The organism is Pseudomonas sp. UME65, assembly GCF_014170225.1.
Taxonomy (GTDB): Bacteria; Pseudomonadota; Gammaproteobacteria; order Pseudomonadales; family Pseudomonadaceae; genus Aquipseudomonas; species Aquipseudomonas protegens.
Window position 1 is genome coordinate 1 of record NZ_LZZQ01000009.1, and the last position, 57,671, is coordinate 57,671.

Annotated in this window: 44 protein-coding genes (1 of these 44 running past the window's edge); 26 read left to right on the plus strand and 18 right to left on the minus strand. The window is 65.4% G+C overall.

From position 1 onward, the window contains the following. Positions 1-672: 672 nt before the first annotated feature. Both rhtA and A9971_RS07495 read left to right on the plus strand, forming a co-directional pair. Positions 673-1,560, plus strand: coding sequence for a threonine/homoserine exporter RhtA (rhtA, locus tag A9971_RS07490; RefSeq protein ID WP_011062422.1), 888 nt, complete (start codon positions 673-675; stop codon positions 1,558-1,560). Positions 1,561-1,718: 158 nt separating this feature from the next. Next, complete coding sequence (locus tag A9971_RS07495; RefSeq protein WP_011062423.1) at positions 1,719-2,000, plus strand: hypothetical protein; 282 nt, start codon at positions 1,719-1,721, stop codon at positions 1,998-2,000. A 9-nt stretch (positions 2,001-2,009) separates the two neighbouring features. Here A9971_RS07495 and A9971_RS07500 read toward each other — a convergent pair whose 3' ends face one another. Continuing rightward, positions 2,010-2,579: a TetR/AcrR family transcriptional regulator gene (locus tag A9971_RS07500; protein ID WP_011062424.1), complete on the minus strand. Its 570-nt coding sequence runs from the start codon at positions 2,577-2,579 to the stop codon at positions 2,010-2,012. A gap of 93 nt (positions 2,580-2,672) precedes the next feature. On the opposite strand from A9971_RS07500, the gene A9971_RS07505 reads away from it, so the two are divergent. Together A9971_RS07505 and A9971_RS07510 are read left to right on the plus strand one after the other, a co-directional pair. Further along, positions 2,673-3,413: an SDR family oxidoreductase gene (locus A9971_RS07505; protein ID WP_183001558.1), complete on the plus strand. Its 741-nt coding sequence runs from the start codon at positions 2,673-2,675 to the stop codon at positions 3,411-3,413. A 37-nt stretch (positions 3,414-3,450) separates the two neighbouring features. Beyond that, positions 3,451-4,047 (plus strand): 2-hydroxychromene-2-carboxylate isomerase, encoded by a 597-nt coding sequence (locus A9971_RS07510; RefSeq protein ID WP_011062426.1) that lies wholly within the window; start codon positions 3,451-3,453, stop codon positions 4,045-4,047. An 84-nt stretch (positions 4,048-4,131) separates the two neighbouring features. Here A9971_RS07510 and A9971_RS07515 read toward each other — a convergent pair whose 3' ends face one another. The 4 genes from A9971_RS07515 to A9971_RS07530 all read right to left on the minus strand — a co-directional run bounded on the left by A9971_RS07515 (position 4,132) and on the right by A9971_RS07530 (position 8,353). Beyond that, positions 4,132-5,940 (minus strand): aminopeptidase P family protein, encoded by a 1,809-nt coding sequence (locus A9971_RS07515; protein ID WP_183001559.1) that lies wholly within the window; start codon positions 5,938-5,940, stop codon positions 4,132-4,134. Between the two features lie 55 nt (positions 5,941-5,995). After that, positions 5,996-7,165: a cysteine desulfurase family protein gene (locus tag A9971_RS07520; RefSeq protein ID WP_019092951.1), complete on the minus strand. Its 1,170-nt coding sequence runs from the start codon at positions 7,163-7,165 to the stop codon at positions 5,996-5,998. Between the two features lie 210 nt (positions 7,166-7,375). Beyond that, a complete protein-coding gene (locus A9971_RS07525; protein WP_015636467.1) occupies positions 7,376-7,990 on the minus strand; it encodes a LysE family translocator in 615 nt (204 codons plus the stop codon). A 102-nt stretch (positions 7,991-8,092) separates the two neighbouring features. Then, a complete protein-coding gene (locus A9971_RS07530; protein ID WP_019092950.1) occupies positions 8,093-8,353 on the minus strand; it encodes a hypothetical protein in 261 nt (86 codons plus the stop codon). Between the two features lie 400 nt (positions 8,354-8,753). Between A9971_RS07530 and msuE the strand changes: the two genes are divergently transcribed. The 4 genes from msuE to A9971_RS07550 all read left to right on the plus strand — a co-directional run bounded on the left by msuE (position 8,754) and on the right by A9971_RS07550 (position 12,913). Beyond that, positions 8,754-9,317, plus strand: a complete 564-nt coding sequence (msuE, locus tag A9971_RS07535; RefSeq protein ID WP_015636469.1) for an FMN reductase — start codon at positions 8,754-8,756, stop codon at positions 9,315-9,317. A gap of 9 nt (positions 9,318-9,326) precedes the next feature. Next, entirely contained in the window at positions 9,327-10,466 is a 1,140-nt protein-coding gene (gene ssuD, locus A9971_RS07540; protein ID WP_011062432.1) for an FMNH2-dependent alkanesulfonate monooxygenase, read from the plus strand. A gap of 134 nt (positions 10,467-10,600) precedes the next feature. Then, positions 10,601-11,788, plus strand: a complete 1,188-nt coding sequence (locus A9971_RS07545; RefSeq protein ID WP_011062433.1) for an acyl-CoA dehydrogenase family protein — start codon at positions 10,601-10,603, stop codon at positions 11,786-11,788. Positions 11,789-11,812: 24 nt separating this feature from the next. Next, positions 11,813-12,913 (plus strand): sigma-54-dependent Fis family transcriptional regulator, encoded by a 1,101-nt coding sequence (locus A9971_RS07550; protein ID WP_011062434.1) that lies wholly within the window; start codon positions 11,813-11,815, stop codon positions 12,911-12,913. Here A9971_RS07550 and A9971_RS07555 read toward each other — a convergent pair. After that, positions 12,910-13,275, minus strand: coding sequence for an antibiotic biosynthesis monooxygenase (locus tag A9971_RS07555; protein ID WP_152686340.1), 366 nt, complete (start codon positions 13,273-13,275; stop codon positions 12,910-12,912). The genes A9971_RS07550 and A9971_RS07555 overlap by 4 nt on opposite strands. Positions 13,276-13,383: 108 nt before the next feature. Between A9971_RS07555 and soxR the strand changes: the two genes are divergently transcribed. From soxR to A9971_RS07580, 5 genes are all read left to right on the plus strand, one after another. Continuing rightward, positions 13,384-13,857, plus strand: coding sequence for a redox-sensitive transcriptional activator SoxR (soxR, locus tag A9971_RS07560; RefSeq protein WP_011062436.1), 474 nt, complete (start codon positions 13,384-13,386; stop codon positions 13,855-13,857). 258 nt (positions 13,858-14,115) lie between these two features. Continuing rightward, positions 14,116-15,954: an AAA family ATPase gene (locus A9971_RS07565; RefSeq protein ID WP_072442925.1), complete on the plus strand. Its 1,839-nt coding sequence runs from the start codon at positions 14,116-14,118 to the stop codon at positions 15,952-15,954. Continuing rightward, on the plus strand, positions 15,951-16,595 hold the full coding sequence (locus tag A9971_RS07570) for a 4Fe-4S cluster-binding domain-containing protein (protein WP_019092947.1): 645 nt from the start codon (positions 15,951-15,953) through the stop codon (positions 16,593-16,595). The genes A9971_RS07565 and A9971_RS07570 overlap by 4 nt, the downstream gene beginning before the upstream one ends. A gap of 15 nt (positions 16,596-16,610) precedes the next feature. Continuing rightward, on the plus strand, positions 16,611-22,928 hold the full coding sequence (locus A9971_RS07575) for an AAA domain-containing protein (RefSeq protein WP_183001560.1): 6,318 nt from the start codon (positions 16,611-16,613) through the stop codon (positions 22,926-22,928). After that, on the plus strand, positions 22,925-24,259 hold the full coding sequence (locus tag A9971_RS07580; protein WP_183001561.1) for a hypothetical protein: 1,335 nt from the start codon (positions 22,925-22,927) through the stop codon (positions 24,257-24,259). Before A9971_RS07575 ends, A9971_RS07580 begins: the two co-directional genes overlap by 4 nt. A gap of 89 nt (positions 24,260-24,348) precedes the next feature. Here A9971_RS07580 and A9971_RS07585 read toward each other — a convergent pair whose 3' ends face one another. From A9971_RS07585 to A9971_RS07595, 3 genes are all read right to left on the minus strand, one after another. Beyond that, positions 24,349-25,119, minus strand: a complete 771-nt coding sequence (locus A9971_RS07585) for a MetQ/NlpA family ABC transporter substrate-binding protein (RefSeq protein WP_011062440.1) — start codon at positions 25,117-25,119, stop codon at positions 24,349-24,351. A gap of 82 nt (positions 25,120-25,201) precedes the next feature. Further along, a complete protein-coding gene (locus tag A9971_RS07590) occupies positions 25,202-25,867 on the minus strand; it encodes a methionine ABC transporter permease (RefSeq protein WP_011062441.1) in 666 nt (221 codons plus the stop codon). 3 nt (positions 25,868-25,870) lie between these two features. Then, positions 25,871-27,094 carry an SfnB family sulfur acquisition oxidoreductase gene (locus A9971_RS07595; protein WP_047337435.1) on the minus strand — a complete coding sequence of 408 codons (1,224 nt, stop codon included), beginning with the start codon at positions 27,092-27,094 and terminating at the stop codon, positions 25,871-25,873. Between the two features lie 283 nt (positions 27,095-27,377). Here A9971_RS07595 and A9971_RS07600 point away from each other — a divergent pair, with 283 nt between their 5' ends. The 10 genes from A9971_RS07600 to A9971_RS07645 all read left to right on the plus strand — a co-directional run bounded on the left by A9971_RS07600 (position 27,378) and on the right by A9971_RS07645 (position 35,434). After that, positions 27,378-27,845: a VOC family protein gene (locus A9971_RS07600; RefSeq protein ID WP_011062443.1), complete on the plus strand. Its 468-nt coding sequence runs from the start codon at positions 27,378-27,380 to the stop codon at positions 27,843-27,845. Positions 27,846-28,141: 296 nt separating this feature from the next. Continuing rightward, a complete protein-coding gene (locus A9971_RS07605) occupies positions 28,142-29,365 on the plus strand; it encodes a PepSY domain-containing protein (RefSeq protein WP_053159635.1) in 1,224 nt (407 codons plus the stop codon). Then, entirely contained in the window at positions 29,362-29,904 is a 543-nt protein-coding gene (locus A9971_RS07610) for a hypothetical protein (protein ID WP_011062445.1), read from the plus strand. The genes A9971_RS07605 and A9971_RS07610 overlap by 4 nt, the downstream gene beginning before the upstream one ends. Further along, positions 29,901-30,239: a hypothetical protein gene (locus tag A9971_RS07615; RefSeq protein WP_041119322.1), complete on the plus strand. Its 339-nt coding sequence runs from the start codon at positions 29,901-29,903 to the stop codon at positions 30,237-30,239. Before A9971_RS07610 ends, A9971_RS07615 begins: the two co-directional genes overlap by 4 nt. Further along, entirely contained in the window at positions 30,236-30,808 is a 573-nt protein-coding gene (locus A9971_RS07620; RefSeq protein ID WP_015636479.1) for a DUF6162 family protein, read from the plus strand. Before A9971_RS07615 ends, A9971_RS07620 begins: the two co-directional genes overlap by 4 nt. A gap of 35 nt (positions 30,809-30,843) precedes the next feature. Continuing rightward, positions 30,844-31,773 (plus strand): metal ABC transporter substrate-binding protein, encoded by a 930-nt coding sequence (locus tag A9971_RS07625; RefSeq protein WP_041119323.1) that lies wholly within the window; start codon positions 30,844-30,846, stop codon positions 31,771-31,773. Further along, the gene (locus tag A9971_RS07630; protein ID WP_183001562.1) at positions 31,770-32,513 is read left to right on the plus strand and encodes a metal ABC transporter ATP-binding protein; all 744 of its coding nucleotides are present in this window, start codon (positions 31,770-31,772) and stop codon (positions 32,511-32,513) included. Before A9971_RS07625 ends, A9971_RS07630 begins: the two co-directional genes overlap by 4 nt. Further along, positions 32,513-33,412: a metal ABC transporter permease gene (locus tag A9971_RS07635; protein ID WP_053159639.1), complete on the plus strand. Its 900-nt coding sequence runs from the start codon at positions 32,513-32,515 to the stop codon at positions 33,410-33,412. Before A9971_RS07630 ends, A9971_RS07635 begins: the two co-directional genes overlap by 1 nt. Further along, positions 33,413-34,396 carry a metal ABC transporter solute-binding protein, Zn/Mn family gene (locus tag A9971_RS07640; RefSeq protein WP_183001563.1) on the plus strand — a complete coding sequence of 328 codons (984 nt, stop codon included), beginning with the start codon at positions 33,413-33,415 and terminating at the stop codon, positions 34,394-34,396. It abuts the gene before it with no gap. Between the two features lie 210 nt (positions 34,397-34,606). Then, positions 34,607-35,434 (plus strand): bifunctional 2-polyprenyl-6-hydroxyphenol methylase/3-demethylubiquinol 3-O-methyltransferase UbiG, encoded by an 828-nt coding sequence (locus A9971_RS07645; RefSeq protein ID WP_123431273.1) that lies wholly within the window; start codon positions 34,607-34,609, stop codon positions 35,432-35,434. Positions 35,435-35,723: 289 nt separating this feature from the next. Here the strand turns inward: A9971_RS07645 and A9971_RS07650 are convergent, their stop codons facing one another. The 4 genes from A9971_RS07650 to A9971_RS07665 all read right to left on the minus strand — a co-directional run bounded on the left by A9971_RS07650 (position 35,724) and on the right by A9971_RS07665 (position 39,682). Then, positions 35,724-35,948, minus strand: coding sequence for an MbtH family protein (locus A9971_RS07650; RefSeq protein ID WP_011062453.1), 225 nt, complete (start codon positions 35,946-35,948; stop codon positions 35,724-35,726). An 82-nt stretch (positions 35,949-36,030) separates the two neighbouring features. After that, positions 36,031-37,443 (minus strand): aspartate aminotransferase family protein, encoded by a 1,413-nt coding sequence (locus A9971_RS07655; RefSeq protein WP_103291463.1) that lies wholly within the window; start codon positions 37,441-37,443, stop codon positions 36,031-36,033. 235 nt (positions 37,444-37,678) lie between these two features. Then, a complete protein-coding gene (locus A9971_RS07660; protein WP_183001564.1) occupies positions 37,679-39,004 on the minus strand; it encodes an ATP-binding protein in 1,326 nt (441 codons plus the stop codon). Further along, a complete protein-coding gene (locus A9971_RS07665) occupies positions 39,005-39,682 on the minus strand; it encodes a response regulator (RefSeq protein ID WP_183001565.1) in 678 nt (225 codons plus the stop codon). It abuts the gene before it with no gap. A 153-nt stretch (positions 39,683-39,835) separates the two neighbouring features. Here A9971_RS07665 and dsbD point away from each other — a divergent pair, with 153 nt between their 5' ends. From dsbD to dsbG, 3 genes are read left to right on the plus strand one after another with little or no spacing between them, the layout of a single operon-like run. After that, complete coding sequence (dsbD, locus tag A9971_RS07670) at positions 39,836-41,587, plus strand: protein-disulfide reductase DsbD (protein ID WP_183001566.1); 1,752 nt, start codon at positions 39,836-39,838, stop codon at positions 41,585-41,587. Next, the gene (locus tag A9971_RS07675) at positions 41,587-42,450 is read left to right on the plus strand and encodes a TlpA disulfide reductase family protein (RefSeq protein ID WP_011062458.1); all 864 of its coding nucleotides are present in this window, start codon (positions 41,587-41,589) and stop codon (positions 42,448-42,450) included. The genes dsbD and A9971_RS07675 overlap by 1 nt, the downstream gene beginning before the upstream one ends. Next, positions 42,426-43,193, plus strand: coding sequence for a thiol:disulfide interchange protein DsbG (gene dsbG / locus A9971_RS07680; RefSeq protein WP_053153005.1), 768 nt, complete (start codon positions 42,426-42,428; stop codon positions 43,191-43,193). Before A9971_RS07675 ends, dsbG begins: the two co-directional genes overlap by 25 nt. Before the next feature lie 111 nt (positions 43,194-43,304). Here the strand turns inward: dsbG and A9971_RS07685 are convergent, their stop codons facing one another. The 5 genes from A9971_RS07685 to A9971_RS07705 form a co-directional block, all read right to left on the minus strand. Beyond that, complete coding sequence (locus tag A9971_RS07685; RefSeq protein WP_183001567.1) at positions 43,305-44,117, minus strand: alpha/beta fold hydrolase; 813 nt, start codon at positions 44,115-44,117, stop codon at positions 43,305-43,307. 107 nt (positions 44,118-44,224) lie between these two features. Next, positions 44,225-44,581, minus strand: a complete 357-nt coding sequence (locus tag A9971_RS07690) for a DUF6124 family protein (protein ID WP_019095088.1) — start codon at positions 44,579-44,581, stop codon at positions 44,225-44,227. A 720-nt stretch (positions 44,582-45,301) separates the two neighbouring features. Beyond that, positions 45,302-46,351, minus strand: a complete 1,050-nt coding sequence (locus A9971_RS07695; RefSeq protein ID WP_183001568.1) for a hypothetical protein — start codon at positions 46,349-46,351, stop codon at positions 45,302-45,304. Between the two features lie 119 nt (positions 46,352-46,470). Then, complete coding sequence (locus A9971_RS07700) at positions 46,471-47,508, minus strand: hypothetical protein (protein WP_183001569.1); 1,038 nt, start codon at positions 47,506-47,508, stop codon at positions 46,471-46,473. A 227-nt stretch (positions 47,509-47,735) separates the two neighbouring features. After that, a protein-coding gene (locus tag A9971_RS07705; protein WP_183001570.1) for a non-ribosomal peptide synthetase crosses the window boundary here: on the minus strand, positions 47,736-57,671 show its 3' portion. 3,081 nt of this gene lie beyond the right edge of the window; only the last 9,936 of its 13,017 coding nucleotides appear in the window; its start codon lies off the right edge, out of view; the stop codon is at positions 47,736-47,738.

Consider the following 57,671-nt stretch of genomic DNA (forward strand, 5'->3'; position numbering starts at 1 on the left):
CCCTAAACTTGGCTCAGCAATCGTTGGTTACATCTTTGATTTCTCGCGGAGTAACTTGTGATGCTGATAATCTTTTTGACTATCAGTCTGACTCCACAAGCACCCACACGAATTGCTTGATTCAGTTGTTAAAGAGCGGTTGGTTAAGATCTTTCGTCTCAACCGAGGCGCGCATTCTACAGCAGCCTCATTTGCTGTCAAGTGATTTTTTTAAGAAGTTTTCAAAGTTTCCTTTTTAACTTCAACCACTTGCGCCTCCGATCTCTCGTTAGCGGGAGGCGAATTCTACAGCGTTACACGCTGCTGTCAACACCTCTTTTCAACCGCTTTCGATCGAGAGGATCGAATCGTTAATAAGGCGAAAACTGACTGCCTTACCAACTGCTTCTGGCTTCGATGAACTGAAGCGTAACCGCTGTCGAAAACTGCGTAACTCGTTGAATCTCAAGGAGTTTTCCGTTTCGACTGCGCCGGAAGTGGGGCGAATTATAGACCTGTAGAATCTGCCGTCAAGGGTTAATTTGCATTTTCTATGATCAGCCGCAAAACAGCCCATTCGCAGCTTCTATATAGAGGCGTAAAAAAGACCATGCGCACTATATTGCTCATCCGTGATTAGTTGAGCATCATGTTCCAGGTGCCCCTCCCCCAACACTCTGGATGACCCCTTGCATGAATGACCAACCGCGCAGCCTTGCCTCGACCCTGTTTCCGGTGGGGCTGCTGCTTATTGCCATGGCCTCGATTCAGTCAGGAGCCTCACTGGCCAAGAGCATGTTCCCAATCGTTGGCGCACAAGGAACCACAACCCTGCGGCTGATTTTCGCCAGCATCATCATGCTGCTTCTATTAAGACCCTGGCGCGCCAAGTTCACCACCAACACCCTGCGCACCGTGATCATCTACGGCATGGCCCTGGGCGGCATGAACTTCCTCTTCTATATGTCCCTCAGGAGTGTCCCTCTGGGCATCGCCGTCGCCCTCGAGTTCACAGGCCCCCTCGCAGTAGCCATCTATGCGTCACGCAAGGCCATAGACTTCCTGTGGATCGCTCTGGCTATCGTCGGGCTGCTACTGCTTATTCCCACCGGAGCCACAGAAACAGCCATCGACCTGGTCGGTGCAGGCTATGCACTGGGGGCCGGGGTCTGCTGGGCGCTGTACATACTCTTCGGACAGAAGGCCGGAGCCGAGAACGGCATTCAGACCGCCGCCCTGGGCGTCATGATTGCCGCTCTCTTTGTCGCCCCCATAGGCATAGTCCATGCCGGCGCCGCACTACTGACTCCCTCCCTGATCCCGGTTGCCCTGGGAGTCGCCATCTTGTCCACAGCCCTCCCCTATAGCCTGGAGATGGTTGCCCTGACTCGCATGCCAGCCCGGACCTTCGGCACCCTGATGAGTATCGAGCCCGCTTTCGGCGCGCTTTCCGGCCTGTTGTTCCTCCACGAGTACCTGTCCCTGTCCCAGTGGACGGCAATCGCCTGCATCATCCTGGCTTCCGTAGGCGCCACCATGACCATGCGCCGCGAGGCCAAACCAATAGTTGCAGTTGATTGAGATTCAACTCTGGTAATTGGTGCTCATTTAGGCCATGTTTAGCCGGCTACTCAACGTCGCCCAGGGAGTTGCCGGACAGGGATATCGCACACGCAAAAGACGACAGGTAATGCAGTCACACTCGGACGCCAGATCCGGGGCTAGCGATAAGGACGGGGATGAAACGATTTTTGATACTGTTGGCCGTACTTGCAATTGCAGGCTGCGCGGCTACCGCGAAAACCGAAGTCAAACGGGGCAAGAAAGGACTCCACATCAACTGCTCGGGTTTATCTTCTTCCTGGGAAAAGTGCTACACCAAGGCGACTGAGTCCTGCGGCCCCAAAGGCTACAAGGTCATCGCCAAGTCCGGTGATGCCGTGGAAGACCCAGGCGACTACCCCTTCGGCCTGAACCCTGCCGGCTACACCAGCCGCAGCATGATCGTCATCTGCAAATAGCCTTGCCGGTCAACTTGCGGGCAGCCGCTCCAGCTGCCCGATGATCTGCTCATGGCTGGACGCCAGTACCTGATGCTGAATGGCGGGGTTCACCAGCATTCGCGCTACCACCAACGCGCCAACGCACTGGGACAGGATCGACCAGGCCAGGCTTTCGCTGCCCAGAGTCTGCGCCCAAGCCTGGTGCAAGCGGCAGATCCAGTCCTGCGCCTCCTGCCGCACCTCTAGGCTCCCCCGGGCAATCTCCGCACCCAATGCCGGCAGTGCGCAGCCAGCACCCGGCTGTTGCAGATGCGCCACGCTCAAGTACTGCTTCAGGCAGCGACGCAACTTCTCCTGATTCTGCTGCCCCTCCCCGCCCAGGCGCGCCAGGCTCTGGCTCAACTCGCGCTCGACAATCGAGCTGAACAATTCGTCCTTGGAGGTGAAGTGGCTATAGAAAGCCCCGCCACTCAGGCCAATGGCTTTCATCAAGGCATCCACCCCCACAGTGGAAAAACCTTCGTTCTTGGCCTGCGCCGCGCTGCTTTGCAGCAGACGCTCGCGGGTTTCCTGCTTGTGACTGGCTGAATAACGCATTCCCTGACGGGCTCCCAAGTTTTCTTGACGACGGAAAAATCATAGCATAACGTTCGTTTAGTTAACGATCGTTTACCAAAGAGCGAACCTCCCATGACTGCAACCTTGAACAAGAACAAAGTCGTACTGGTAGTGGGTGCCGGCGACGCGACCGGCGGTGCCATTGCCAAGCGTTTCGCCGCCGAAGGCTTTGTTGCCTGCATGACCCGCCGCAGCGCGGACAAACTGCAACCCCTGGTGGACGCCATCCAGCAGTCCGGCGGCCAGGCCCATGGTTTTGGCTGTGATGCACGCAAAGAGGAGGACGTGATCGCGCTGATCGAGCAGATCGAAACCCAGATCGGCCCTATCGAGGCCTTTGTCTTCAATATTGGCGCCAATGTGCCCTGCAGCATTCTTGAAGAAACCGCACGCAAGTATTTCAAGATCTGGGAAATGGCCTGCTTTTCGGGCTTTCTCAATGCCCGGGAAGTGGCCAAGCGCATGGCCAAACGCCAACGCGGCACTATTCTGTTCACCGGCGCCACCGCAGGCGTACGCGGTGCCGCCGGCTTTGCCGCCTTCGCCGGGGCCAAGCACGGCATTCGCGCCCTGGCCCAGAGCATGGCGCGGGAACTGGGCCCCCTGAACATCCATGTCGGCCATGTCATCGTCGACGGTGCCATCGACACCGATTTCATCCGTACCAGCTTTCCCGAAAAATACGCCCTCAAGGACCAGGACGGCATCCTCAACCCCGAGCATATCGCCGAAAACTACTGGTACCTGCACAGCCAGCCCCGGGACGCCTGGACCTTCGAGCTGGACCTGCGCCCGTGGAACGAACGCTGGTAAGGCCTTCTCCAATAACAACAATCAAGGAGTCTGAAACATGAGCAAAAAGGTGGAGTTCTTCTTCGACCTGGGCAGCCCGACCTCATACCTGGCCTATACTCAACTGCCAAAAATCTGCGCCGAAACCGATAGCCAGCTGGTGTATCAGCCCATGCTGCTGGGCGGGGTCTTCAAGACCACCGGCAACGCTTCCCCCATCAGTGTTCCCGCCAAGGGCCGGTACATGCTGCACGACCTGGCGCGCTTTGCCCGGCGCTATGGGGTGGAGCTCAACTTCAATCCGCACTTTCCCATCAATACCCTGCTGCTGATGCGCGCCACCACCGGGGTTCAACTGCGCCTGCCGGAACGTTTCGGCGAATTCCTCGACTGCCTGTTCCGTGCGCTCTGGGTGGACAAACGCAACCTCAACGACCCGGCCACCATCACCCAGGTCCTGGAACAAGGTGGCTTCGACCCGCAGCAGATCCTCGACCTGAGCAATGACGAAGAGGTCAAGGCCGCCCTCAAGGACAAGACCGAACAGGCGTTGCAAAAAGGTGTGTTCGGCGCGCCCAGCATGTTCGTGGGAGACGAACTGTTCTTTGGCCAGGACCGCCTGGATTTCGTCCGCGAAGCCTTGAACGCGCCGTAACCTGCCCTGTTCCTGGCAGCGGCCGCGCCATTGCCAGGAACCCATCGCGTGACGTCACCCGCCTTGCGCGGGTGACATCTTTCCTCAGATAGCCGCAGTACGAACCTGCAACCACTCCAGGGCCGGGCCCTCCAGCAGCGGGCTGAGGCGCCGGCGGACTTCGGCGTGATAGCCGTTGAACCATTCGCGCTCATCCTCGGTGAGCAGCGATGGCTCCAGGCAACGGGTATCGATCGGGCACAGGGTGAGGGTTTCGAAGTTCAGAAACTCACCGAACTCGGTCTTGCCCGCCTCACGGTTGAGCGCCAGGTTCTCGATTCGTACGCCCCAGCGGCCAGGGCGGTAGGTCCCGGGTTCGATCGAAGTGATCATCCCCGGTTGCATCGCGGTCTGCGGCGTCGCTGCGGCCTGATAGGCAATCACCTGCGGGCCTTCGTGAACGTTTAGAAAATAACCGACGCCATGCCCGGTGCCGTGCCCGTAGTCCACACCCTCGGCCCAGATCGGTGCCCGGGCGATGGCATCCAGCAACGGCGACAGAATTCCCCGCGGAAACTGCGCCCGGGACAGCGCGATAACGCCCTTGAGCACCCGGGTGCAATCGCGCTTCTGCTCGGCACTCGGCGTCCCCACCGGCACCATGCGCGTGATATCGGTGGTGCCCCCCAGGTACTGGCCGCCGGAATCGATCAGCAACAGGCCATCACCCTCGATCACCGCATGCTCTTCGGGCGTGGCGTGGTAATGGGGCATGGCGCCGTTGGCGTTGAACGCAGCAATGGTATTGAAGCTTAGCGAGACATAACCCGGGCGCCGTTCACGGGCGGCCGTCAGGCGCTCATCGATGGTCAGTTCGGTAATGCGTTCACGCCCCAGGGCGCTGTCCAGCCAGGCGAAGAATTCGCAGAGTGCCGCGCCATCCTGCTCCATGGCCTGGCGAATGTGCTCGGCGTCCGCCAGGCTCTTGCGCGACTTGGCCAGGGTGGTGGGGTTGAGCCCCTCCAGCAGCTTCACCCCGGGGTTCAGGTGCTCCAGCAAGCCCGCGGTGACGCGCGCCGGGTCGATCTGCAACGCTACGCCTTCCGGCACTGCCTGCAAGGCCGCGGACACCTCTGAATAGTCGCGCAGGCTGACGCCATCCACCTCCAGTTGCGCGCGCAATGCCTCATCGACCTTGCTCAAGGCCACGAACAAGATCGCCTGCTGCTGGCTGATCAGGGCAAAGGAGACAAACACCGGGTTGAAGGACACATCGGCGCCGCGCAGGTTGAACAGCCAGGCAATGTCATCGAGGGTAGCGATGAAATGCCAGTCGGCGCCACGCTCCTTGAGAGTTGCGCGCAACGCCGCAAGCTTCTCGACCCGGCTCTGGGTGGCCTGGGGCGGCAGATGCTGATAGACCGGCTGATCGGGCAATGACGGGCGGTCGTTCCAGGCTTCTTGTAGCAGGTCGATATCGGTACGCAAGCTGGCCCCGCGTTCCTGCAGCTTGCTGCCCAGGGTATGGGCCGAAGCCAGGGCCATGACCGCGCCGTCCACCGCCACCACCGCACCTTGCGGGGTCTGTTCGGCCAGCCAGTCCAGGGGCCCGGGCTGGCCCGGTTGCAACTTCACCAGTTCGATGCCGCTGCCCTTGAGTTCCTTGGTGGCCTGCTCCCAGTAACGGCTGTCGGCCCATACGCCGGCAAAGTCAGCGGTCACGATCAAGGTCCCGACCGACCCATGAAACCCCGACAGCCACTGGCGCCCTTGCCAGTAGCCCGGCAGGTATTCCGACAGGTGCGGGTCGGCCGAGGGCACCAGCAAGGCGTGAATGCCTTCGCGGCTCATCAGCTGACGGACATGCGCCAAGCGCTGGGGGACCACTCCATTGGTCGAAGGCTGGGTACTCATTGTGTCTCCTTAACCGGCTTAATCATTGTTATGGAAGATCGAAGTCACTCGACCCTCAAGGTTGTGTTGTGGCCCAGAACGCAGGGGCTGAAGCGGTCGCCGCCTGGATCAGTTGAGCGGCGCGATCCACATCCTGTTCGCTGGTGAAACGCCCGAGGCTCAAGCGGATGGTCCGCGCGGCCTGCCCGGCATCATGCCCCAGCGCCAGCAATACATGGGAAGGCGCATTGCTTGCCGAGTTGCAGGCCGAAGTCGCGGAAAAGGCCAGGGCCGCGCCCAACGCCGCCCCATCAAAACCTCCCTCGGTGAAGGTCAGGCTCAGGGTGTGGGGAATGCGCTGGGTGACACTGCCATTCAAGCGCAGGCCGGCGATACCCGCCAGTTGCTCCAGCAGGCGCCCGCGCAGACGCACGATGGCGGCGGTTTCTTCCTCGAACAGTTCGCCGGCCAGGGCGAAGGCGGCGCCCATGGCCGCGATCTGGTGGGTGGCCAGGGTTCCGGAGCGCAAGCCGCCCTCATGGCCGCCGCCATGAATCTGCGCCTGCACGTGTTGCTGCGCCCGCGGCCCGACATACAGCGCGCCGATGCCCTTGGGGCCATATAGCTTATGGGCCGAGAACGACATCAGGTCCACCGGCCACCGGGCCAGATCGATGGCCACCTTGCCCGCACCCTGGGCGGCATCCACATGCAACAGGGCGCCACGCTCACGCACCACCTGGCCAATGGCCGGAATGTCGTTGAGGGTGCCCAGTTCGTTGTTCACCAGCATCAGCGACACCAGGAAGGTGTCGTCGCGCAGGGCTTCGCTGACCGCTTGCGCGGTGATCAGGCCATCGGCATCCGGCACCAGGTAGGTCACTGCGACCCCGGCCTCCTGCAGTTGCCGGGCGGTGTCGAGCACCGCCTTGTGTTCGATCTGGCTGGTGATGACATGGCCGCCGCTCACGCCCCGGGCCTGCATCACCCCCTTGAGGGCCAGGTTGTTGGATTCGGTAGCGCCGGAGGTCCAGACAATCTGCTCGGGCTGCGCGCCGACCAGTTGTGCCACTTGTTGCCGGGCGCGCTCGACGTAACCCCGCGCTTCCCGGCCAAAGGCGTGTGAACTGGACGCCGGATTGCCGAAATGGGCGTTGAAACCCAGGCACTCCAGCATGACCTGAATGACCCGCTCATCCACCGGCGTGGTGGCGGCGTAGTCGAAATAAAGAGGACGCTTGTTCATGACTGAAAACCCGCAGAGCTTGTTCCAGGATCGGCATATGCTGGCAAAAAGGCGAGGCAGCCACGCGCCGTGCATGGGCGGCGCGGCAACGGCTGGCCTTGAGCAATACCCGATCGGATGCAGTTAAAGAAGAACATCTTCGTTTAAAAGTGCGTAGGAACGCTCCTGCATCGCAGCTTACAGGCTCGAGGCAGCGCCATGAAGCGCCGTTCAACTCATCTTTTCGAACAACAGCGGTGCCAGGGAAAGCACCAGCAAGGCGGCCATCAACAGATTGAACAGGCGCAACCAGCGCGGGTTGCGCAACACATTGCGCAGCAAGCTGCCGCACGCAGCCCAGAGGCTCACCGTGGGCGCATTGATCAGCGCGAACACCGCGGCAATCACCAGCACATTGGTGAAGTAGCCCTGCAATGGGGTGTAGGTACTGATGGCCCCCACTGCCATGACCCAGGCCTTGGGATTGACCCACTGGAACGCCGCGGCGCCCCAATAGCCCAGCGGCCGGCCGTGGTGCTGCTGTTCATCGGACAGCGGCCCGGAACGGGCAATCTTCCACGCCAGGTACAGAAGGTACGCTGCGCCAACGTAGCGCAGCACGCTGTACAGCAGCGGGTAGGCCTCGAACACCGCACCCAGGCCCAGGCCGACCGCCAGCACCAGGACAAAGAAGCCGCAGCTGATGCCGAGGATGTGGGGAATGGAACGGTTGAAGCCGAAGTTCACCCCCGAGGCCAGCAACATGGTGTTGTTGGGGCCGGGCGTGATGGAAGTGACCAGGGCAAACAGGGCGAAGGCCAACAGCAGGTCAGGGGAAAGGCTCATGGGGGCAAGGTCCGGGGCAGGTCGGTCAAGCCTCGACCCTAACCCAGCCTCAGGCTGAAACCCACGGACAGTTGCTGAAAACTTGGACCAGTACAGTTCTTCTCAACTGGCAGGTTGATGGCGACTGATATTACGCTGCGCACTCATTTCACCCTGGCTGTCGAAGCTCGCCGGGCGGCCCAGCAACTCGGCCTTTTTCTGCTGGTATTCATCGAAGGACAAACCGCGCCGGTTCAACGCCTCCATAGCCAGCTCCCGGGTTTCCTGCGCGGTATAGGGCCGCAACTCCGGTGCACCGGGGCTGGCACAACCGGCCAGCACACTGGAAACCAACAACAGCAAGACAGCAGAGAAAGCCTTCATGGCGAGCACCTGGGGCGGGTTGCGAACAATGGACACAGGCTACTCGCGCGCCATCAGCGGCAAAAATCACCCTGCTCGATAGTGGCTATCGATCGTTCCAAGGCCAGGGCGCTGCTTACCCTTATATTCCATAAAACTCTATAAATATGGAAACAAGCTCTTTTGAGGAATAACAACAAGCCTTTATAACAGTCCCATCTCGCCCGCCAACTGTTGCCAGAGCAACTGTTGGCCAGGCAACAGCCGATCAACAAAACAGCGGTTGGGCAACAGCACCCGGCAACTGCAGATCAGCGCAAAACCGCGCCGTACAAGGGCTGCAAGTCTTTGGTACAGCTCTTGCTCCAGAGCCCGGGACCTGCCACTGCTCGTTGAGCCACTGTTTAAAAAGGAACTGATCATGTCCCGCCCCTTGAACGTCGTAGCCCTTTCCGGTGGAACCTGGCGCCCATCGCGCACCCTGGTGCTGACCCAGGCCCTGCTGGCTGAACTGTCCGGGCACCTCTCCTTCAACGCCCACCTGATCGAACTGGGGGATATCGCCCGCCCGGTGGGTGCCGCCCTGTCGCGCCAGGAACTGCCGGCCGAGGTTGAAGCCGAACTCCAGGCCATCGAGAACGCCGACCTGCTGATCGTCGCCGCCCCGGTGTATCGCGGTTCCTATCCCGGCCTGCTCAAGCACCTGTTCGACCTGATCGATCTCAATGCCCTGATCGATACCCCGGTGCTGCTGGCCGCGACGGGTGGCAGCGAACGCCATGCCCTGGTTCTGGATCACCAGCTACGCCCACTGTTCAGTTTCTTCCAGGCCCTGACCCTGCCGATCGGCGTGTACGCCACCGAGGCCGACTTCAGCAATTACCAGATCACCAGCGACCTGCTCAAAGCGCGCATCCAGCTCGCCGCCGAACGGGCCGCGCCGCTGTTTCGCGCCCACCCGACCCACCTGCTGAAAATCGCCTGAGGAGCTGTCATGGATGTGTTCTGGTTTCTTCCGACCCACGGCGACGGCCATTTCCTCGGCACTGCCCAGGGCGCGCGCCCGGTCACCCTCAACTACCTCAAGCAAGTGGCGCAGGCCGCGGACAGCCTGGGCTATCACGGTGTGCTGATTCCCACCGGGCGCTCCTGCGAAGACTCCTGGGTGATCGCCTCGGCCCTGGTGCCCCTGACCGAACGCCTGCGCTACCTGGTGGCGATCCGCCCAGGGATCATCTCCCCCACGGTTTCCGCGCGCATGGCCGCGACCCTGGATCGGCTGTCCAACGGCCGCCTGCTGATCAACGTGGTCACCGGCGGCGACCCGGACGAAAACCGCGGCGACGGCAGCTTCCTCAGCCACAGCGAACGCTATGAAGTCACTGACGAATTCCTGCAGATCTGGCGTCGGGTGCTGCAAGGCGAAGCCGTGGACTTCGAAGGCAAGCACCTGCATGTGCAGAACGCCAAGGCGCTCTACCCGCCCGTGCAGAAGCCCTACCCGCCGCTGTACTTCGGCGGTTCCTCCGAGGCCGCTCATGAACTGGCGGCGGACCAGGTGGATGTCTACCTGACCTGGGGCGAGCCACCGGCGGCGGTGGCGCAGAAACTGGCCGACGTACGCGAACGTGCAGCGCGCAAGGGCCGCACGGTGAAGTTCGGCATCCGCCTGCATGTGATCGTGCGTGAGACCGAGGACGAAGCCTGGAAAGCCGCGGACAAGCTGATCGAGCACATCAGCGACGACACCATCGCCGCCGCCCAGCAGTCCTTTTCCCGCTTCGACTCCGAAGGCCAGCGGCGCATGGCAGCGCTGCACGGCGGGCGCCGCGACCAGTTGCAGATCGCCCCCAACCTCTGGGCCGGGGTCGGCCTGGTGCGCGGTGGCGCCGGTACCGCCCTGGTGGGCAACCCGCAGCAAGTGGCCGAGCGCATCAAGGAGTACGCGGACCTGGGAATCGAGAGCTTCATTTTCTCCGGCTACCCGCACCTGGAAGAAGCCTATCGCTTCGCCGAGCTGGTGTTCCCGCTGCTGCCGGAGCCCTATGCCAGCCTGGCCGGCCGCGGTGTCACCAACCTCACCGGGCCGTTCGGCGAAATGATCGCCAACGACGTGTTGCCCAACAGCCGCTGAAATCCCCAATGCTGTTGCAGGAGCCGGCTTGCCGGCGAAGGCGATCTTCCGGCCCGCTTCGCTGGCAAGCCAGTTCCTGCAGCTCGCAGCACCTTTTCCCGGCCGCCACAACGGCCACGAACGAGGAACACCGCGTGACTGCCAAACCGCAAAGCGCCCTGTTGTCCCCCCTGCAGACCGCCCGCCAACTGGCCGCCGAGTTTGCCCTGACCGCCGTCGAGCGCGACGAGCGCGGCGGCACCCCCAAGGCCGAGCGCGACGCGCTGCGCCAAAGCGGCCTGCTGGCCCTGAGCATTCCCAGCCAGTTCGGCGGGCTCGGCGCGCCCTGGAGCGAGACGCTGAACATCGTCCGCGAATTCGCCCGGGTCGACAGCTCCATCGCCCATGTCTTCGGCTTCCACCACCTGATGCTGGCCACCGTGCGCCTGTTTGCCAAACCCGAACAGTGGCAACCCTGGTTCGAACAGACCGCACGCAAGAACTGGTTCTGGGGCAACGCCCTGAACCCACTGGACACCCGCACCGTGGTCCGGAACCTGGGGGGCTGGCGCGAGTTTTCCGGCAAGAAGAGCTTCTGCTCCGGTGCCAGCGACTCGGAAATGCTCATTGCCTCGGCAGTGGATGAAAGCAATGGCGGCAAGTTGCTGATCGCCGCGATCCCCAGCGGCCGCAGCGGCATCACCCTGCACCACGACTGGAACAACATCGGCCAGCGCCAGACCGATAGCGGCAGCGCCACCTTCGAACGGGTACGGGTGGAGGAGTCGGAACTGCTGCTGGACCCCGGCCCGCTGAGCACACCATTCGCCTGCCTGCGCCCGCTGATCGCCCAACTGACCTTCACCCACATGTTCCTCGGCATCGCCGAAGGCGCCTTCGAAGAAGCCCGGCAGTACACCCTCGGCGAAACCCGGGTCTGGCATAAGTCCAGCGCCCAGGACGTGCGCCAGGACCCCTACATACTCAGCCACTACGGCGAATTCTGGGTCGCCCTGGAAGGCATCCGCCTGCTGGTGGAGCGGGCCGCCGCGCTGCTGGACCAGGCCTGGGCCAAGGGCCCGGCCCTCAGCGCCGAAGAGCGCGGGCACCTGGCCACGGCCATCGCCACCGCCAAGGTCGCCGCCAGCCGCCAGGGCCTGGAGCTGTGCAGCCGCCTGTTCGAAGTCACCGGCGCGCGCTCGACCCACGCCTCCCTGGGCCTGGACCGGCACTGGCGCAACCTGCGCACCCAGACCCTGCACGACCCGCTGGACTACAAGCTTCATGAGCTGGGCGACTGGGCGCTGAACCAGTCCCTGCCAACCCCGACTTTCTACTCCTAGCCTTCTGTTCGACGGAGAGTGCCGATGCAGCTTCTGACCCTACCCCCTTCGCCCGCCCTGGCGACCTCGATCCGCGCCACCGCCCAGGTGTTCGAGGACCCGAAATCCCAGGCCCTGCTGGCGCACCTGCAACAGGTGGCACCGAGCGAAGCCAGCGTGCTGATCATTGGCGAAACCGGGACCGGCAAGGAGCTGGTGGCGCGCCATATCCACAACCTCAGTGCCCGGCGCAACCGACCGTTCGTGGCGGTGAACTGCGGTGCCTTCTCCGAATCCCTGGTGGAGGCGGAACTGTTCGGCCATGAGAAAGGCGCCTTTACCGGTGCCCTCAGCGCCAAGGCCGGGTGGTTCGAAGAGGCCGACGGCGGCACCCTGTTCCTCGACGAGATCGGCGACCTGCCCATGGCCATCCAGGTCAAGCTGCTGCGGGTGCTGCAGGAGCGCGAAGTGGTGCGCCTGGGTTCGCGCAAGAGCATTCCCATCGATGTGCGCGTACTGGCCGCCACCAACGTGCAACTGGAAAAGGCCATCAACGCCGGGCATTTTCGCGAAGACCTGTATTACCGCCTGGACGTGGTCAGCCTGGAACTGAGCCCGCTGCGCGAGCGCCCCGGCGACATCCTGCCGCTGACCCGGCACTTCATCGAGGCCTACAGCCAGCGCCTGGGCTACGGCAGCATCAGCATCAGCCCCGAGGCCGAGCACAAGCTCAAGAGCTACAGTTGGCCGGGCAACATCCGCGAGTTGGAAAACGTCATCCACCACACCCTGCTGATCTGCCGCAACGGGGTGATCCAGCGCGACGACCTGCGCCTGTCGAACATGCGCATCGAACGCGCCGACGACAGCCACCCGAGCCACGACGACTCCGCCGAGGCCCTGCTGGAACGGGCCTTTGAAAAACTCTTCGCCGAACAGGCCGGGGCCCTGCACGAAAAGGTCGAGGATGCCTTGCTGCGCGCGGCCTACCGCTTCAGCCACTACAACCAGGTGCACACCGCCAACCTGCTGGGCCTGAGTCGCAACGTCACCCGGACCCGGCTGATCAAGATCGGCGAACTGGCGGTGAACAAGCGGCGCCCGATCGATGCGCCCAACGAGCGCACCCTGCAACTGTCGATCTAGCCCGGCAGGTCGCAGTGCAAGGCATTGTCGTGGCTACGGGCGATGCTGCTACGCACCTGGAATGAACCGAAGGTCACGGCCTTGGCCTGGTGGGCGAGGATCAACTGCCAGAAATCCTGCTCGCCGCTCTCGAAGCGCCGGAACGCCGCTTCGCCGGCTTCCCGGGATTGCCATTGCAGGTAATTGAGCACCCGCCGGCCATCGTCGCTGGCCTGCACGCTGGCACTCAGAAAACCGCCATAGCCCTGGGCCAGGCGCTCGGTCTGCTCGGCCAGGGCCGATACCAGGGCCTGTTGCTGATGGGGCTCGATCTCGAACTCGATCAATTGGGTAAAGCTGCGGGTCTTTTCAAAGGCGCTCATGGATCACTCTCCACTGGGGGCAAACAGAATATTGCTGTTGAATGCGCCGCAGGGTAAAACCTCTAGTTAAGTCAAGGTCAAGCGTATTTTTCCTCCCGAGGTCCACTGATGATCGAACCCGACTCCCGTCATAAAGAGCTGAGCGTCGGCCAACTGTCGGCCCGCAGTGGCGTAGCCGTCACCGCGCTGCATTTCTACGAAACCAAGGGCCTGATCCACAGCCATCGCAACGCGGGCAACCAGCGCCGCTACCCACGTTCGGTGCTGCGCCGGGTGTCGCTGATCAAGGTGGCCCAGCGCCTGGGCATTCCCCTGGCAGAGATCGGCCAGGCCCTGGCGACCCTGCCCGCTGACCGCGCGCCCACTGCCGCGGACTGGCAGCGCCTGTCGGAACAGTGGAGCCGCGAACTGGACGAACGCATCCGCCAACTGAGCCTGCTGCGCGAGCGGCTGAACCAGTGCATTGGCTGTGGCTGCCTGTCCATGGAAGGGTGCCCGCTGCGCAACTATGGAGATGCCCTGGGAGACGCCGGCCCGGGCGCCCGCCTGCTGGAGCCCGACGCCGCCACCGACACCCCGTAGCCGGCTTCCCTCGCAGGAACCGGCTTGCCGGCCAAGGCTGACTCTCGGGCCTCTTCGCTGGCAAGCCAGCTCCTACAGCCACATCGCCTTCATACCCGTAGGAGCCGGCTTGCCGGCGAAGGCGATCTCACGGGTCTCTTCCCTCGCAAGCCGGATTCCCGCTCAGCGCTGACAGGTAAGAAAACCTGTGCAGCATCGTAAGTAAAAACGTCCCTATGCTAATGTCGCGTCCTGCTTCCTACGACGAGCTCCGCTTCCATGCCAAGGACTGCCACTTTCGAAAAGCCACGCTGGCTGCGCGATCTGCTGCGTTTTCTCCCACTGAAAAGCCAGTTCGTACTGTCCGGTAACGTCCGTGACCTGCAGGCCAGTGAGGTCGCCCCCGGGGTCATCACCCCCCAGCCTTTCAACCTCAACCTGCGCGATGAACTGCTGGCAGCCGGCTATGCCCAGGTGCTGAGCTGGGATCCCCTAGGCGGCCTCAGGGTTTTGCTGGCCCCCGGCAGCGAGCCGGCCCAGGCCGATAACCTGCTGCGCGAGCTGGGCCTGACCCCGGTGGACGGGGCCGCGCCGGCCGGCCTCGACCTGTTGTCGGCGACCTTGCCGCGCCTGGTGGAGCGCCAGGGCGCGCCCCTGGCCCTGATTGTCGATTTCGCTTCACGCTTGGTGATCCGCAACGACGCCCTGAGCGCCGCAGAACACCAGCTGTTCACCCAGGCCCTGGTGCTGTCCCACCAGGCCCGCAGCCGCCCGGCCGGGGAGCTGCGCACGCCGTTCTTCAACAGCATTCTCTGGGTGGTGGAAAAGGAAGGCGACCTGCCCGACTGGATGCTGATCGACAACCCACGCCTGCGGCCGATTCCCGTGTCCAAACCCGACCAGCAGGCCCGCCAGGCCCTGGCTCCGGCACTGTTGCGCGGCCTGCCCGGCGCCCAGGAGGCCAGCGAAGAAAGCCGCGACAGCGCGGTGCGGGCCTTCGTCGAAAACACCGAGGGCCTGCTGCTGCTCGACCTCAACGCGATCGTCCAGCTGGCCCGGGTCGAAGGCCTGGCCATGGAACGCATCGGCGATGCCGTACGCCGCTATAAAGTCGGGGTCACCGAAGACCCCTGGCTGAAGATCGACCGCCAGCGCATCCGCCAGGCCGACGGCTTCATTCGCCAGCGGGTCAAGGGCCAGGGCCACGCCGTGACCCACATGCTGGATATCGTCAAGCGCGCCATGACCGGGGTCGGCGCCAGCCGCAAGGGCAATCGGCCCCGGGGCGTGGCCTTTCTTGCCGGGCCCACCGGGGTCGGCAAGACCGAACTGGCCAAGACCATCACCAGCCTGCTGTTTGGCGATGAAAGCGCGTACATCCGCTTCGATATGTCGGAATTCAGCGCCGAACACGCGGACCAGCGCCTGGTAGGCGCGCCACCCGGCTATGTCGGCTACGACGTGGGCGGCGAACTGACCAACGCGATCCGCGAAAAACCCTTCAGCGTGGTGCTGTTCGACGAGATCGAAAAGGCTCACCCGCGGATCCTCGACAAGTTCCTGCAGATCCTTGATGACGGTGTGCTTACCTCAGGCCGGGGCGACCGGGTGTACTTCTCCGAGGCGCTGATCGTCTTCACCTCCAACCTGGGCATCTACCGCCAGGGCGACAACGGCGAGCGAGTCGCCAACGTCCAGCCCGGCGAAGCCTTCGAAGCGGTGCAAGGCAAGGTCCAGGGCGAGATCGAGCGCTATTTCAAACTGGTGCTCAACCGCCCGGAAATCCTCAACCGGATCGGCGAGAACATCATCGTCTTCGACTTCATCCGCCCGGACATCGCCGAGCAGATCTTCCAGCAGATGGTCGGCAATATCCTCGCCGACCTGGCGGCCCAGGCCCTGCATGTGCAGCTCGATGACGACTCGCTGCACAACCTGCGCCAGCTGTGCCTGCAGGACCTGTCCAACGGTGGCCGGGGCATTCGCAACCAGTTGGAGGCGCACCTGCTCAACCCCCTGGCCCGGGCCCTGTTCGACCAGGATGCCCAGCCAGGCCAATCCTTCGAAATCCGCCAACTGCAGGCCGGCGGCCTGCAACTGCTTGCCCGCGCCTCGTGAACATCAGCCTGTCGCGGGTGCACTTCCCGGTCACCACCCTGGGGCCGGGGCAGCGCCTGGGCCTGTGGTTCCAGGGGTGCAGCATCCGCTGTGCAGGCTGCATTTCCGCGGACACCTGGGGGCCGGGCAAGCACCCCTTGCCGTTGGCCCAGGTGCTGGACGACCTGCAACCCTGGTTGGCCCGGGCCGAAGGCATCACCCTGTCCGGCGGTGAGCCCTTCGACCAGCCCGAGGCGCTGCTGGCCCTGCTTCGAGGCCTGCGCGAGCGCACCGGGGTCGACATCCTGGTCTACAGCGGCCACTCCCTGGAAACCCTGCAACCGCTATTGCAACAAGCCGAAGGCCTGCTGGATGCATTGATCTGCGACCCCTTCGAGCAACAACAGGCGCAAACGCTGGTCCTACGGGGCAGCGACAACCAGCGCCTGATCTTCTTGACCGAGCTGGGCCGCCGGCGTCTGTCCACCTACCAGCGCCCGCTGCACCACGAAGACCGCGCGCTGGATGTGATGTTCGACGACGACGGCAGTGTCTGGATGGCTGGAATTCCCCGGCGTGACGACGTGCTGCGTCTGCGCGACCTGCTGCACGACCAGGGCCACCAACTCCAGATCAGCGCCCACACCTCACGCCGCCGTTAACCGGAACCGCTACCGATGATACGTTTTTGCCCCAATTGCCAGACTGAACGCCCACTGGCCGAAATTTTCTGTGAAGGCCAGGTAGACAACCGGGCCTGCGGCTGGGAACTTTCCGCCGAAGCGATTCATCCCGAAGGCTGGCGCCCACAACCGGTCATCACCCTCGAAGCGCTTGAGCCGCAGCCACCGGTCGCGGCGGACAGCGGCTCCCCCTTGCTCTGCGGCAACGGTCATGCCATGGCGGACGGCGACTTGATGTGCCTGGTCTGCGGCGCCGACCCGCTCGCCCCGGAGCAACAGCCACCCGCAGCGCCCCCAGCCGCCGACAGTGAAACCGTGATCGAAGGCTGGCGCCTGCTGCGCCAGATCAGCAGCGGCGGCGTGCGCGAGCGCTTTATCGCCGAGCACCGGGAAACCGCGCACCAGGCGGTGCTGACCCTGTACCAGGCCGGCGCCGAACCCGACCCGTCGGTGTACGAAGCCCTCAAGCGCCTGCCCCGGGAACACGTGCCGGAAATCATCCTCACCGGCCGCTGGGACGAGCGCGCCTTCGAAGTGGCCGAGGAACTCACCGGCGGCACCCTGGCCGACCTGGGGATCGTGGTCAGCGACAGGGCCGCGGTGCAGCACATCGTCCGTGAACTGGGCCAGGCCCTGCATGCCTTCAGCGAAGCCGGCCTGCGCCACCGCGACCTGCGCCCGGCCACCTTGCTGGTGCGCAGCCGCGAGCCCCTGGACCTGGTGATCAGCGGCTTCGGTTCGGCGCGGCTGTCGGAGTTCGACCTGGACATCGTCTCGCCCCTGGAAACCAGCCGCTACATGGCCCCCGAAGCCATTGCCGGGGGCGTGGCCGCGGCCTCCGACTGGTGGAGCCTGGGGATGATCCTGCTGGAACAGCTGACCCAGGGAGAATGCTTCGCCGGCATCAATGCCAACGCCTACCTGATTCACATTCTGGCCAACGGCGTGCTGCTGCCGGATGACCTCGACCCGCGCCTGGAACTGCTGCTGCGCGGCCTGCTGGCCCGGGACCGCCACCAGCGCTGGCAATGGCCTCAGGTGCAGGCCTGGCTCCAGGGCGAAAGCCCCAGCGTCCCGGCCTCGGTCGCCAGTGAAGAGGACGCCGAGGAAGGCGCCAGCGTCGCCCTGGGCAGCCGGCGCTTTCGCCGGCCAGGGCCGTTCGCCCTGGCTGCCGCCGAAGTCGAACACTGGCCCCAGGCCCTGGATCATCTGCTGCGCGGGGTGATCGTCACCTGGGCCGAACAGGCCGGTTTGCCCGCACGGCAGCTGGCGGGCCTGCGCCAGGTGGCCCAGCACGAAGGGCTGGACGATGACACCCGGCTGATGCTCGCCTTGAAACTGCTGAACCCGGAAATGCCCCTGATCCAGCGCGGCGAGATCGTCACCCCTGGCTGGTTGCTGGAGCATCCCCTGGACGGTTACCGCTTGATCAGCGGCCCGGCCCCGGACCTGCTGGAACGCCTGGAGACCGAGCACTGGCTGTCGCGGCTCAAGCTGCGGGCCGAACAGGTACGCCAGCGCGCCCAGCACCAGGCCATCGAACTGGACGAGGAGCAACTGCGCATCTACCTGCTCTCCAGCTCCCGCGCCCGTCTGGCCGCACAGTGGGAAGAACGCCAGCGCCTGCTGCCGGACAGCGAGCACAACGGCATCCTGTCCCTGGCGGACCGCCGCTCCATCAGCGAAGAAGACCTGATCGTGCTGCTCAGCGCCGCCATCGGGCAGTTCCGCTCGGTGGACGCGATCCTCGAAGAAGCCGCCACCCTGGCCCGCGAAGCCGTGGTCCTGAGCTTCGATGCGGCCAGTGCGCGTGCCCTGCTGGGGCTGCCGCGCCCGGCCTTGTACCGTGAAGTCGACGAGCGCATCAGCGGCTTTGCCCGTTGTGGCGTGCCGAGCGTCGATGAATGGGCCGAGCAGTTCCGCCTGGAACGCCGCATGCCCCTGGCCAGGGCCCTGGTGCTGCTGGCCATCGGCGCAGAGCAGTGGCTGGAGCCGCAAAAGCAGCACTACGTGTCGCAGATCCTCGACTTCTTCGAGAAGAAGGTCGCCAGCGTGGTGCTGCGCGGCCCGCTGGTGCGCATGAGCATCGGCAAGACCACCGCCCGGGTCGACCTCAACGAATTGCACAGTGAGCGCAGCCCGGCCCCGGCGCTGCTGGATCACCTGGTGGCGCGCAACGCCCAGCCCATCAGCCTCGACCCGGCGTGCTTCGCCGAAAACCCGCAGCTGGATGCACGGCTCAACAGCCTGTACCGCCAGAGTTCGCTGTACAAGCGCGACACCGGGATCGATGGCCTGTACCTGGGCTTCCCTTTCCTCCTGACCCGGGACGCGCGTGGCACCACTCGCACTCGCATCGCGCCGTTGCTGCTGTGGCCGGTCAAGCTGCTGCTGGAAGTCGGCAGCCGCGGCAAGGTGGCCCTGGTCTTCGACAGCGAACGTGAAGAGGTGCGCCTCAACCCGGGGCTCGACACCCTGCTGGGCATCGACGCCGCCAAGCTCTGGCGCAAGGCCGCCGACGAACTGCTGGGGCGCTCGGCGCTCAAGGCCGCCGACGTCATGGACGGCTTCGGCATGCTGGCCACGGCCAGCTCCCGAGTGCTCGGCAGCCTGCCGCCGCCGACCACCGAAGTGCAGCCCTACCAGGATCAACTGGCCTGTGCCGCCGTGCTGTTCCATGTGGCCTTCATGGGCCAGGCCATTGGCGAGGACCTGCGCCAGCTCAAGGCCCTACCTCCCGGCGGCACCGGCCTGGAAACCGCCCTGCGCCTGAACCCGACGGAACCAGACAGCAGCGACAGCCAGGCCACCCCGCTCCCGCCTGAACTGCAGCGTTTCTTTACCGTGGCCAGCGACCCTTCCCAGGAAGCCGCGGTGCTCCAGGCCCGCCACGCTCCCGGGTTGCTGGTGGAAGGCCCGCCCGGCACCGGCAAGAGCCAGACCATCGTCAACATGGTGGCCGATGCCATCGGTCGCCAGCGCAGCTTGCTGATCGTCTGCCAGAAACACGCCGCCCTGGAAGTGGTACACAAGCGCCTCGTGGCCGAGGGCCTTGGCAACCGGGTGGTGATGCTCAACGACATCAACCGCGACCGTGAACCGGTGATCCGCAGTGTCCGCGAACAGCTTGAGGCCTTGTTCAAGGACGATGCCGTCCAGCAACCCTGGCTGCACCAGCGTGAACGCCTGGCGGCACGCATCGAAGCCCTGGAGGGCGAACTGGATCGCTTCCACCAGAGCCTGCACCGCATCGATGAACACTGTGGCTTGAGCTACCGCCAGTTGATCGGCGAGCTGATCGGCCTGGAACAGGGGCCAGCGGCCCTGGATGTCCCGGTATTGCGCCAGCACCTGGCGGCCCTGGACATCGCCAGCCTGACCCGCCTGGAAGAGGCCTGCGCGCCGCTGATCCGCCTGTGGCTGCCGGCCCGCTATGAACACAGCGCCCTGGCCCAGCTCCAGCCATTCCCCACCGACGCCGCCACGGTGCAAGCGTTCAACCAGGGCTTCGAGCGCCTGCTGAGCTGCGAGGAGCAGCGCCTGGAAACCCTGCAGGCACACCCGGCCGACTTCGAAGTCGACGACCCGGCGCCCTACCGCGCCTGGCTCGACCAGCACCTGCACAGCCTGCTGGGCCTGGACGATGAGCGTCGCCAACGGCTGGCACGCTGGCTCCCGCTGTTTCGTGGTAGCAACGGCCAGGCCGCAGAAGGCGACGGGCTGATCCAGGCCCTGCAGGCACTGGCTCAACAACTGGAACAGTGCGACGCCACCGCTTACCAGGCCGACCTGGCGCCGGGCCTCAGCGCCCTGCCCGCGGCCCAACTGTGCACCCTGCAGCAACGCGCCCGCGCCGTTATCCAGGGTCGCTCCTGGCTGGCGCGGCTCAACCCGCTGCGCCTGATCCGCCAGCGCCAGTTGCTGGCCTTCCTCGCCGAACAGGGCGCCCCGGCCCAGCCGCAGCGCCTGCCGGAACTGCTGGCGGCGGCCCTGCTGGAAAGCCAGTGGCGGCCCTTGCGCGCGCAGTTGCAGCAACTGCATCAGCAACTGAGCCTTGTAGAGATCGCCAGCGACTGTGGCCCGGGCCTGCTGCCGCAGGTACGCCAGGACCTCGGGCAACTGCAAGAAATGCGCACCCTGGCCATGGCCCTGGCGCAAGCCCCCCGGGTGGAGCAGTTGGATGCGGTGGTACTGACCGGCGAGCGGCGCTCTCTGGACAGCCTGCTGGCCGGCTACGACGCCGCTTTTATCCGCCACAGCGTGCGCCAGGACAGCCTGAATGCCCTGCAGCGCCTGGATCAGTGGCTGCAACCCGAGCTGCTGGGCCAACTGCGCCAGCGCGTGGAGCACAACCAGGGCAATCAGTCGGCCCTCAACCGCCTGCGCGACGCCTTGCCGACCCTGAGCGCCTACCAGGCTTTCCGGGCCCGGGCCGGCCAGCTGTCGCCGGCGGACCTGGAGTTGCTGGTAGTCCTGCGCGATTACCAGGACACGCTCGACGCCATTCCCGCCGAGCAACTGGAAGCCGTGGTGCGGCGCATGCTCAACCGCGAAGCACGGCTGGGCTGGAAGCGCCAGATCGAACAACGCCAACCCGAGCTGATGCTCGAGCACAGCGAAACCGCGGCGAAGATCGCCAGCCTGGGCGAAGCCGACACCCAGATGCGCAACCTCAACCGTCAGTTGCTCAGTGAAGGCATCGAGCTGTCGCGCCTGGGCACCCGCAAACAGTGGGAGGACGTCACCCGCCTCACCGGGCGTCGTTCGCGACGCTTGCGCGAGTTCATGGAGATGGGCGCCGGCCTGGGGCTGATGAGCCTGCGCCCGGTGTGGCTGATGAACCCGGACGTGGCCAGCCGGGTGCTGCCGCTCAAGCCCGGGCTGTTCGATACGGTGATCTACGACGAAGCCTCGCAGATGCCGGTGGAGTTCGCCCTGCCGACCCTGTACCGGGGCCGGGTCACGGTGGTCAGCGGCGACGAGAAGCAGATGCCGCCCACCGCCTTCTTCTCCAGCCGGGTGGAAAGCGACGAAGCCGAACTGTTCGATGGCGACCAGCCGGACGCCGATGCCGACGAGGAACAACGGGAGGCCTTCGAAGACACCTGGAACCGCCGCGAAATCAAGGACTGCCCGGACCTGCTGCAACTGGCTCGCAGCTCGCTACCCGCCACCACCCTGCAGATCCACTACCGCTCGGCCTACCGCGAGCTGATCGGTTTCTCCAACGCCTCGTTCTACGGCAACCGCCTGAGCATCCCGGTACGCCATCCCCAGGCCAATATCCTCGCCATCAAGCCGCTGGAGCTGATCCGCGTGGACGGCGTCTACCAGCAGCAGGTCAACCCCGACGAGGCCGAACGGGTGGTGGACTACCTGGCCGAGCTCTGGCAGGCGCCCTATGCCGAACGCCCCTCGGTGGGCGTGGTGACCTTCAACCGCAAGCAGGCCGACCTGATCGAAGAGCGCCTGGAGCTGCGCGCCGAGCAGGACCCGGCGTTTCGTGCGGCCTACAGCCAGGAGCGCGAACGCAGCGAGGACGGCGAGGACATGTCGGTGTTCGTCAAGAACGTCGAGAACGTCCAGGGCGATGAGCGCGACATCATCGTGTTCTCCTCGACCTTCGGGCGTAACAGCCAGGGCAGCTTCCGCCGCAACTTCGGGGTCCTGGGGCAGACCGGCGGCGAGCGCCGGCTCAATGTGGCGGTGACCCGGGCCCGGCGCAAAGTGGTGATGATCACCTCGATGCCGATTGCCGATATCTCCGACATGCTCACCACCCAGCGCCCGCCCGCCAGCCCGCGGGACTACCTGCAAGGCTACCTGGAGTACGCCCGCGCCCTGTCGGCCGGGGAGTTTGCCAGCGGCCACAGCCTGCTGGGGCGCCTGGTCACCGAGCGCCAGGATGCAAAGGTCCAGCACAACGCCCACAGCGACGGTTTCACCCAGGCGGTGGCGGCGTTCATCCGCACTCTGGGCTGGAGCCCGGTCAGCGCCAACGAAGGGGATGCCTTCGGCCTGGACTTTGCCATCGAGCACCCCGATACCGGGCTCTACGCTCTGGGCATCGAATGCGATACCCCGCGCCACGGCCTCCTGGCCCGCGCTCGCTCCCGGGAAATCTGGCGCCCTTCGGTGCTGCGCCGGGCCATTCCCCACCTGCACCGGGTCTCGTCGCAGGCCTGGTACCACGACCCGCAAAGCGAGCGCGCTCGCCTGCAGGCCGCCATCGAGCAGGCCCTGCAGCCGCTGGCCGGCGCCGATTCGGTCACGCAGCCCCAAGCCCTGGCAGACACGGAGCAAACCCCATGAGCGGCCCGAAAGTGGTGCGTATCGTCACCCGTGAAGAAATCCTGGAGATCTGCGCCGGTCACCTGCGGCGCCTGGAACAGGCGATTGCCCGCTGGGAAGAACAGGCCCAGCGCCTGGGGCAACTGACCGAACAGGAGCGGGCCGCCACCCACGGACGTTTCGAACAATTGCGCCAATTGATCGAGGCCGATCGCCTGCAGGACCTGCAAAAGCAGGTACCGATCGAGATCGAGTTCCTCAAGGACGATCTGCAACAACGGGAAAACCGCGCGGTGCAGCAAGCCACGCAACAGCGCCAACTGGCCCGCCGCCAGCGGGAAAACGCCGCCACCCTGCTGGGCGCCCTGCAAGGCAAGCCGCTCGCAGCCCAATTGCTGGAGCCGTTGCGGGCGATTGCCGATGGGCAGCCGGTGCCGGCTGTGGAGTCGATCCTGGCCCAGGGTTTCGCCAGCCTGGGGGCGGCAGTCGAAGAACAGGGCCTGAGCGAGGCCCAGCAGCAACTGGCCCGGCGCCTGCAAGGCGAAGCCCCCACCCAGACCCTGGCGCAGTGGCGCGCCGCCCATGAGCAAGCGGAACCCAGACTGGAACGCATCGAGCAGCACATTGCCCAGTTGCTGACCCTTGATGATCAGGCCAGCGCCGAACCCTACCTGGCCAAGTTGCGCCAGATAGATGCAGAAACCCGCGTGCAGCAGCGCAACCTGCTGCTGGACAGCCTGGTGCTGGAGCTGGCCCAGGCCACCCGCGACAGCCAGGAGCGCCGCGCGCGCCTGGCGCGCCTTGAGGAACTGGCCAGCGAAGTGGCGACCTTGTGCCCCGCAACCGCCGAGAACGAGCTGGCCCAGGCCGGCCAATGCAGCCTGGCCCATATGGCGCCAGTGGACGGGCTGATTGCCCGTTTCAGTGCGCTGATCGAAGCCGAGCTGCAACAACGCGCCGCCCTGGCCCGCCGCCAGGCGGTACTCGAAGGGCTGGCCAGCCTGGGCTACGAAGTTCGCGAGGGCATGGCCACCGCTTGGGCCCAGGACGGCAGGGTGGTGCTGCGCAAGGGCGCCACTCCGGGGTATGGCGTGGAGGTGGGCGGCAATGCCGACAACGGCCGGTTGCAGGTACGCGCGGTAGCCCTCAGCGCCCAGCGCGATACCCAGCGCGACAAAGACATCGAGACCATCTGGTGCGGCGAGTTCCAGCGGCTGCAAGCCCTGCTGGCGGCCCGGGGCGACGACCTGAGCATCGAGAAAGCCCTGGCCGTAGGGGCGGTGCCGCTCAGGGAGGTGCTGCTGGACGACACCCGGCAGCAATACCGGGAGCAGGCGCAACAGCGCACCTGACCCGCCTCCCCGTAGGAGCCGGCTTGCCGGCGAAGGCGATCTCGCGGGCCCGTTCGCTGGCAAGCCAGCTCCTACAAGGGGGCAGATGCTCAGAAGCCGGGGGCGATCTGGCCTTTGTAGCGGGTCAGGATGAACTGGCGCACGGCATCGGAGTTCAGCGCCTTGGCCAGTTTCTGGATCCGCGGGTCGTTGATGTTGTCCGGGCGCGCCACCAGAAATTCGATGTACAGGTCCTTGCCCTTCTCCACGATCAAGGCGCTGTTGGTATCGATCCCGGCTTCTAGGGCGTAGTTGGCGAAGACAAACGCCAAGTCCACCTGGCTTACCGAGCGGGCCAGCAAGGCGCCTTCCAGTTCACGGATCTTCAGGTGCTTGGGGTTCTCGACAATGTCGCGCTGGGTGGCCAGGGTGTTGCTCGGGTCCTTGAGCTTGATCAGCCCCGCTTCATCCAGCAGCACCAGGGCCCGGCCGGTGTTCACCGGGTCGTTGGGAATCGACACACTGGCCCCGTCCTTGAGCTCGGCGATGCTCTTGATCCTGGTGGAGTAGGCGCCGAACGGTTCGATGTGCACCCCCACCACGGGCACCAGGTCGGTGTGCCGGGTCTTGTTGAAGTCATCGAGGAACGGCCGGTACTGGTAGTAGTTGGCGTCGAGGTTCTTCAGCGCCAGCTGCTGGTTGGGCTGGATGAAGTCGGTGAACACCTTGATCTGCAGGTCCACGCCTTCCTTGGCCAGTTGCGGTTTGACGAATTCGAGGATCTCGGCGTGGGGCACCGGGGTCGCGCCCACCAGCAGCTTTTCGTTGGCGTTGACGCTCAGGGACAGTACGGCGGCCAATACGGCCAGGGTCTTCTTCATGGGTTGCTCCTAAGGCAGAGGCAGGCAGCCGTCGTGGGGCGCACGTGGGGCCGTGTTTCGGGTTGGGTTCGAAGAAATCGCTTCAACGGCGGCTGTAATGCGCCACCAGGCGGTCGCCGGTCATCTGCAGGGCCTGCACCAGCACCAGCAGCAGGACCACGGTGACCACCATCACATCGGTCTGGAAACGCTGGTAGCCGTAGCGGATCGCCAGGTCGCCCAGGCCGCCGCCACCGATCACCCCGGCCATGGCGGTGTAGTCCACCAGCACGATGGCGGTCACCGTGACCGCCGCCAGCAGGCCGCCCCGGGCTTCGGGCAGCAAGGTGTGGCGAATGATCTGCCAGGTGCTGCCGCCCATGGCCTGGGTCGCTTCCACCACCCCGCGGTCCACTTCCCGCAGGGCGGTTTCCACCAGCCGGGCAAAGAACGGCGTGCAGCCCACCACCAGCGGCGGGATGGTGCCCGGCACGCCAAGCGAGGTGCCCACCAGCAAGGTGGTCAGGGGAATCAGCACGATCAGCAAGATGATGAAGGGCAAGGAGCGCAGCATGTTGACCAGCACCGACAGCACCCGATACAGGCCCACCGCTTCATGCAACTGGCGCTTGCCGGTGAGAAACAGCAGCACGCCCAGGGGCAGCCCCAGCAGCACGGTAAAACCCAGGGCCGCGCCGAGCATGCTCAGGGTATCGACGCAGGCCTGGGCGATATCGGCCCAGTAAATGTTCTTGAACAGTTCGGCCATGGTTCAGGACCAGTCATGGCGCGGTGGCTTGATGTCGTTGAGCAGCCAGTTGCCCACCACGTGGTATTTCCAGCGCACCGGGTCGTGCAAGGTATGCACCCGGGCGTTACGCCAGTGGCGGTCGAAGTTGTGGCGCTTGAGGGTGGAACGGGTGCCCCCCAGTTCGAACAGTTTGTTGCTGGCCTCGATGGCGATTTCGGTGGTCAGCACCTTGGCCTTGGCCACCGCCAGGGAGGCCCGGGCCACATTGTCTTCATCGGGTGCCGGGCGGGCCGCGTCCAGGGCCAGGCCGGCCCGTTCCAGCAGGGCCTCGGCGGCTTCCAGGCGAATGTCCAGGGCCCCCACCTGGATGATGGTCAGCGGGTCTTCACTGGCCTTCTCCACCCCGGCATCGATCCACGGCCGGGCATGCTCACGCACGAAGGCGATGGTGTCGCGCAGCGCCGCCCGGGCAATCCCGGCGTCGATGGCGGCCGTGGTCAGCTGGGCGAAGGGCCCGGCCAGGGTCGGGCTTTCGTAGGAACGGTAGGTGGGAAACAGGTTGAAGGCCGGCACCTTGAGGTCCTGGGCCAGTACGGTGCCACTGGAGGTGGTGCGCTGGCCGATGCTGTCCCAGTCGTCGATCACCGCCAGCCCCTCGCTGCCCCGGGGCACGAAGGCCAACTGGCCCCTGCCCTGCTCGTCCAGCGCCAGCACTGCCAGCCAATGGGCATACAGCGAACCGGTGCAGTAGCCCTTGCGGCCATTGATCACATAACCGTCACCCGAGCGGCGGACAGTGGCCTGGATGTCCTGGACGTTCTTGCCGCCGGTTTCCGACAACGCATTGGCAAAGCGATGGCCTTGCAGGGCCAGGGCGAAAAAGTGTGCCTGTTGCTCCGGCGTGCCCTGCAGGCGGATGTCTTCCAGCAGGCAGTAGTGGTTCTGCGGGATCTGCCCCAGGGACGGGTCGGCAGCGGAAATGATCGCGATGACCTCGGCCAGCACCGCATAGGACACCTGGGCGCCGCCGAATTCGCGAGGCACGCTGATGCCCCACAAGCCACTGTTGGAGTACAGGTCGACCACCTGCGCCGGTACTTCCCGGGTACGGTCGCGCTCGGCGTCCTGCTCCAGCAGGATCGCGGCCACTTGCCGGGCCACGGCCAGGGCTTCGGCGCCATCGCGGATCACATGGGCAGCGGGAGTGTGCAGGGGATAAACGGCAGATTCAGGCAATGCAGGCATACGGCGCTCTCGGGCGAATGAAGGTGACTGCCGCTCATTGCAGCTTCTGTGCCTAAAGCCTGCCCCCATGAATTCAAGGACTTGAGTGGGTATTTCGCCCCTGCATCAGGCCCTCTGCCGGGCAGATTGCTGGAACGCTGTTGATGGGCCAACAGTAGGCCAGTGTTGCCTGGACGACACCTCGTCGGCCCGTGCCGGGCAAGCAAGGGCCCGGGTATAGAGTGAAGCCTGCTCCACGCGGCGTCAGCGTCGCCCCCAACAACAAGATCAAGGAGAAACCCTGATGAGCGTCAATCCCATTCCCGAAGGTTTCAGCGGCGTCACCCCCTACCTGGGCATCCAGCGCGCCGCCGAGGCCATCGAGTTCTACAAGAAGGCCTTCGACGCGGTGCAGATCATGCGCCTGGACATGCCCGACGGCAGGGTCGGCCATGCCGAACTGCGCATCGGCGGTTCGGCCATCATGCTCGGCAGCCCTTGCGAACAAACCCCGATGGGCAGCCCGGAAGCCCACAAGACGTCGGTCGGGCTGCACCTGTATGTGGAAGATGTCGACAGCCGCTTTGCCCAGGCGATCGCCGCGGGCGGCACCGAAGTGTCGGCGGTCAAGGACCAGTTCTACGGAGATCGCAGCGGCAGCCTGCGCGACCCTTTCGGGCATGTGTGGTTCCTCGCCAGCCGCAAGGAGGAACTGAGCGCCGAGGAAATCGGCCGGCGGGCCCGGGAAATGTTCCAGCAACAGGCTGGCTGAGCCTGCCCCTGTAGGAGCCGGCTTGCCGGCGAAGGCGTCTCGCGGAGCCGTTCGCGGGCAAGCCTGCTCCTACGGGGCCTTGGGCATTGGCCAAACCAGTCAAGCAGCGGCTTTCACGAGGGTTTCGCAGCTTCGTAACATTTACTTTCATATCGCCTTTCGGGATTTACGATTCTCATTCGTCTTAATTAGATGCAGCAGGCCGCGTTGGCCCAGGCTATGCCCGGCGCTTTTTGTCCCGGGCCCGGTCCCGGGTTCCAGTGCCGCTCCATTCCTCGAATCAAGACGCCCATTCAATGTCGAAGAAGTCCCGTTCAAAAATCTGGTTTCTGGTGCACAGCTGGCTGGCCCTGCCCATCTGGTTCTTTGTGCTGATTGTCTGCGTCACCGGCACCCTGGCGGTGGTCAGCCAGGAGATCGTGTGGCTGGCCAACCCCGACGTGCGCGCCAGCAAGCCCAGCGATGATGCACAACCGCTGAATTACGACCAGATCGTCCAGGCCATCAAGCGCGCCGAACCCCAGACCCGGGTGGACACCATCGTCACCCCGGATGAAAGCCACTTCGCCCTGAGTGTCAGTGTCAGCTACCCGGACGGCCGCTCGCCGACGCTCTACGTCAACCCCTACACCGGGGTGATCCAGGGCACCAGCCCGCAGTTCGATTTCCAGGGCTTCACCCGCGCCCTGCACGGCTGGTGGCTGGTGCCCTTCACCAACGGCTACAGCTGGGGCTGGTACCTGGTGTCCTTGCTGGGCCTGCCCATGCTGGTGTCGCTGATCACCGGGCTGGTGGTCTACAAGAAGTTCTGGAAAGGCTTTCTCAAGCCGACCCTGCGCCTGCGCCACGGTGCACGGATCTTCTGGGGTGATTTCCATCGCCTGAGCGGCATCTGGTCAATCTGGTTCATCGCGGTGATCTCCATCACCGGCACCTGGTTCATGATCGAAGCGATTCTTTCGGACAACCACATCAGTATCTCCAGCGAACCCGTGGTCCCGGTGATCGCCCGCGAGCAAGTGCCGACCACGGGCGATGGCAGCCCGGCGCCGATGATCGGCCTGGACCAGGCCATCGGCATTGCCACACAGAAAATCCCCGGCTTCGACATCAGCTTCGTCAGCCTGCCGAGCAACGCCTACAGCCACCTGTATGTCGGCGGCCGCGGCTGGTATCCGCTGATGTACCAGACGGCCAACATCAACCCCTATACCGGCTCCCTGGACACCTCGCACCTGCTGGCGGACCGCAACACCCTGGAGTTCGTCACCGAATCCATGCGCCCGTTGCACACCGGTGATTTCGGCGGCCTCTGGATCAAGCTGATCTGGTTCTTCTTCGGCCTGGTGCTGAGCATGATGGTCCTCAGCGGCCTGCTGATCTGGACCAAGCGCACCGCCCTGGCCACCGCCAACGCCCTCAAGCGCGAAGAAAAGGCCGCCCGTGCGCGCCCCGCCAGCAAACCCGCCCAGGCACCCGCCCCGGCCATGAGCGCCGAAACCTCGGAGAGCACCCTGTGAGCCAGACCAGCACCGCTGCCGCGCCTTCGAACCTGAGCCGGCTCTGGCACAAGTGGCGCTTTCACCTGAACATCCTGCTGTTGCTGATTCCCCTGGGCTTCATGCCCAAATACTTCGCCGACGTTGCCTTGTTTCGCGGCGAAAGCGGCCTGGGTGAACGGGAGATCGGCGAAATCCAGGTCGGCCCCTGGAGCCTGCGACTGGCGGAAATGCGCAACGAAGCGCCGCGCAGCGATGGCCCCGCCGGTTACCTGAAAAGCTTCAACGCCGCCCTGTGCCAGGCCTGCATCGAGCCGGTCAAGGCCACCTACCTGCGCATCGGCAAGCCCCGCAGCCTGCGGGCCGCCGGGGTGATTTTCTTTGGCAGCCCGTACCGTATGGGCGCCAGCCTGCCCATCCCGGAAAAGACCAAGGCCGATTCCGAGCTGTGGATCACCATGGAAGGCTGGGACGGCAGCATGCACCAGGCATCCATTCCCCTGAGCCAGGCGTCACCGGCCACCGTGGCCTGGCTCGAAAAACAAGGAGGCAAACGATGAGTTGCGCAGTATCCACCCGGCGCCTCGGCGCCGTTGCCCTGTTGCTGCTGGGCGGCGCCTTCAGCCACAGCGCCCTGGCCCACAACCCGATGTGCGAGTGCAAGGCCATAGACGCCGAGCAGATCCGCTGCACCGGTGGTTTTTCCGATGGCAGCGGCGCCCCGGGGGTGACCCTGGACGTGATCGGCTACGACGAAACCATCCTGGTGCCGGGCAAGCTGGGGGCCGACTCGACCCTGACCTTCAAGAAACCTTCCAGCGAGTTCTACGTACTCTTCGATGCGGGCCCCGGCCACGTGGTCGAGATCGACCAAGCGGATATCGAGGCCCCATGACTCCTGCCACCACCCAGGTCGTGCGCCCCGCCGGCGCCGGCCATGAAACCCTCTATGTACTGTTGCTGTGTGCACTGATTCTGAGTGTGGCTGCCACCGTGGTGCTGTGGCGCGGCGAAGAAACCGCGACCGGCAGTGTCGCCAGCCACCAGCTGGACGCGCGCCGCGACCTCAGCGCCGGCGAACAGGGCATCTATGCCGACCTGCGGGTGACCCTCGACGAAATCCACCTGCTGCGCGCCGAAAGCCAGGACCTGCCGACCCCCGAGGAGCTGGCCGGCGAAGGCTTCGCGCCCTTCGCCCAGGACGCCAGTTCGGTGAGCCGCGGTGGCCATATCTGGACAGTGCAGAACCAGGCCTACCTGGGTCTGAGCCAGAACCCGCAAGTGGCCGGCTCCTTTCTGATGCGCATCGACGCCGAAGATGACACCCAGGTGGATATCTGGCTCAACCGCGCCCCTTCTGCCGCCCTGCCCGCTGACCTGGGCGACGAACCACTGGCCGCCGCCGGCTGGCAACAGGTGGTGGCGCAATTCGATGCCGGAGTAACCCGCCAGCATCGCCACTGATCATTCGCATTCACCCGAGAGAAGACCGCTTGCCCATGCCTATTTCATCTCAACGCCGCCCCTTTCTGCAGGTGCTGCTGGTCAGTCTGCTGGCCCTGATGCTCAGCCCCCTGGCCAGCGCCGACCCGGCCAAGCGCCTGCGCATCGGCATCACCTTGCACCCCTACTACAGCTACGTGGCCAATATCGTCGGTGACAAGGCCGAGGTGGTGCCGCTGATTCCCGCCGGCTTCAACCCCCACGCCTACGAACCCCGGGCCGAGGACATCAAGCGCATCGGCACCCTGGACGTGATAGTGCTCAACGGCGTGGGCCACGATGACTTCGCCGACCGCATGATCGCCGCCAGCGAGCGCCCGGACATCCCGGTGATCGAAGCCAACGAAAACGTGCCGCTGCTGGCCGCCACCGGGGTGGCCGCGCGAGGCGCCGGCAAAGTGGTCAACCCGCACACCTTCCTCTCCATCAGCGCCTCCATCGCCCAGGTCAACAACATCGCCCGGGAGCTGGGCAAGATGGACCCGGCCAACGCCAAGACCTACACCCAGAACGCCCGTGCCTACGGCAAGCGCCTGCGGCAGATGCGCGCCGACGCCCTGGCCAAGCTGACCCAGGCGCCCAATGCCGACCTGCGGGTGGCCACGGTGCACGCAGCCTACGACTACCTGCTGCGCGAGTTCGGCCTGCAAGTCACCGCGGTGGTGGAACCGGCCCACGGCATCGAGCCCAGCCCCAGTCAGCTGAAAAAGACCATCGACCAACTGCGGGAACTCGACGTCAAGGTGATCTTCTCGGAGATGGACTTCCCCTCCACCTACGTCGAGACCATCCAGCGCGAATCCGGGGTCAAGCTCTACCCGCTGTCGCACATTTCCTACGGCGACTACAGCGCCGAGAAATACGAGAAGGAAATGAAAGGCAACCTCGACACCGTGGTCCGGGCCATCCAGGAGGCCGGGGCATGACCGCCATCGAGACCCTGCTGCGGGGCCCGGCCATCGAGTTCGATCAGGTCAGCCTGACCCTGGGCAACACCACCATCCTCGACCGCGTGACCTTCCAGGTGCAGCCCGGCAGCGTGCACGCACTGGTGGGCCCCAACGGCGGCGGCAAGAGTTCGCTGATCAAGACCCTGCTGGGGCAGATGCCGCACCAGGGCCAATTGCGCCTGCAATGGCCGGATGCGCCCGGCACCCTCGGCTACGTGCCCCAGGCCCTGGAGTTCGACCGTGGCCTGCCGATGACCGTAGACGATTTCATGGCTGCCATGTGCCAGCGCCGCCCGGCCTTTCTCGGCCTCAGCCGACATTACGCCCAGGCCATAGGCGAGGCCCTGGAACGGGTCGGCATGCAAGACAAGCGCAAACGGCGCATGGGTGCTCTGTCCGGCGGTGAACGCCAGCGCGTGCTGCTGGCCCAGGGTCTGATCCCGGCCCCGCAACTGCTGGTACTGGACGAACCGATGTCGGCCCTGGACGAGGCCGGGATCCAGGTCTTCGAACGCCTGCTCCACGATTGGCGCCAGAGCGGCATCACCCTGCTGTGGATCGAGCACGACCTGGAAGCCGTGGGCCGTCTGGCAGACCGGGTCACCGGCCTCAATCGCCGGGTGCTGTTCGACGGCCCGGCGCAGCAGACCCTGACCCCGGAGCGCCTGCTCAGCCTGTTCTCCACTCATCCACGAACCGCCGGGAGTGCTGCCTGATGACCTATGAAGCTTTTCGCCTGATGGTCCAGGGCTGGGCTTCGGCCGGCTACCTGCCCGAAGCCCTGGCCTACGGGTTCGTGGTCAATGCACTGCTGGCCGGCCTGCTGATCGGGCCGGTGCTCGGTGGCCTGGGCACCCTGGTGGTGGTCAAGCGCTTCGCCTTCTTCTCCGAAGCGGTAGGCCACGCTGCCCTCACCGGGGTGGCCATCGGCATTCTCCTGGGCGAGCCCTACACCGGTCCCTACGGCAGCCTGTTCGGCTACTGCCTGCTGTTCGGCATCCTCCTCAACTACCTGCGCAACCGCACCGGGCTGGCCCCGGACACCCTGATTGGGGTCTTCCTCTCGGTGTCCCTGGCCCTGGGCGCCAGCCTGCTGCTGATCCTGGCCGGCAAGATCAACGTGCACATTCTGGAAAACGTGCTGTTCGGCTCGGTGCTCACGGTCAACGGCAACGACCTTCTGGTGCTGTTGATCGTCGGTGCCCTGGTGCTGGGCCTGAGCCTGCCGCTGTACAACCGCATCATGCTGGCCAGCTTCAACCCGCAGTTGGCGGCGGTACGCGGCGTAGCGGTGAAGGCCCTGGACTACCTGTTCGTGATCCTGGTGACCCTGATCACCGTGGCCGCGGTCAAAGTCATCGGCGCCATCCTGGTAGGCGCCCTGCTGGTGATTCCGGCCGCCGCGGCACGCCTGCTGAGCCAGTCGCTCAAGGGCTTCTTCTGGATCTCGGTGAGCATCGCTACCGTCAGCACCCTGTGCGGCATCCTGCTGCCGATCGTCTTCGACCTGCCGGTGCCCTCCGGCGCCGCGATCATCCTGGTGGCCGGTGTCGCCTTCGCCCTGGCCGCCATCGCTCGCGGCACTGTCCCCAGCCTGAAAGGGAATATCGGATAAATGCACAGTTCATTGCATCACCTGTCACTGCGTCGCCTGACCCTGGCCCTGGCCCTCGGCGGCCTGATCAGCACTCCAGCCCTGGCCGAGCGCGACCACTTCGAACCGATGCGCGTGGTCGCCAACCACGGCATGGGCAATACCGCGCTGCACAGCGCCACCTCAAGCAAATCACCGACGGTGCTGGCTTCCCTGCCGGTGACTTTCGGCCTGGGGCAGATCCTGCTGCAGGGTACCGACATCAAGCTGGAACGGGCCGCCCCGGCCAACCTGCCGGGCTCGCGGCAGACTGCCTATTTCACCGGGCGTGGTGCTCCGGCCCTGGCCAAGCAGGCACTCAATGCCGACGCAGTGATCGGCCTGCGCTCGATCTGGCCGGACGACCCGCTGTACCCCAACGCCCGGCGCAGCAACATCCGTATCGTCGAGATCGACGCTGCACGCCCGGTGGACGGCGCCCTGCCCGGGGTGGCCCTGCAACCGGGCAAGAGCGACGGGCTCAACGCCCAGCCCTGGCTGTCCAGCAACAACCTGGGGCGCATGGCCGACGTGCTGGCGGCGGACCTCGCGCGGCTGGCGCCCGAAGCCAAACCGCAGATCGAAAGCAACCTGGCGGGCCTCAAACAGCGCCTGCTGAAACTCAGCGCCGACAGCGAAGCGCGCCTGGCCGAGGCCGACAACCTCAGCGTGCTGAGCCTCTCCGAGCACTTCGGGTACCTGGTCAGTGGCCTGAGCCTGGAACTGCTGGAAGTGGACGCCCGGGCCGACAACGAATGGACCCCCGAGGCCCTGAAAAAGCTGCAAGCCCGGCTCAAGGACAACGATGTGGCCCTGGTCCTGCACCACCGCCAGCCGTCCGATGCACTGAAAGCCGCCATCAGCGCCGGCGGCAGCCAGCTACTGGTGCTGGAAACCGACAGCGCCGACCCGCTCGCCGAACTGGAAGGCAACCTGCAGAAAGTCACCCAGGCCTTGAGCCTGTAGCCGCTGCCGCAGGCTGCGAACGGCTGTGCAGGAGACGCTGCTCTTGAGATCGCTGAAGGTCCTTCGGACCTTGGCGCAGCTTCGCCATGGCTCAGCAGCGGCTACAGTCGGGGTCAGGGGCCGGGGCCGCTTACATATTCCCTCAAGATCGCGCGCATTTTCCGGTGCTAGTCTGCGCTTCGCCAAAAGCCCAGAGAAGAAGCCCGCGCCATGAGCGACTACGTAAACCTCAACAAGACCAACTGGGACGAACGCGCGCCCCTGCATGCCGCCTCGGCGGACTACGCGGTGCAGCGTTTTGTCGACGAAGCCGGCTATCTGTCCGACGTGGTGCAGTTCGACCGGCCCTTGCTGGGGGATATCCGAGGCCTGCGCGGGGTGCATCTGCAATGCCATATCGGCACCGACACCCTGTCCCTGGCCCGCCTCGGCGCGCAGATGAGCGGCGTGGATTTTTCCCCGGCGTCCCTGGCGGAAGCCCGGACCCTGGCCCGACGCTGCAATACGCCTATCGACTACCACGAGTCCGACGTGTTCCTGGCCGCCGAGGTACTGCCCCAAGGCAACTTCGATCTGGTCTACACCGGCATCGGCGCCCTGTGCTGGCTGCCGAGCATCGAGCGCTGGGCGCAGACCGTCGGCGCCCTGCTCAAGCCCGGGGGCCGGCTGTTCATCCGCGAAGGCCACCCGATGCTCTGGGCCATCAACGAAGATCACCACGACTCATTGCGGGTGGAACTGCCCTACTTCGAAACCCGCGAGCCTCTGGTCTGGGACGACGAAAATACCTACGTGGAAACCGACAGCCCCCTCAAGGCCACCATGACCCACGAATGGAACCACGGCCTGGGAGAGATCATCAGCGCCTTGCTGGCCCAGGGCCTGGACATCACGGGACTGGTGGAGCACCAGAGCATCCCCTGGGAAGCCCTGCCCGGGCAGATGGTGGTGGATGAACGCGGCGAATGGCGACTCAAGGAAGCGCCATGGCGCCTGCCACTGAGCTACACCTTGCAGGCCGTCAAGCGCGGGGGCTGATCGCCCGGCGTGAAAAACCGCCAAGCTCAAGAAGGCAGCGCCTCTGTAGCCGCTGCCGCAGGCTGCGAACGGCTGTGCAGGAGACGCTGCTCTTGAGATCGCTGAAGGTCCTGCGGACCTTGGCGCAGCTTCGCCATGGCTCAGCAGCGGCTACAGAACAATCTTGATCCGGGATCTTCGTAGCCGCTGCCGCAGGCTGCGAACGGCTCCGTAGGAGGCGCCGCTCGTGAGATCGCTGAAGGTCCTGCGGCCCTTTTCGCAGCCTCGCAGGCTCGGCAGCGGCTACAGATCAGCCGGCGACGGCCTGCTGGTCCATCTTCTGGCGCAGGCTCAGGGGACGCATGTCGGTCCAGACTTCTTCGATGTAGGCCAGGCAGTCCTTCTTGAAACCGCTCTTGCCCACAGTGCGCCAGCCCTGGGGCACGGCCTTGTAGTCGGGCCAGATCGAGTATTGCTCTTCATGGTTGACCACCACCTGGAACAGGATGTCCTCACGGTCGAATACTGAAGTCATTGCTTGTCTCCATCACTGATAAGGTTCGCCGCGCTCAACGCACGGCGGTTGTGTAGAAGGAACGAAACGGCGGGGCAAAAAATTAGAGGCTGGCCACTGCCGCCGCTACGGCTTTGCTGAAGATCTGGGCCACCTGGTCGATCTGCGCTGCGGTGATTACCAGCGGCGGCAGGAAACGCACCACGGCGCCGTGGCGCCCGCCCAGCTCCAGGATTAGCCCGCGCTTGAGGCATTCGCGCTGCACCAGCGGTGCCAGGCGCGCATGCTGGGGTGGATGGCCCTGGGCATCCGGCACGCCGGCCGGGTCCACCAGCTCCACCCCGAGCATCAGGCCACGACCACGGATATCCCCCAGTTGCGGGAAGTCGCGCTGCAGGATCAGCAGGTGCTCGCGCAAGCGCTCGCCCATGGCCGCCGCGTGCTCGGGCACCCGGTGTTCCTTGAGGTAGCGCATCACCGCGGAACCGGTGGCCATGGCCATCTGATTGCCGCGGAAGGTGCCGGCGTGGGCACCCGGCTGCCAGGTGTCGAGCCAGTCGCGATAGACCATCACCGCCAGCGGCAGGCTGCCGCCGATGGCCTTGGACATCACCACCACATCGGGAATGATCCCCGCGTGCTCAAAGGCGAACATCTTGCCGGTGCGACCGAAGCCGCTCTGGATTTCATCGACGATCAATGCCACCCCGGCCTTCTCGGTGATGCGGCGCACACCTTGCAGCCATTCCAGGTCGGCCGGGATCACCCCGCCCTCGCCCTGCACCGCCTCGACAATCACTGCCGCTGGCAGGGCCACCCCGGCTTCCGGATCGGTGAGCAGGTTTTCCAGGTAATGCAGGTTGACCTTGACCCCTTCGGCGCCCCCCAGCCCGAACGGGCAGCGGTAGTCATAGGGGAACGGCAGGAACTGCACGCCGTTGTTCAGCAGCCCGGCCAGGGCGCGCTTGGGCCCCAGGCTGCCCATCAGGCTCAGCGCGCCCTGGCTCATGCCGTGGTAACCGCCCTGGAACGACAGCACGGTGCTGCGTCCGGTGGCGGTGCGCACGAGCTTCAGCGCGGCTTCCACGGCATCGGTGCCGGTGGGACCGCAGAACTGGATCTTGGCCTCCGCGGCCAGGGCCTCGGGCAACAGGCCGAACAGGTCCTGGACGAACTGATCCTTGACCGGGGTGGTCAGGTCCAGGGTCAACAGCGGCAACTCATCGGCCAGCACCTGCTGGATCGCGGCGATCACCACCGGGTGATTGTGGCCCAGGGCCAAAGTCCCGGCACCGGCCAGGCAATCGATGAAACGCCGGCCCTCGACGTCTTCGACGTGAATGCCGCTGGCCCGCTTCAGGGCCAGGGGAATGCGCCGTGGATAACTGCGGGCATTGGATTCCTGGCGGCTCTGGCGGGCCAGCAGGGGCGACTCGTCGAACTGGTAAAGCGTCTCTTGCGGGGCGGCGCCAAGGCCCACCGGCGAATCTTCCATCAGGCTGGTAACGGCTGACATGTCTCGAACCCTCACGCTGCAATTTGAGCAAAACGGCCACCGGCCGGATGCGCAGCCCAAGCGCGGGCGCGCACTGACAGGTTTTCCTGTTCTAAAAACGCTTCAGCGCGGTGGGGATTTACACCCCGGGGCGAGGAAATTGCACATGCCGCCCCGTAGGAGCCAGCTTGCTGGCGAAGGCGGTCTCAAGGGCCCCTTCGCTGGCAAGCCGGCTCCTACAGGGGAAGGTGATGGGTCAGGCGCGGTGGGCAGGCAGGGTCAGCTCGACTCGCAGGCCATCGGGGCGGCTGTCGAAATTCAGCTCGCAACCACAACGCTGGACGATGGCCTGGACAATCGCCAGGCCCAGGCCACAGCCACTGCTCTGGCTGTCGCGCCAGAAGCGCTGGGTCAGGTGCTGCAAGTCTTGCACGGGAATGCCCGAGCCATGGTCGCGGACCTGGAAACGCACCCGGGCGCCGACTGTCTCCAGGTTCAGCTCCACCGGGCATTCTTCAGGGGTGTGGCGCAGTGCGTTGTCCAGCAAGTTGCGCAAGGCGGCGATGGCCAGGGTCGAGGGCATTTCCACCGCAGCCTCGCCGGCCTTGCCTTGCATATGCAGCTTGACCCGGGCCCGAGCACCCACGGCGGCGTCCTGGATCGCCAGGCGCGCCACCTGTTCGGCAGTGCAGTGCACGCCGTCGTCGAACGACAGGCTGCCCTCGACCCGGGCCAGCAACAGCAACTGCTCCAGGGTGCGGTGCATGCGGTCGGCGCCCTCCTCGGCCCGGGCCAGGGACTGATCCCGGGCCGCACCTTCGGTCATGCGCGCCACTTGCAGGTGGGTCTTGATCGCGGTCAGCGGGCTGCGCAATTCGTGGGCGGCGTCACCGGTCAGGCGCCGTTCGCGCTCGATGGTCTTGGCAATGCGCTGGAACAGCTGGTTCTGGGTTTCCAGCAGCGGCCGCAGCTCGCTGGGCATGGGCTGGATCTGCAACGGTTCCAGGGAGTCGGCGCTGCGGCGCATCAGCGCGTCACGAATCCGGTTCAGCGGGGCCAGGCTCTGGCCGATGCCCAGCCACAGCAGCCACAGGCAGCCGAGCAAGGCCACGCCCACCGGCACCGAAGCCGCCAGCAGCACCGACATGTTCAGGGCTTCGCGCTCGACCTGGCGATCCGCGGTGGTGATGCGCATGTCGCCGCGCACCAGGGTGAAGGTGCGCCAGGGCGCGCCGTCGATCATCTGGTCGTGAAAGCCCAGCTTCTCGGCTTCCAGCGGGTGCTCCGGAGTGCTGTGGCTGCGGGCCAGGATCTGCCCGCGCAGGGAACTGACCTGGCAGGCCATGCCGCCGGGGATGGTCAGGGCTGCGCTGTTGATCTGGTTGCTCGGGCCATGGGACGGCAGCGCCGGCATCTGCTCCAGCAGCCCGGCGACCATGCGCGCCGAGGCGACCAGGCGCTGGTCCAGGGAAAACATCATCTGGTTGCGCAGGTCACTGAGCATCCAGGCCGCGGCCAGGGCCCAGATCAGGATGAAGGCAGCGCCCAGGGTCATGCTCAGGCGCAGGCGCAGGCTTCTCACTTAGCGGTTCTCCTCACCGTCGGCCGGGCCCAGGCGATAGCCGAGGCCGCGCACGGTTTCGACGATGCCGTTGCCGAGTTTGCGCCGCAGGTGATGGATGTGCACATTCAGCGCGTTGCTCTCCAGCTCATCGTTGAAACCGTAGACGCTGTCCTTGAGTTGCTCGCTGGACAGCACCCGGCCACGGTTGTGCAGCAGCGCCTGGAGCAGGGATTGCTCGCGCCGCGAGAGGTCCACCGGTTGGCCGCCGAGCAGGGTTTCCCGGGTGCTCGGGTCATAGGTCAGGCGCCCGTGCTCGATCAGGTTGACGCTGCGCCCCGCCACCCGGCGCAACAGGGTGTGCAGGCGCGCCGCCAGTTCCCGCAGGTCGAAGGGCTTGAGCAGGTAATCGTCGGCACCGGCCTGCAAGCCATCGACCCGGTCGGTCACCGAGTCGCGGGCGGTGAGGATCAGCACCGGAATCTCCAGGCCCTTCTGGCGCTGCTGCTTGAGCAGCTTCAAACCGTCTTCATCCGGCAGGCCAAGATCCAGTACCATCACGTCGAAATCGGCCACGCCGAGCATGGCCCGCGCTGCCGAAGCGGTGGCCACATGCTCGACCGTCAGGCCCTGGGCCGTGAGGCCGGCGACTATCCCGCTGGCAATCAGCTCATCATCTTCACAGACAAGTACGTGCATGGTCGGTCCTGTACAAAGGCGTTGATTAAGCGGGCTGCGGATTAAGCGGACATTATGCCCGCCGTTTCCTGGCCACAAGCCAAGTATGGTTAATCATCGGTTAATCAGGACCGGCCATTGTGCTCGCAACTTGCACCGGTTTAAGGCTTGGCCATGCGTCGATTGTTTCTCCTGTTGTTCATGCTCTTCACCACACTGGCGCACGCCGGCAACAACCCGTTCGAGGTCAAGCCCGACTTCCTGCCGGTGGGCAAGGCCTTCGTCTTCACCTCCGAGCGCCTGCCTTCGGGAGAAACCCAGCTGTTCTGGCAGATCGCCGACGGCTACTACCTGTATCAGAAGCGCCTGAAGTTCGACGGCGTGGCGCCAGAGCTGCAACCCACCCTGCCGGCCGGTGAAGACCACAGCGACGAATTCTTCGGCCAGCAGACGGTGTATCGCCAAGGCCTGGAAGTGAAATTGCCCGCCGCCGCCAGCGGCAAGATCAAGCTGGGCTGGCAGGGCTGTGCCGACGCCGGCCTGTGCTACCCGCCGCAAACCCTGGAAGTGGACCTGGGCGGTGCGCCCACAGTCGCTGCCGCCAACTCTGCGACAACCAGCGGCGGCTCGGCCCAGGACCAGTTGCTGGCCAATGAGCTACAACACAAATCCTGGGGCCTGGGCCTGCTGGCCTTCTTCGGCTTCGGCCTGCTGCTGGCCTTCGCCCCTTGCTCACTGCCGATGTTGCCGATTCTCGCCGGCATGGTCGTCGGCAGCGGCGCCAGCCCGCGCCGCGGTTTGGCCCTGGCCTCAAGCTACGTGCTGTGCATGGCCCTGGTGTATGCCGGCATGGGGGTGATCGCCGCCCTGCTGGGCAGCAACCTGCAGGCCTGGCTGCAACAACCCTGGGTGCTGGGCAGTTTCGCCGCCCTGTTCGTGCTGCTGTCGCTGCCGATGTTCGGTTTCTTTGAATTGCAGATGCCCGCAGTCCTGCGCGACCGCCTGGAAGGTGCCAGTCGCCAGCGCCAGGGCGGTAGCCTGATCGGCTGTGGCGCTCTCGGCGCGCTGTCTGCGCTGCTGGTGGGCCCGTGCATGACCGCGCCACTGGCCGGCGGCCTGCTGTACATCGCCCAGACCGGCAACGCGCTGTTTGGCGGCCTGGCCCTGTTCGCCCTGGGCCTGGGCATCGGCCTGCCCCTGCTGTTGCTGGTGACCGTGGGCAACCGCTTCCTGCCCAAGCCGGGGCCGTGGATGAACCTGCTCAAGGGCGTGTTCGGCTTCCTGTTCCTGGGCACCGCCATCTACATGCTGCGCCCGGTACTGGGCGCCAGCCTGTGGATAGGTTTGTGGGGCGCCCTGGCCCTGGTACTCGCCTACTGCGCCTGGCAACAGCGGGCCATCGCCGGGCGGCTGGTGCACGCCTTCGGTGCCAGCTCGGTACTGTTCGGGGTCTGGGGTAGCATGCTGCTGGTGGGCGCCGCCGGTGGCAGCGACGAGCTGTGGCGGCCACTGAAGGTCTACAGCGGTGGCGGTGTGGCCAGCAGCGTCACTGCCCATGATGCCTTTACCACCGTGAAGTCCCCGGCCGAGCTGCAAAGCGCCCTGGACAATGCTCAGGCCCAGGGCCAGTGGGTGCTGTTGGACTACTACGCCGACTGGTGCGTGTCCTGCAAGATCATGGAGAAAACCGTGTTCGGCCAGCCCCAGGTCCTGGATGCCCTGAAGGACGTGCGCCTGCTGCGCCTGGACGTGACCCTGGACAACGCCGACGGCCGCGAACTCCTGAGCCGCTACAAAGTGCCGGGGCCACCGAGCATGCTGTGGATCGGCCCGGACGGCAGTGAACGCCGCAGCCAGCGCATCACCGGCGAAGTGGATGCCAACGCCTTCCTGCAACGCTGGACCCAGACCCGGGAAGCCCGTTGATGCTGACCTTTACCATCGGCACCTTTGCCATCGCCCTCAACCACCTGCTGCTGATCAGTGCCCTGGCCCTGGCCACCCTGGTGGGCTGGCGCGTGGCCAAGCGCGGCGGTGACAACCCCGAATCCGTGCTGTTCAGCCTGTTCCTTTTGGGCATGCTCGCCGCCCGGGTCAGTTTCGTGCTCGCTTACTGGAAGCACTACCAGCACGACCTGTGGATGATCATCGACCTGCGCGACGGCGGCTTCCTGGCCTGGCCGGGGGTGATCGTCATGCTCCTGGCGGCCCTGGCCTGGGGCTGGAAACGCCCGGCGCTGCGCCGCCCATTGGGTGCCGGGGTGGCCAGCGGCCTGGCCTTCTGGCTGCTGGCGACCCTGGCCCTGACCCTCTACGACCAGGGCACGCGCCTGCCGGAAGTGGCCCTGCGCAACGCCGCCGGCGAAACCGTGCAACTCACCGACTACCAGGGTGGCCCGCTGGTGATCAACCTCTGGGCCACCTGGTGCCCACCGTGCCGGCGGGAGATGCCGGTGCTGGAGAGAGCCCAGCAGCAACGCCCGGACCTGACCTTCCTGTTCGTCAACCAGGCCGAAAGCATGCAAAGCGTCAGCACCTTCCTGGCCACCCAGGACCTGAACCTGAACAACGTGCTGTTCGACGGCAGTGGCCGCCTGGGCAAGGCCGTGGGCTCCATGGCCCTGCCGACTACGCTGTTCTATAGCGCCGATGGCCGCCTGCTGGGCAGCCACCTGGGGGAACTCTCGGAAGCCAGCCTGGCCCGGGCCCTGGAAAACTTCGACGGCGCCCACCCGACCTCGGTCGCCCCTTCAAGGAAACTGCCATGCCCTTCATCCGCCACTTGCTGAGCCTGTCTTTGGGCGCGGCGTTGCTCAACGCTCCGCTGCTACAGGCCGAGGAACTGCCTGCGCCCATCCGCAAGATCGAAGAAAAAGGTGCCAAGATCATCGGCAGCTTCGACGCCCCGGACGGCCTCAAGGGCTACGCCGCGCAGTACCAGAACCGCGGCATGACCCTGTACCTCACCCCTGACGGCAAGCACGTGCTGCTGGGCAACCTGTACGACGCCGACGGCAAAGACCTCAGCGCCGAACCCTTGCAGAAACTGGTCTACGCGCCGATGGCCAAGGAAGTCTGGGGCAACCTGGACAAGAGCAACTGGATCGCCGACGGCAAGGCCGATGCACCGCGCATCGTCTACCTGTTCAGCGACCCCAACTGCCCCTACTGCAACATGTTCTGGGAACAGGCGCGGCCCTGGGTCAAGGCTGGCAAAGTGCAGTTGCGGCATATCATGGTGGGCATCATCCGCGAAGACAGCCCGGGCAAATCCGCCGCCCTGCTGGCCGCCAAAGACCCGCAACAGGCCCTGCAAGATCATGAAAAGGCCGGCAAGGGCAGCGCCCTGAAACCCCTGGCCAGTATTCCTGCAGCGGTCCAGGCCAAACTCGACGCCAACATGAAACTGATGGAAGAGCTAGAGCTGTCGGCGACCCCGGCGATCTTCTACCTCGACGACAAGGGTGAGCTGCAACAGCAGCAAGGCGCCCCGGCCCCGGGCAAGCTGACCCAGATCCTCGGCCCGAAATAAATCCCCGCCCCTGTAGGAGCCGGCTTGCCGGCGAAGGCGTCCTTGCGACGGGCGCCTGGCTTGCGGGCCCCTTCGCTGGCAAGCCAGCTCCTACGACGGAAAAATCGCGCTTCAACCATTGCGCTGTAAAAACCCCAACAAGGCCCGGGTCACGAATTCCGGGTTCTCCAAGCTGGAAATATGCCCGGCCTCGGGAACCAGCTGGTAAGGGCAGCCGATGCGTTCGGCCATCTCGATGGTTTCCGCCGGCGGCCGCGGCTGGTCCTGGTCGCCGCACAGCAGCAAGGTGTTGCGCGCATCCAAATGCGCCAACTGATCCAGCACATCCGCCCGGCTGAAGGTAATGCGCCCCATGGGAATCACGCTCTGGCGCAGGCGCTCGGCGGGCAGCGCCGCGAGGCTGGCGCGAAAATCCTGGAACAGCGCCGACTGCCGATCGATACCCGGGCGGAAGAAGATCGGCACCACGATATCCAGCAGCGGCTCGGCGATCAGGCCGCTGTCCTCGATCTGCTGGAACAGGGAGAAGTAATACTGCCGGGTCGGCTCAGGCTCGGCGCCCAGGTAAGTGTCCATCAGCACCAACCCGTCGATGCGCTGCGGCGCCGCCAGGGCCAGACGCGCGCCCCACATGCCGCCCACCGACAAGCCCACCAGGGTCACCCGTTCGATCTGCAAATGATCGAGCAAGGCCAACATCTGCCGTGCCACATCGTCCAGCGACGCGGTGCCTGCCGGCAACGGCCCGGACTGGCCATGGCCCCACAGGTCCACCGCGATCACCCGGTACTGTGCCGACAACGCCTCGATCTGCGGCGCCCACATGCTCGTGTCCCACAAATAACTGCCGGCCAGGAACACCACCGGCCCCTGGCCCTGGTCAAGGTAGTGCAACGGTTGTCCATCGAGGGTGGCGAAAGGCATCGGCTAGCTCCTATAGGGAATGACGAAAAAGGTCCGACAGACTGTGCCGTGAAAAAAGCTCAGTCAATCGGACCCTGCCGACAAAACGTATCAGGAGATGCCCGGCTTCAGGGCCCGCGCTGGCCGTCGAGCAAGGCCTCCACCACCGCGCGGGCCATCTCCACCGAATGCACCATGGACCAGATCAGCCCACGCTCCAGGCCGCTGCCCTGCTGGGTGATTTCATCGCAGACCTCTTCGGCGCATTTGAGCAACAACGCCACGTGCACCAAGGCCTCTTCGGCGCTGACGCCTTCGCGCACGCTGAACAGCGAGTCGGGGGAAACGGGTTTGGCTTGGGTCGTGAGCTGGAACAGCGCGGGGTCCAGCGGTTGCCGGGCCAGGGCCACGCGCAGGGTGGCGTTGGCGGCCTTGAGGGCGGGATCGCGATAGGACGAGGGGGGATCGGGGACGAGCTTTTTCATGGTCAAACTCCTGGTAATGACAAGGAGCCGACACCGTTCGCTTGCACACGAATAAGGTGGCAGCCGTACGCGGGTGTGCAAGACCGAGTTACCAGAACCCCGGCAGATCCGAAGATCTCCCGCGCACGGCCGCCATAACACGGCGAACATGAAATCGCTCAGGCATGACTGAGCGCTTATGCGTCTGGTAACAGTCGGACTTGCACATCCGAGCCATCGATTGGGCGATGGCTCCGGAACCCTAGCCCGCCGACCCGACGCATTCAAGCGGCCCGCAGTTTCTCGGAAATGCCTTACAAAAGAAAGCGACTAAACACCATTCCAGCGACCTTCCAGCCCGTTTCCGAAACCACCTTGCCCCGATCAGCATTGACCTATGGCCCTGCGGACCTGTAGCCGATGCTGAGCCTTGGCGAAGCTGCGAAAAGGCCCGCAGGGCCTTGCCTGGCGATCTCCCGTCAAAGACCTGAGGCGGCCTTGAAATCGCCGCGTCTGCTACGCAGCCGTACGCAGCCTGCGGCAGCGGCTACAGGGTTGCCAGGGGTTGCTGTAGCCGCTGCCGAGCCTTGGCGAGGCTGCGAAAAGGTCCGCAGTACCTTGCCTGGCGATCTCCCGTCAAAGACCTGAGGCGGCCTTGCAATCGCCGCGTCTGCTGCGCAGCCGTTCGCAGCCTGCGGCAGCGGCTACAAAAAACCGATTGGCATCAGCCGGAAGAATGACTCAGCCGTATTCTTCCGGCGCTTCGCGTTCGAGGATTTCCTCCAGGTCGCTCAGGTCACCGCGCTCCTTGAGAATGCCGCTGACCTGATCGATCCACGCCTGCTCCGAGGCAATCCCCGCCCAGGACTGGCTGCCGAAGCCGTGATACGGCCGGTCGTCGAAGGTGCTGATCAGCAACTGGTTGAAGCGCCCGGTGTCCAGTTTTTTGCGCTGGATTTGCACTTGCAGCGCCCCCAGCACCTTCTGCTGCTCTTGCGGGTTGGGGCGATAGCGGTAGAGCCGCGGCGAGCTGAGCACCAGAAACTCCGGCGGCAGGTTTTCATCGATGGCCGCCTGCAGGCGGTAATGGCCATCGAGAATCAGATAGCAGCTCAGACCGGTGACGTACCACAGCAGGATCGGCGGCAAGCTGCCTTCGCGGGCTTTTTTGCGCCACCACTTCAAGCGCCCGGAATGCGGGTCCACGGCATGCAGGCCGACTACTGCGCCACCGTACTCCCCCAACCCGACCCAGCGCGCCGTACCGGCCTGTTGGTTGTCGAGGATGTTACGACCATAGATCGCCCACTGCGGCATATGGCTCAGGGCGTCTTCACCGCCCTTGAAGTACCAGGCTTCGGTGCCGCTGAGCAGCGGCCGCATCGGTTTCTGCGATGCCGGGCGCAGGGCCCGCAACAGCCAGTAGCCGGGGTAAAAGAAGTCCGGCTGGTGCTGCATCAATTGCTCGACGAAGAAGCGGCTCCAGGCCTTGAGGCGCAGCGCCGGGTCGAGGCGCGCCTGTTGTTCCACCTGAGGCGAGTCGATGGGGCCCACCAGGGTTTGCGGCAGTTGCTCCGGCAGGTGATTGCGCACCAGCCATACGCCATACAGGCAGCGGGACATGGTGCCCCAGAGCAGGGTCTGGTCGCCGAGCACCAACTGCATACGGCTGTTGTTGCCACTGAGCAGGCACAGGTTGGGCTTGCCGCTGGCCGGGCGTTTGACGTCCACGCCGAGGCCGTTCCAGTGGCCGGCCAAATCCTCGATATCACGCCAGAAAATCTGTTCCACGATTGTCCCTAATCCTTGATCAATGACCGGCCCTGCGGCGGGCAGGCGCGACTATAGCAGAGGGCTGGAGGGCCCATTCGCCTGTAGGAGCTGGCTTGCCAGCGAAGGCGGCCAGCGCCTTACCCATGGCGGCCAATGACCGCGTCTACTTCGTCTGCCAACCCTTGCCCGCCCAGGCACTGACGCACCTCGTCGCACCACTGCGACTCCGGCTCATTGCCGGCCCAGGCCGGGGTAGCGCTGCGGTACTGCGGCCGGTCATCGAACGCCTGGATCAGCACCCGGTTGAGGTTCTCGGTGCTCAGGGCCGGGTTGCGCGGCACCGCGTCGCCGCGCTTGCGCAGTGAATCCATGATCCGTTGCTGATGCTCCAGGCTCGGTGCGAAGCCGCGCTCGCGGGTGGCGCTGAGGACGATGAATGATGGCGCGAGGTTTTCCGCGATGGCCGCCTGCAAACGGTAATGGCCGTCGATCACCACGTAGGACGCCAACCCGCCGACGTACCACAGCAGGATCGGCGCCAGGCTGCCTTCGCGGGCCTTCTTGCGCCACCACTTCAGGCGCCCGGCCTCGGGGTCGACACGGTGCAGGCCGATGAGCTTGCCGCCGCCATGCCACCAGTCGATCCACTCCAGGGTCTGGGGTTGCAGGTTGTCGAGAAAATCCTCGCCGTACAGGTGCCAGTTGGGCACATGGGTCAAAGGGTCGATCACCGAGGTGAAACGCCAGTGGTCCAGGCCGCTCGCGGTGCTGGAGGGCTCCGGCAGCAGGCCCTGGGCCAGCCAGAAACCGGGGGTGAGGAAGTGCCGGGCGCTTTCACTGAGACGGCTGACGAAATAGCGGCTCCAGGCCCTGATCCGCAGCTCGGGCGCCAGAGCGGCGTGCTGCTCCACGGTGGGTGAGTCGATGGGTGCCAGCAGCCGGCATTCGGCGCCGTCCGCCAGCGGGTTGCGTACCAGCCAGACGCCGCCGTGGTCCCGGGCCAGGGTGGCCCAGAACAACGGCATGTCGTGGTGCATCAGCTTGATCCGGGCATTGGCGCCGGTGCGCAGGTAAAGCGGCGGTTTGTCCGTGGAGCCCGGTTCGACCTCGACACCGAGGCCACTCCAGTTGCCCAGGGAATCTTCGATATCGCGCCAGTAAAGCTGTTCTGCCATGGTTCCGGTCCTTGAATGAAAACGCCCGGCGCAGGTGCTTGGACCTGGGCCGGGCGCGATCATAGCAGAGGACCTGCGGGCCTCTTCGCCCGTAGGAGCTGGCTTGCCAGCGAAGGCGTCGGCCAGGACGATGCAAGGCTTGCGGGCCTCTTCGCCGGCAAGCCGGCTCCTACGCCAAATGTCGGTCCTCCTGCTGCGCGAACAACGCCCCACCGCTCATCCGTCGATCACAGCCCCTCCAGCTCGGCCATCAGGTCGCTCAGCCGATCCACTTTCTCCTCGCTGATTTCATTGGCCCCCAGGCCATCGATGTAGGCGGCCAGCTCCTGCACCGTGCTGCATTCGAACATGGCCCGCAGCGGCACGTTGCGTTGCAGGGTTTTCTGCACCCGTGAGGCGATCTGGGTCGCCAGCAGGGAATGCCCGCCCAACTCGAAGAAGTTGTCGCGCACGCCCACCCGTTCGACCTTGAGCACCTCGGCCCAGATATCGGCCAGGGTTTGCTCCAGTTCATTGCCCGGCGCTTGATAGTCCTGGCTCTGCAGCTGGCCGATCTCCAGGGCCGGCAGGGCCTTGCGATCGAGCTTGCCGTTGGCGTTGAGCGGCAGGCGCTCCAGCCACAGCCAGTGCAGCGGCACCATGTATTCCGGCAGTTCGGCACGCAGCCGCGGTTTGATCCGCTCCAGGCGTTCGCTCGGGCTCAGGCTTGAGTCACCGGCGACCAGATACCCCACCAGATGCTTGCCGTTGACCCCTTCCTGCACCCCCACGGCGGCATCGCGCAATTCCGGCTGTTCATGCAGGCGCGCTTCGATCTCGCCCAGCTCGATGCGATAGCCGCGGATCTTCACCTGATGGTCGATCCGGCCGACGTATTCCAGTACGCCGTCGCTGCGCCGGCGTGCCAGGTCGCCGGTGCGGTACAGGCGTTCGCCCGCTGCACCGAACGGATGGGGCACGAAGGCCAGCGCGGTACGCAACGGGTCGCTGACGTAGCCACGGCCAACACCGGTGCCGGCCACGCACAACTCGCCGACGGCGCCCAGGGGCACCAACTCCAGGGCTTCGTCCATCAGGTACAGCCGGTTGTTGTCGGTGGGCGTACCGATGGGCAGGTAGGCGCCCCGGGTCGAGGCCATATCGACACGGAAGAAGGCCACGTCATCGGAGCACTCCGCCGGGCCGTAGGCGTTGACCAGGCCGATCTGTGGATAACGCAGCAGCCACTGGTGCGCCAGCTCGGGCGGCATGGCCTCGCCGGTGGGCAGCATCCAGCGCAGGCCATCGAGGGCGATGGCGTCCTGGGCGAGCATGCCCTGGATCAGCGACGGCACGCTCTCCAGCACCGTGATGCCCTGCTCCTGGACGTGAGCCAACAGGCCCTGGGGATCGTGGGCGATGGTGTTGGGCACGATGTCGACCCGGGCACCGAACAGCGGTGCGGCAAGGAACTGCCAGACCGAAATGTCGAAGCTCTGGGACGCGGTCTGGGCGATCACGTCGGCTTCGCTTAAGTGCAGGTACGGCACCTTGCTCAGTTGGTTGTTGAGCATGCCGCGCTGCTCCACCATCACGCCCTTGGGCAGGCCGGTGGAACCGGAGGTGTAGATCACATAGGCCAGGTTGTCCGGCGCGCTGTAGCGGCCCGGGTTGCTCTCGGCATGCCCGGCGGCTTGCAGCTCTTCCCAGACCAGCAGCCGCGGACGCCCGGCACAGCCGAACTCGTCCAGCAGGGCCTGGGCCTGTTCGCGGCAGGCCGCGGTGCAGACCAGGATCGGCGTGCGGCTGAGCTCGATGATACGGCCCAGGCGCTGGCCCGGCAGGCCCGGGTCCAGGGGCAGGTAGCCGGCCCCGGCCTTGAAGCTGCCGATGATCATGCCCAAGAGTTCCAGGCCGCGCTCGGCCAGCAGGGCCACCGGCTGATCAAAGCCCACGCCGTTGGCGATCAAGGCATGACCCAAGCGGTTGCTGCAGCGGTTCAACTCGGCATAGCTGTAACGCTGGTCCAGGCAGCTGGCGGCAATGCGTTGCGGATGAGCCGCCACCTGGGCCTCGAACAGTTCCACGTAGCTGCGCTCCAGCGGGTACTCATGCTCGCTCTGGTTGCAGCCGGCCAGCAGGAAGTCCTGCTCCTCTTCACCCAGCAGCGGCAGTTCGGCCATGTCGCCATGAAAGCCCTGCATCAGCGCCAGCAGCAGGCGCTTGAACTCGCCGAGCATGCGCTCGATGGTCGCCTGCTCGAAGTAGCGCTGGTCGTAGGACAGGTGCAGGCCCAGGTCATCCCCCGGGTAGCACACCGCGGTGATCGGGAAGTTGGTGTGGGTACGGCCGGAATCCGAACTGGCGTTCAGGCTCTGGGCACGGTCCAGCACCGAGACTTCCACCGGCGCGTTCTCGAACACGAACAGGCTGTCGAACAGCGGCTGGCCCTTGGGCAGTTCGCTGGTTTCCTGGATCGCCACCAGCGGCAGGTACTCGTATTCGCGCAGCTGCATGTTGCTGTCGAGCAAGGCGCTGAGCCACTGGCGCACACTGCAGCGCTCACCGTCCTGGGGCAGCTTGACCCGCAGGGCGATGCTGTTGATGAACAGGCCGACGGTGCGTTGCATCTCCGGCATCTCCACCGGACGCCCGGCCACGGTGACCCCGAACAATACGTCGCGATCGCCGCTCATGCGCCGCAGCACCAGGGCCCAGGCCGCCTGGGCGAAGGTGTTGACGGTGAGCTGGTGCTGTTGCGCCAGTTCCCGCAGTTGCGCGCCGTCCCGGGCATCCAGGCGGGTGTAGCAGTCGCCGACTGTCATGCCGCCGCTGTCGCCGGCGTGTTCGCGCAGGAACGGCCGGTCGCTGGGGATCGGCGTGGTGCGTTCAAAGCCCTCAAGGTTCTGCCGCCACCACTGCCGCGCCTCGGACAGGCTCTGGTGTTGCAGCCAGCCGATGTAGTCGCGGTAACGCGGTGGCACCGCCAGTTGCGCCTCGCGACCTTCACCGAGGGCGGTGTAGATCTCGAAGAAGTCGTTCATCAGCAGCGAGCGGCACCAGGCATCGATGAGGATGTGGTGGTTGCTCATCATGAACCAGTAACGGGCCGCACCAACGCGGATCAGCCGCAGGTGGAACGGCGCCTGGTTGAGCAGATCGAAGCCGGCCTCACGCTCCTGTTTGTGCAGGGCTTGCAGCTTGGCTTCCTGCTCGGCCTCGGGCACCGCGCTCCAGTCGAGAAACTCGATCGGGGTGCGGCCCGGCTTGTGGATAACCTGCAGCATGTCTTCGCCGACGTTCCAGCAAAAAGACGCGCGCAAGGCTTCGTGGCGCGCCACCACCGCCTGCCAGGCCTGGGCGAAACGCTCCGGGTCCAGTTCGCTGTTGATGCGGTAGCGGTCCTGCATGTAATACAGGCCGGTGCCCGGCTCCAGCAGGGTGTGCAACAGCATGCCCTCCTGCATCGGGGTCAGCGGGTAGACGTCTTCGATCTGCGCCGCCGGTACCGGCAGGCCATCTAGCTGGGCCTGGGTCAGGCGCGCCAGGGGGAAGTCCGACGGCGTCAGGCCACCGGCATCGTCCTTCAGGCAATGGCCGATCAGGCTGTGCAGCTCGCCCAGGTAGGCGTCCGCCAGCTCGCCGATCAGCTCGGCGTCGAAACGTTCGCTGCTGTAGGTCCAGCGCAGCACCAGCTCGCCGCCATAGACCTGGCTGTCGATGCTCAGTTCGTTGGGCAACGGTGCCTCCGGTGCGTGGGCCGGGCCGACGGATTCATCCAGCGGACGCAGCAGTGCGTCGGCGCCGAAGCTCTGGTCGAACTGCCCCAGGTAGTTGAAGGTCACCGGCGCCAGCGGCAACGCCGCCAGGGCCTCGCGGCAGGCGTCGTCCGCCAGGTAGCGCAGCACGCCGTAACCCAGGCCCTTGTGCGGCACGGCCCGCAGTTGTTCCTTGATGGCCTTGATCGAGGCGCCCTGCCCGGCCGCTTCTTCCACCTGCAACGGGGTCAGGCGCAACGGATAGGCGCTGGTGAACCAGCCGACGGTGCGGGTCAGGTCGATCTCGTCGAACAGCGCCTCGCGGCCGTGGCCTTCCAGTTGCACCAGGGCCGAAGGCTGCCCGCTCCAGCGGCACAGCACCCGGGCCAGGGCGGTCAGCAGCAGGTCGTTGACCTGGGTGCGGTAGGCCGCTGGGGCCTGTTGCAGCAGTTGCCGGGTGCGCTCGGCATCCAGGGTCACGCTGTGGCTGCGGGCCTGCTGATGCTGCTGGCTGCCAGCGGCATTCAAGCCTGGCAGTTGCGCGGCCGGGCCGGCCAGTTGCTGCTGCCACCAGCCGAGTTCTTCACGCAGGGATTCGCTGCCGGCATAGGCCAGCAGGCGGCTCGACCAGTCCCGCAGGGCGCTGGTCTTGGCCGGCAGCTTCAGGGCCTTTCCGGCTTGCAACTGACGATAGGCGTTTTGCAAATCTTCCAGCAACACGCGCCAGGACACGCCGTCCACCACCAGGTGGTGGATGGCCAGCAACAGGCGTTGCTCGCCTTCAGGGCCGTCCACCAGCACCGCCCGCAACAGCGGCCCGTGTTCCAGGTCGAGGCTGCGCTGGGCATCGGCGAACAGCGCCTCGCAGGTGTCCATGGACGGCACCCGCACCTGCCACAACAAGGGAGCATCGGACAACGGCAGGTACTCGGCGCGCCACTGCCCGCCCGCCTGGTTGAAGCGCAGGCGCAGGGCGTCGTGCTGCTCCACTAGCGCCAGCAGGGCTTGCTCCAGCAACTGGGCATCAAGGACACCCAGCGGCTCCAGCAGCAGCGCCTGGTTCCAGTGCTGCGGCTGGGGAATGCGGCTGTCGAAGAACCAGTGCTGGATCGGCGTCAGCGGCGCTTCGCCACTGAGCTGGCCCTGCTCGGCGCTGACGCGCTGAGTGTGGCTGGCGACCCGTGCCAGGGTTTGCACCGTCTGGTGCTGGAACAAATCGCGCGGGGTGAAGTGGATCCCCAGCTGGCGGGCGCGGCTGACCACCTGGATCGACAGGATCGAGTCGCCCCCCAGTTCGAAGAAATTGTCGTTGAGGCCCACTTGCTGCACGTTCAGCACTTCGCCCCAGACCCCGGCCAGGGTCTGTTCCAGCTCATTGCTCGGCGCCACGTACTGCTGGCGATTGAGCTCCGGATCGGGCATCGGCAGGGCTCGGCGATCGAGCTTGCCGTTGGCGGTCAACGGCATGCTGCCGAGCAGGATCAGGTGGGTCGGCACCATGTAGTCCGGCAGCTGGGTTTTCAGCTGCTGCTTGAGGGCTTCACGCAGGTTGGCCTGCTGCACCTCGTTGTGCTCGGCCACCTCGGTCACCAGATACCCGGCCAGTTGCTTGCCGGCCGGGGTGTCGAGAGCCAGCACCACCGCTTCACGCACGGCCGGATGATCCAGCAGACGGGTTTCGATTTCCCCCAGCTCGATGCGGAAACCGCGAATCTTCACCTGATGGTCGACCCGGCCGATGTACTCCAGCTGACCGTCGGCGCACTGGCGCACCAGGTCCCCGGTGCGGTACAGGCGCCCGCCATCGGTGGCGAACGGATCGGCGACAAAACGCTCGGCACTCATCCCCGGACGACGGTGATAACCCTGGGCCAGACCGGCGCCGCCGACATACAACTCACCGGTCGCCCCTTGGGGCACCAGCGCCAGATCGGCATCGAGGATATAGGCCACCCGGGCCCCGACAATGCTGCCGATGGGCACGCTGGCCACGCCTTCGGCCAACTGCTGCGGCGCCAGGCTGGCCAGGGGCATGACCACGGTTTCGGTGGGGCCGTAGGCGTTAAAGAACAGGCTCGGCTGGAAGGCCGCACGGATGCGCTGCAGGTGTTCGCCGGTCAGGGCCTCGCCGCCAGTGATGCACATGCGCACCGGCAGGGTCTGCTGCTGGGTCGCCAGATGCTGGGCCAACTGGCTGCCGTAGCTCGGGGTGAAGCCAAGGATGCTGATGCGATGCTGACGAATCAGCTGGCAGATTTCCTCGGCGTCCCACTGGCCCTGGGCCCGCAGTACCACCTGGGCGCCGCTGAGCAGCGGCACCAGCAAGCGCTCGGTGGCGGCGTCGAAGTTGATGGAATAGAAGTGCAGCTCGCAGTCGTCCGGGCGCATGCCGAAGCGGCGGATCACCGCCTGGCAGTGCATGGCGATTTCCCCGTGGGACACCACCACGCCCTTGGGCTGGCCGGTGGAGCCGGAGGTGTAGATCAGGTACGCCTGATGCTGGGGCAGGCTGATGAAGGGCAACTCGCTGGCCGGGTAGTCGGCCAGCAGCGCGCCGTCTTCCTCCAGGCACCAACGACCGACACCCGTCGGCAACTCACCCAGGGCGGCGAACATCCGCGCATCACTGAGGAGCAGGCCGATGCCGCTGTCTTCGATCATGTAGTGCAGGCGGTCCAGGGGGTATTCCGGGTCCAGGGGCACGTAGGCGCCACCGGCCTTGAGGATCGCCAGCAGGCCGACGACCATTTCCAGGGAACGCTCCAGGGCCAGACCAACCCGAACTTGCGGGCCCACGCCACGCTCACGAAGCATCCAGGCCAGGCGGTTGGCGCGGCTGTCCAGCTCGCTGTAGCTCAGGGTCTGCCCGGCGAAGGTCAGGGCCGGTGCGTCCTTGCGGGCCAGGGCCTGTTCGCTGAACAGGTGGTGGATGCACTGGTCCAGACGTTGCTCGCCAGGCTCGACACTCAAGCTGTCCAGCAGTTGCTTCTGTTCCTCGGCGTGCAGCAGCGGCAACTCGCACAGACGCTGTTGCGGATCGCTGAGCAAGGCCTCCAGCAGATTGCGCCAATGGGCCGTCATGCGCGCAATGCGCGGCTCGTCGAACAGGTCGGTGCTGTAGGTCAGGCAACAGCCCAGGCGCTGATCCAGGTCGGTGACTTCCAGGTTGAGGTCGAACTTGGTGGCCCGGGCATCGTTGACCAGGTATTCCACGGTCATGCCCGCCAACTGCCGGCTTTGCTGGAATTCCCAGCGCTGGACGTTGCACATCACCTGGAACAGCGGGTTGTAGGCGGTGCTGCGCGGTGGTTGCAAGGCTTCCACCAGATGATCGAACGGCAGGTCCTGGTGCGACTGGCCCTCGATCACGGTGTGGCGTACCTGCTCCAGCAACTGGCCGACGCTCATCTGCCCGTCGAGCTGGCAACGCAGCACCTGGGTGTTGAGGAAGGCGCCGATCAGCCCTTCGCTTTCCGGGCGGATGCGGTTGGCCACCGGCGCACCGATGCGCAGGTCGCTCTGGCCGCTGTAGCGGTACAGCAGCAGCGACAACGCGGCGGTCATGGTCATGAACAGGGTCAGGCCGTGCTCGGCATTGAAGGCGCGCACCCGGGCCGCCAGCTCGTCGCTCAAGTCGAAGCGGTACAGCTCGCCCTGGTGGCTTTGCACCGCGGGCCGTGGCCGGTCGCTGGGCAGTTCCAGCAAGGGGTGTTCGCGGCCCAGTTGCGCGGTCCAGTAGTCCAGCTGGCGCTGGCGCTCGCCGGATTCCAGCCACTGGCGCTGCCACACGCTGTAGTCCAGGTACTGCACCGGCAGCGGTTCCAGGGGCGATTCGCGGTCGTCGAGGAAGGCTTCGTACAGCGCGCCCAGCTCGCGGGCGAAGATGTCCATGGCCCAGCCTTCGGTGACGATGTGGTGCAGGGTCAGGACGAAGTAATGCTCCTGCTCGCCGGCCTTGACCAGGCAGGCGCGCAGCAAGGGGCCGGTCTCCAGGTCGAAGGGCTGGTGCGCTTCGCTGTCCGCCAGTTGTTGCAGGCGTTGTTGCCGGGCATCCGGGGCCAGGGCCGAGAAGTCCTTCCAGGCCATGCGCAGGCCGGTGTCGGCATGCACCTGCTGATGGGCCACGCCATTGACGCTGGGGAAGGTGGTGCGCAGGGTTTCGTGACGCAGGATCAGCGCCTGCAACGCCGCCTCGAAGCGGCCCACGTCCAGCACCCCGGACAGCCGCGCCATGCCACCGACGTTGTAGGCCGGGCTGTCGGGCTCCATCTGCCAGAGGAACCACATGCGCTGCTGGGAATAGGACAGCGGCACCGGCTGGCTGCGGTCGACCCGGGCAATCGGCGGCTGCTGATTGCGCGCACCGGATTGCTGGATCAGCAGCACCTGTTCGGCAAAGGCCCCCAGTTCGCTGGCTTCAAACAGTGCCCGTAACGGCAGTTCGACATCGCAGGCCTGGCGGGTGCGGGAAATGATCTGGGTGGCCAACAGCGAATGCCCGCCCAGGGCGAAGAAGTCGTCCTTGAGGCCGATGCGTGGCTGACCCAGCACTTCGCGCCAGATCTGGGCGATCTGCCGTTCCAGATCGGTGCCCGGCTCGACGTGCTCGCGCACCTGCCATTGCGGCTCCGGCAAGGCCCGGCGATCCAGCTTGCCGCTGGGGCTTAGGGGCATGGCGTCCAGGCGCAGCAGTTGCGCCGGCACCATGTACTCCGGCAGTTCAGCGGCCAGGGCATTTTTCAGCCGGGCGCTGTGTTCGGTTTCATCTTCGTCGGTGACATTAGCGGTGTAGTAGCCGATCAGTTGCACACCGGCGACGGTGTCCCGCACCAGCACTGCGGCCTGGGCCACGCCGTCCTGGGCCAGTAGCCGCGCTTCGATTTCCTGCGGCTCGACCCGAAAGCCCCGCAGCTTGACCTGCTGGTCGAGGCGACCGAGGTATTCGAGCACGCCGTCGGCGCACCAGCGCACCCGATCCCCGGTGCGGTACAGGCGCGCGCCCTCCGCGCTCAGCGGGTCCACCACAAAGCGTTCGGCGGTCAGCGCCGGGCGCCCCAGGTAACCCCGGGCCAGGCCCTGGCCGCTGATGCACAGCTCACCCGGAATTCCCGCCGGCAACGGATTGAGGTCCGCGTCCAGCACCCGGCACACCACGTTGCCCAGGGGCCGGCCAATGGGCGAACGCTCGCCGTCATCGACTGAACACTGCCAATGGGTGACGTTGATCGCGGTTTCGGTCGGGCCATAGCGGTTGTGCAGTTGCGCATTGGGCAACTGCTGCAACAGGCGATTGCGCAGCTCGGCCGGCAGGGCTTCGCCACCGGAGAACACCCGGCGCAGGCTGTGGCATTCGGCGCTCAGCGGCTCATCGACGAACAACTGCAACAGCGGCGGCACGAAGTGCAGCGTGGTGACACCATACTCCTGCACCAGCTGGGCGATGCGATGGGGATCGCGGTGCTCGCCGGGGGCGGCGATCAGCAGCCGGCAGCCGGTGATCAAAGGCCAGAAGCACTCCCACACCGACACATCGAAGCTGATGGGGGCTTTTTGCATCAGCACATCGTCAGCCTGCAACTGGTAGCTGTCCTGCATCCATTGCAGGCGCTCCATCAGCGCGCGATGGGTGTTGCCGACGCCCTTGGGCTGGCCGGTGGAACCGGAGGTGTAGATCACGTAGGCCAGGTGTTCGCCGTGCAGGTGCAGGCCCGGCGCGTGGCTCGGCCAGCTGTCGAGCTTGAGGCTGTCCATGGCGATGGCGCTGATACCCGGGGCTTCGGGCATCCGGCCCAGCAGATGGGTCTGGGTCAGCAGCAGGCCCACGCCGCTGTCTTCGAGCATGTAGGCCAGGCGTTCGGCAGGGTAGTCCGGGTCCAGGGGCACGTAGGCGCCACCGGCCTTGATGATTGCCAGAAGGCCGATCAGCAGTAGCGGCGAACGTTCGGCGGCGATGGCCACGCACACGTCCGGCCCGACGCCCTTGTCCCGCAGGTAGTGGGCCAGGCGGTTGGCCTGGGCGTGGAGTTCGGCAAAGCTCAGTTGGCCGCCGTCCCAGACCAGCGCGGTGCGCTCCGGGGTCTGCTGCAGTTGTTCCTGCAGGCGCTCCGGCAACCAACGCTCGGCGGGCGCACAGGGGGCCACGCTCCATTGCTGCAGTTGCGCCGCTTCGGCGTTGCCGAGCAACGGCAATTCGCCCAGGGCGCAGTCCGGTTGCAGGCAGGCATGCTCCAGCAGGCTGATGAAATGCCCGGCCAGACGCTGGATGCTGGCCGCGTCGAACAGCTCGTCGGCGTAGTCGAAGGCCAGGCTCAGGCGGCCGTTGCGGTCCTCTTCGCTGTGCAGTTGCAGGTCGAACTTGGCCTCGCGGCTGTGCCACGGCAGCTCTTCGGCCAGCAGCCCCGGCAGACGGCGCAAGGCACTGAGGTC

What these genes read in the sequence shown, in the direction of transcription:
- rhtA (WP_011062422.1), top strand. Translation starts at nt 673, where the DNA reads ATGAATGACCAACCGCGCAGCCTTGCCTCGACCCTGTTTCCGGTGGGG.
- A9971_RS07495 (WP_011062423.1), top strand. Translation starts at nt 1,719, where the DNA reads ATGAAACGATTTTTGATACTGTTGGCCGTACTTGCAATTGCAGGCTGC.
- A9971_RS07500 (WP_011062424.1), bottom strand. Translation starts at nt 2,579, where the DNA reads ATGCGTTATTCAGCCAGTCACAAGCAGGAAACCCGCGAGCGTCTGCTG.
- A9971_RS07505 (WP_183001558.1), top strand. Translation starts at nt 2,673, where the DNA reads ATGACTGCAACCTTGAACAAGAACAAAGTCGTACTGGTAGTGGGTGCC.
- A9971_RS07510 (WP_011062426.1), top strand. Translation starts at nt 3,451, where the DNA reads ATGAGCAAAAAGGTGGAGTTCTTCTTCGACCTGGGCAGCCCGACCTCA.
- A9971_RS07515 (WP_183001559.1), bottom strand. Translation starts at nt 5,940, where the DNA reads ATGAGTACCCAGCCTTCGACCAATGGAGTGGTCCCCCAGCGCTTGGCG.
- A9971_RS07520 (WP_019092951.1), bottom strand. Translation starts at nt 7,165, where the DNA reads ATGAACAAGCGTCCTCTTTATTTCGACTACGCCGCCACCACGCCGGTG.
- A9971_RS07525 (WP_015636467.1), bottom strand. Translation starts at nt 7,990, where the DNA reads ATGAGCCTTTCCCCTGACCTGCTGTTGGCCTTCGCCCTGTTTGCCCTG.
- A9971_RS07530 (WP_019092950.1), bottom strand. Translation starts at nt 8,353, where the DNA reads ATGAAGGCTTTCTCTGCTGTCTTGCTGTTGTTGGTTTCCAGTGTGCTG.
- msuE (WP_015636469.1), top strand. Translation starts at nt 8,754, where the DNA reads ATGTCCCGCCCCTTGAACGTCGTAGCCCTTTCCGGTGGAACCTGGCGC.
- ssuD (WP_011062432.1), top strand. Translation starts at nt 9,327, where the DNA reads ATGGATGTGTTCTGGTTTCTTCCGACCCACGGCGACGGCCATTTCCTC.
- A9971_RS07550 (WP_011062434.1), top strand. Translation starts at nt 11,813, where the DNA reads ATGCAGCTTCTGACCCTACCCCCTTCGCCCGCCCTGGCGACCTCGATC.
- A9971_RS07555 (WP_152686340.1), bottom strand. Translation starts at nt 13,275, where the DNA reads ATGAGCGCCTTTGAAAAGACCCGCAGCTTTACCCAATTGATCGAGTTC.
- soxR (WP_011062436.1), top strand. Translation starts at nt 13,384, where the DNA reads ATGATCGAACCCGACTCCCGTCATAAAGAGCTGAGCGTCGGCCAACTG.
- A9971_RS07565 (WP_072442925.1), top strand. Translation starts at nt 14,116, where the DNA reads ATGCCAAGGACTGCCACTTTCGAAAAGCCACGCTGGCTGCGCGATCTG.
- A9971_RS07575 (WP_183001560.1), top strand. Translation starts at nt 16,611, where the DNA reads ATGATACGTTTTTGCCCCAATTGCCAGACTGAACGCCCACTGGCCGAA.
- A9971_RS07580 (WP_183001561.1), top strand. Translation starts at nt 22,925, where the DNA reads ATGAGCGGCCCGAAAGTGGTGCGTATCGTCACCCGTGAAGAAATCCTG.
- A9971_RS07585 (WP_011062440.1), bottom strand. Translation starts at nt 25,119, where the DNA reads ATGAAGAAGACCCTGGCCGTATTGGCCGCCGTACTGTCCCTGAGCGTC.
- A9971_RS07590 (WP_011062441.1), bottom strand. Translation starts at nt 25,867, where the DNA reads ATGGCCGAACTGTTCAAGAACATTTACTGGGCCGATATCGCCCAGGCC.
- A9971_RS07595 (WP_047337435.1), bottom strand. Translation starts at nt 27,094, where the DNA reads ATGCCTGCATTGCCTGAATCTGCCGTTTATCCCCTGCACACTCCCGCT.
- A9971_RS07600 (WP_011062443.1), top strand. Translation starts at nt 27,378, where the DNA reads ATGAGCGTCAATCCCATTCCCGAAGGTTTCAGCGGCGTCACCCCCTAC.
- A9971_RS07605 (WP_053159635.1), top strand. Translation starts at nt 28,142, where the DNA reads ATGTCGAAGAAGTCCCGTTCAAAAATCTGGTTTCTGGTGCACAGCTGG.
- A9971_RS07615 (WP_041119322.1), top strand. Translation starts at nt 29,901, where the DNA reads ATGAGTTGCGCAGTATCCACCCGGCGCCTCGGCGCCGTTGCCCTGTTG.
- A9971_RS07620 (WP_015636479.1), top strand. Translation starts at nt 30,236, where the DNA reads ATGACTCCTGCCACCACCCAGGTCGTGCGCCCCGCCGGCGCCGGCCAT.
- A9971_RS07625 (WP_041119323.1), top strand. Translation starts at nt 30,844, where the DNA reads ATGCCTATTTCATCTCAACGCCGCCCCTTTCTGCAGGTGCTGCTGGTC.
- A9971_RS07630 (WP_183001562.1), top strand. Translation starts at nt 31,770, where the DNA reads ATGACCGCCATCGAGACCCTGCTGCGGGGCCCGGCCATCGAGTTCGAT.
- A9971_RS07635 (WP_053159639.1), top strand. Translation starts at nt 32,513, where the DNA reads ATGACCTATGAAGCTTTTCGCCTGATGGTCCAGGGCTGGGCTTCGGCC.
- A9971_RS07640 (WP_183001563.1), top strand. Translation starts at nt 33,413, where the DNA reads ATGCACAGTTCATTGCATCACCTGTCACTGCGTCGCCTGACCCTGGCC.
- A9971_RS07645 (WP_123431273.1), top strand. Translation starts at nt 34,607, where the DNA reads ATGAGCGACTACGTAAACCTCAACAAGACCAACTGGGACGAACGCGCG.
- A9971_RS07650 (WP_011062453.1), bottom strand. Translation starts at nt 35,948, where the DNA reads ATGACTTCAGTATTCGACCGTGAGGACATCCTGTTCCAGGTGGTGGTC.
- A9971_RS07655 (WP_103291463.1), bottom strand. Translation starts at nt 37,443, where the DNA reads ATGTCAGCCGTTACCAGCCTGATGGAAGATTCGCCGGTGGGCCTTGGC.
- A9971_RS07665 (WP_183001565.1), bottom strand. Translation starts at nt 39,682, where the DNA reads ATGCACGTACTTGTCTGTGAAGATGATGAGCTGATTGCCAGCGGGATA.
- dsbD (WP_183001566.1), top strand. Translation starts at nt 39,836, where the DNA reads ATGCGTCGATTGTTTCTCCTGTTGTTCATGCTCTTCACCACACTGGCG.
- A9971_RS07675 (WP_011062458.1), top strand. Translation starts at nt 41,587, where the DNA reads ATGCTGACCTTTACCATCGGCACCTTTGCCATCGCCCTCAACCACCTG.
- dsbG (WP_053153005.1), top strand. Translation starts at nt 42,426, where the DNA reads ATGCCCTTCATCCGCCACTTGCTGAGCCTGTCTTTGGGCGCGGCGTTG.
- A9971_RS07685 (WP_183001567.1), bottom strand. Translation starts at nt 44,117, where the DNA reads ATGCCTTTCGCCACCCTCGATGGACAACCGTTGCACTACCTTGACCAG.
- A9971_RS07690 (WP_019095088.1), bottom strand. Translation starts at nt 44,581, where the DNA reads ATGAAAAAGCTCGTCCCCGATCCCCCCTCGTCCTATCGCGATCCCGCC.
- A9971_RS07700 (WP_183001569.1), bottom strand. Translation starts at nt 47,508, where the DNA reads ATGGCAGAACAGCTTTACTGGCGCGATATCGAAGATTCCCTGGGCAAC.